Genomic DNA, 57,671 nt, shown 5'->3' on the forward strand with positions numbered 1-57,671 from the left:
CCTGCAAGTCGGCTTCGTGATTCGAAACCATCCGGTAGCCCAGAGTGAGCACCGGATTAAATAGATGCCCCCTATTGTGTGTCACGCCCCACATCAAGCCATGATTAATCCTCGACCTGCTTTGCTCTGTCTGGCATAAACCATGAGCTGTCAGCTATATAATTGTTATTTAGCCTGTGCATTTTTATCTTAGTAATGTGATCAGTTGATCAACGGAGACCCGACATGACCAGCGCTGTCAGCGACGCCTTGCAACAGCTTAACCGGATTATTCTGGGAAAACCGGAACAACTCAAACTGGCCCTGAGTTGCCTGTTAGCCGATGGACACTTGCTGATTGAGGATTTACCCGGCATGGGAAAAACCACGCTGGCGCATGCTTTGGCAGGGGTGCTGGGATTGAATTACAACCGTATCCAGTTCACCAGTGACTTGCTCCCGGCAGATATTCTCGGGGTCAGTATCTTTGAAAAACAGCCAGGCTCTGACCTGGGCCAATTTCGTTTTCATGAAGGGCCGGTATTCAGTCAATTACTGCTGGCGGATGAAATTAACCGGGCAACACCCAAATCCCAGAGTGCCTTGCTGGAAGCGATGGAAGAGCGTCAGGTCACCGTAGAAGGTGAGACCCGGCCTTTGCCTGAGCCATTCTTTGTGATCGCGACCCAGAATCCGGTTTCGCAGTCGGGTACTTTCCCGCTGCCAGAAAGTCAGCTGGACCGCTTTCTGATGCGTATCTCGCTCGGTTATCCCTCCGAACAGGCCGAACGTCAGCTGTTGGAAGGCGTCAGTCGGCGGGAAATGGCCAACCAGTTGTCGGCAAAAATTACGCCGCAGCAATTACAGCAGTTACAGCAGGAAGTGAGCAAGGTCCATGCATCGTCTTCTGTGCTGGATTACCTGCAACGGTTGATTGCCTTTACCCGCTACGAATCGGGTTATCTGTATGGCCTGTCCCCACGGGGTGCATTGGCGTTGTTACAAGCGGCCAGAGCCTGGGCTCTGGTAAGTGAGCGTTCGCACGTTTTGCCTGAAGATATTCAGGCAGTGCTGCCAGCGGTGGTGGATCACCGCTTGGCGGATGCCGCCGACGGTGGCGGGCATAGTGTTTCGGCCCGGATGCTGAGCTCAGTTGCGGTGTTGGTGTAGCCGTGTCGGTGTTAGTTGATCGTCTGTTTGGCGACCGTTGGCAACGCTGGCTGAATCGGCGACTACCCGCTACCCGCAGCCTGGTGTTGAGTCACCGGGCTATCTTTATTGTACCGACCCGGATCGGTTTACTTTATCTGGCACTGGTGGCGTTGTTGTTGGTCACTGCCATCAATTATCAGAACAGCCTGATCTATGGTATGGCGTTCTGGTTATTCAGTGTTGGTCTGTCGGCCATGTTGCTGACGTTCCGGAACCTCACCGGGCTGACGGTCAGTAGTCAGGAAGCCATCCACGGCTATGCTGGACAGGTGTTCGATCTGCCGTTGCGACTGGTGGCAGCACCACGACGGGAGCATCTTAACCTGTGGTTGCAGTATCCGGATAATCCGGGGCAACGGGTCAGTATTGAACGTGGAAGCGCGGAGTCCGTGCGGCTCAGCTATCGCTGTTATCAACGGGGTTACCTGTCTCCTGGACGGGTACTGCTGGAAAGCCGCTTTCCACTGGGATTATTCCGTGCCTGGAGCTGGATCAAGCTGGATTTTTCCACATTGGTGTACCCGCAGCCGCAGCCATCGCCTTTTGTATTTCGCAGTGGTGAGGGGGCAGGAGAATTGCTGGGGGCGACACTGGAAGTCCGTGGCGAGCAGGATTTCCGGGGCTTGCGTCAGTATCAGCCCGGCGATTCCATGCGTCAGATTGCCTGGAAACAGCTGGCACGGGGCAAGGGACTGGTCACCAAGGATTTTGACAGCGATGAAGGAGCCAGTTGCTGGCTCGACTGGGCAAACACCAGTGGCGATCTGGAGTCACGCTTGTCCCAGCTTTGTGGCTGGGTGCTTGAAGCCCATCAACTGGGTTGGCAGTACGGCGTGCGCTTGCCGGGTCAGGAGAGCGCTCCGGAACATTCGGATGCTCATCTTGGGGCCTGCCTGAAAATGCTGACGCTGTATCAGCTGGATCAACCGAGTGAGAGCCCGTCATGACAGCTACCCCTCATTCCGACCATAACAGGGTATCAGACCCGGCGTCTGCTGCCGCCGAGAAACCGGCCATCAAGGCGGGAAGCCAGCTGCATATGAAGCCCGCGGCTCGGCAGCAGCAGATTCCCCGTTCAGCCTTGTTCTGGCTTCTGAGCGGTGGGGCGCTGGCCTTGTTACCGCATTATTCGCACCTGCCATTGCTGTTCTGGCTGATGGCCGGTGCGGTGGTGTTCTGGCGTTGGCAAATGCATATCGGCCGTTTTGCTTATCCGGGAACGATGGCCAAGGTCGTTGCCATTCTGGCAGTGGCTATTGGTGTATTTATCGGTTTTAGCGGTCAATATTCGCTGGAAAGTGCGGTGGCGTTTTTTGTTGCTACCTGCCTGTTAAAAGTGCTGGAAATGCGCACCCAGCGTGATGGCTATATCGTTATTTTTCTGTGCTTCTTTCTGGCCGGGACCGGTTTCCTGTTTGAACAGTCGCTGCTCTGGGGGCTATACGGCTTACTGGTGCTCTGGGTGCTGATGGCAGCGCTGGTGTCGTTGCATCTGGTCTCGCATGAAGCCAGGGGCGTCTGGGTGGCCAGTCGATATGCCTTTGGTGTGCTGATCAGTGCCATTCCGGTCATGATGGTGTTCTATCTGCTGTTTCCGCGTATTTCACCATTGTGGAGCATCAACCTGCAGTCGGAAAAGGCGATCAGTGGTCTTAGTGAACAGATGGCTCCGGGGGATATTGCTTCTCTCAGTCGCTCCGATGAGCTGGCATTCCGGGCAACGTTTGATGATGGCCAGCAGCCGTCCCGTGAACAGCTGTATTGGCGAGCTCTGGTTCTGGACCGTTATGACGGCCGGACCTGGCGTTTTTCAAAAAGAGACCAGTCGGTGGATTGGTTTCCAACCGAGCGGCCGGTTCCGACCGGTACGGACGGTGTACTGAACTATGAAATCATTCAGGAAGCGACCGGCAAGCGCTGGCTCTACACCTTGCGGCACGGCACGGCGTTGGAACGGGGTATCGGTGTTACTGCGGCCGGGGTGCTGATTAATCGCAGGCCAGTGTATCAGCGCAAACGCTATCAGGGGCTGGGTCTCCGTCGTGAACTGGTGCGCCAGACACTGGGTTCCCAGCAGCGCCAGCATAATCTTGATGTGTCCGCGGGTGGCAACCCCCGTACCCGTGAGTGGGTGGCCGGGTTGGTGGCCAGCAGTGAGACGCCGATGGATCTGGTGAATACACTGATTGATTATTTTCGTAATCAGGGTTTTCTCTACACCCTCAAACCACCGGCTTTGGGGAATAACGACATTGATGCGTTTCTGTTTGATACCCGGCTGGGGTTTTGTGCGCACTATGCCGGCGCTTTTGTTTATGCCTCCCGGTTGGCAGGCATTCCTGCCCGGGTTGTGACTGGCTATCAAGGGGGCGAATGGAACGAGGCTGAAAACTATCTGACAGTGCGTCAGTATGACGCCCACGCCTGGGCCGAGATCTGGCTGGAGGGCACTGGCTGGGTTCGGGTGGACCCGACTGCGGTGGTAGCACCGGATCGTATCCAGTTTGGTCTCGAGCAGGCTCTGCAGGAAGAAGGCTCTTTTATGGAAGACAAACTGCTGTCACCGGGGCGTATCCGGCAAATTCCCTGGCTGAACAGGCTGCGTATGGAGCTGGAATCGGTGAACTACCTCTGGCATCGCTGGGTACTGTCATACGATAACGAACGCCAGAAAAACCTGTTAAGCAATATATTGAAAAAAACCGATTACCAACAACTGTTGATCTGGCTGGTCGGGGCGGTAGGGCTGGTCTTTCTGGTTATCACGCTGATGATCGTCTGGCAACGTCCACGTCACCGTGCCAGTCCGATAGCCCTTGCCTGGCAGCAACTGGTCAACGTTGGGGAACAACAGTATGGGGTCGCTTTCCAGACCGGCGAAAGCCAACGGCATTATCTGGTACGGCTGGCGCAAGTACTGGGAGCTGATGGTGATTATCTGCTGGCACTGGCACGGCTGATGGATTTTCAGTTATACGCCGCCAGTGGACAGCAGCCTGCGGATGAGAAACAACTGATCAAACAGCTGCGGAAAAGCCGCAAGCGCTTGTTGCGGCAATCCTGGCGCGGCAAGCCCCGTTCAATCGGCGCCTGAAGGCAATGCATCGGATGTGGTTGGCCAGCGGCAGAAACAGCCGCTGCCAGCAACATTGATAAACGGTCCGTATTGGCCATCGGTCATTTGGCGCACCATATTCGGGAAAAAATCATCGCTGGCGACGCTGCATAAAGCACCAAAGCCATAGGCGCCAAAATAGCCCAGGCGGCCGTTTTCCTTAACCAGTGCCAGGGCTGGAGAAGATGGAATCAATGCCGTCAGATCATTGGCCTGGATCAACTCCATGCGCTGGCCATTCAGCTGGCGGAACTCCGCCAGCTGCTCCGCGGTGGCATTGGCAGCCGCGACAACGACGATGCGTAACTGGTAGCGATCAAAGGCCGATACCAGGCCATCAAAATGACGGCGACTGACCTGGTTACAGAGGCAGTCCGGATTCCAGAAATGCACCATGGTGACCGGTGCCTGGGTTACATGGGTATTGGTTGGCAGGCGTGCCAGCAAGGCTGCGAGTGTGGTTTCCAGAGCCTGGGTGTTTAACGCTGCAGGTGAGCTGTCGGCGGCCAGAAAAGACCGGATGGTTTGTGATTGAAACCACCACAAGGCAAGGCCGGTACCCGAGAGCCACAAGACCACCACCAGGCCCAGCACAATATTACGCTGGCGATTGGGATTATTGGTGGGTGATACGGCAGCGGACGGTGGTGGTATAGAAGATGGCATTGGCGATGACGTCGGTGATGGGGGAAAGTTCGTCCCGCCAGTATCCCGTGAGACGCACGGGATGACAATGCCCTGAACTCGAGTGGGCCAATCGGTTGGTGGCGGTTTCGATCGTTGGCAGGTTTCTGGAAAGCCTGGATTAACCCGTGTACTCTCCTTCAGGTGTACCCAGACGCTGTTTCCATGAGCCACCTTCCAGACGAACCCACTGCATTTTTGTCGTATGTTGCCAAGCTGGCGCAAAACAGCCTGGTACTGGTCGATTTTCAGGCCAGCTGGTGTTCCCCCTGCAAAGCCTTGCTGCCTGTGCTTGAGCATTTGGAGCAAGAGTTTGCACCGCAGCTGCGGTTGCTGACGGTGGACGCTGAACAACAACCGCAGCTGATGAGTGTGATGCAAGTGCGTGGCTTGCCCAGCGTATTGCTGTATTACCGTGGCCGAGAGGTGAACCGCTTCACCAAGGCACTCCCGGAAAGTCAGATTCGCCAGCTGCTGGCCCCGTATATCCAGCAACCCTGTGACAAATTACGTAAACAGGCGGAACAACATATCGCCCGGCAAGACTGGTCGCAGGGGTTGGCGTTATGGCGTCAGCTGGTACAGCAACGTCCTGGTAACACCGCCGACCTGGCCCGCTATTGTCAGCGCTTGATGGACGCCAGCCAACAGCAGCCTCAGCGACTGCAGGAAGTAGCCACCTTGCTGGACAACCTGACTGCGAACAGTCAGCGTGACCCGGCGATACAACAAGCGTTATCGCGCTGGCATTTATTGCAGCGGCGACAAAACAACCTCGATAGCTTGCGGCAAACCTTTCGCGATGCACCCACCCCGGAAAATCGACTGGCACTGGCCCAGGAACTGGCTGCAGAAGAGCAGTACGAGCAAGCATTCAAACTGCTGATTGGCCTGTTGCGACGGCCATGCTCCCCTGAGCTGGAAAAACAGGGGCAGGGGCTGCTGATTGAATTGATCAATATCTTGCCCGACCGCGCCAGAGCCAATCGTTATCGCCGGGAGTGGTTCAGCCATCAGCGGAACCGGAACTGGTCAGAAGAGCCGGATCAGACTGATTGATCTGTGCCAGACATACCTGAAACAGTGTCAGAGCAACATAGCCTGTCGGGCCCATCACGTTTGGATCAGCGATCGCCCTGATAACCAAACAAAATAAGCTTTTAATATTTTCCAGAAATCCAACCATTTACCGGGTGTGACACAAGTCAACGATGGTCGATTCCCGGCTGTAAATACGCAGTCACAAAAACTTAATGTCGCCACTTTATCCAAATCCCGTCTTTAGCTCTGTTCCTTGGGGGCGCAGCTCGGCTGTGTCCGCACACTTTTATCTTTTATCAAAAGGGAAGAGACGTAATGAGGGCTGGACATACACGGCTAATTACCGGCACGTTAGGGCTGTTAATCGCCAGTCCGCTGTGGGCAGCGGGCATCAAAGTAGATTTTGTCATGGATGGCCAGCCGGTGGGTGATGCCATCGTGTTGGAAGGTGGTCTGGAATTGGGCCGTACTGACGCCAATGGCAGCCTTTGGATCGACAGTGTTGATGGCGGCCGCAAGGCGCTGGTGGTTGAAGCGGCGGGTACACGTATCCCCGTCAGCTTTACGCTGGACAGCGACGAAGCAGCGTTCGTCAGTATTAGCAAAACCAGTGGCGTGGCCAGCGCGGAAAAATCCGTTAAACGTATTCCTCTGAGTCAGTTAAGCCACCGTAATGGTCAAGTCAGCTCTGACGATGGTGCACTGGTGGGAGTGATTGAAGGTGCTGTCACCGACGACATTACCGGCGCGGCCATTGCCAATGTGGTGGTCTCGGTTGAAGGCAGCGACATCACGACTCGTACAGACGGTTATGGTACCTACGAAATTCAGCTGCCAGCTGGCAACTATCGGCTGACTTTGCAACATCCTGATTATCGTGGCCAGACGCTCTCTGGCGTCAAAGTGGTGTCACAGTTATCGGTCAATCTCGAAACCAATATGAGTAGCAGTGACGACGGCTACAGTCAGGGTATCGAAGAGGTAGTCGCCACTGCCAGCTATCAACCTTATAACCCGGTCGACATGGAGCGTATGTCCAGCTCGGTGCTGGACAGTATGGACTTTACCCAGATCGCCCGCTTCGACGACAGCACCGTCAGCTCGGCGCTCAAGCGGGTGGTCGGGGTCAGTTTGGAAGACAGCCGTTATGCCATTGTGCGTGGTATGAAAAGCCGTTACCAATCCACGTATTTTAACGGTGCGGTGCTACCTGCTACCGATCCGGCCCGGCGTGACCTGCCACTGGATATATTTCCGGCCAGCATTATGCAAACCCTGTCGTTGCAAAAAAGCGCCACTGCCGACGTGCCCGGTACCGCCACCGCTGGTCATATTGAAATGAAAACCAAGCCAACGCCAGACGAAGGCTTCTTCAAAATATCGGCCACGCTGGGCTACGGCAAAGCCAACAGCGAAGAAGGCTATATGAGCAAAGAAAGTGGCGGCAGCGACTGGACCGGTTATGACGACGGTTTTCGTGAAATGCCAGACATAGCCAAAGAAGCCCGAGGCGCTTATTTCTTTGGAGATCCAGACTCAGCTGGCAGTAACGGACTTGGGTATAGCGAAGAGTTTCTCCAGTACCGTGAAGACCTAGGTGAGTCCTTTGAAAACTACGGTGTTTACAAAGGTGATCTGCCCGCTGATGTGTCCTTCAGCCTGGCGGGTGGTGACAGCTGGCTGACAGAAGACGGTCAGCGACTGGGGGTGATTGGAGCCTTCCGTTACAGTAATAAATGGACCAACGACGAAAAAATACAGAATGGTTTTGATCTGTATACCGTCAATAATTCTGATACTGGCGAACAGGAAGATATTATCGCTTTGACCTCATCCAAGGTCACTTACGATACCAACAATATCATTGATCTCAGTGCCATGTTAAATGCTGATTGGCGAATTACAGAAAATCACACTCTGGGAATAAACAATCTTTTGCTGCGCCATACTACCAGCTCCGCAGAGTTTGAAGACCAATATAATATTGCCAGTGGTTACTGGATTGCCCAAAATGATATTGTTCTGCCAGAAGACCCGCGCGATTGGGCCGTTGACTCAAGTATTGAAAAGTTCCAGACCCAAAGTATTGATTGGATAGAAGAGCAGTTGGTCAGTCATCAGCTATGGGGCGAGCACTACTTTAATATATCCGAAGTTTCTGGGCTTTTGGGTAATCTTAAGGCCAATTGGCAAGTTGCCCGTTCGTCCAGCGAATACGATCGCCCCAATGCTCAGCGCTATACCTACCAGGGAAGCCAGACCTCAGACCCTACCCTTCTGGTTGGCTATAGTACGGCTTATAATCTTTGGGAATATTCCGAAGAGGATGGTAATGCCTCGAGTATCGACCTGGAACTTCCTATTAATGAAACTGGCAATATTGCTGTTACTGCTAAAGCCGGTTTGTACAAATTGGACCGCACCCGGGATGGCTATGAAGACCGATTCTCCTATCGCGATAATATGTTAGAACAGGAAACCAGAGAGGATATTCTGTTGTACCCCGATCCTGCAGATATATTTACCGATGAATATATTGGTGATGGCACCAATGGCAGTAATGGTTTGTATGTTAATTATGGCGGCTCTTTAAACGACGAAGATGATATTGGTATCGATAACGGCTATCAGTACCGTGTTGAACAACACACCAACGCCATGTACCTGCAAACTGATTGGAACTTGTGGAATACAGTCACCGCCAATCTTGGGGTGCGTCGTGAATCCTTCAAGGTAGAAGCTGACCAGTACTACTACAATCCGGAGCCATTGTACGAACTGCTGGACGAAACCAAAACCTTGCCATCCGTGGGGGCTACCTGGCTTATTAACGAGCGCTGGCAATTACGTGGTGCTTTCAGCAAAACCGTCAGCTGGCCAGAAACCTTCGAGTTGCTGCCGCGTACCTATCGGGACATTGAAACCCTTACCGCATATAAAGGTAATCCGGATCTGAAGCCCGCGGACATCAAAAACTACGATATGCGACTGGAATGGTACCCGAGCGATACCGAATCTGTCAGCCTGGGAGCCTATCGTAAAGATATGGATAACCCGATCGAAAATGCTTTCGATACCATTGGTAATGACTACGATTACTACACCTTCGTCAACGTCGACTCCGGCAAGGTTAGCGGTTGGGAACTGGATTTTCGTACGGAATTTGACCTGGGTTACAGCCACGCCTTCTTTGTGCAAGGTAACTACACCGATATCGAATCGGAAGTTACCCTTGCAGAAGACTCCAAAGAAACCGACTTGGATCGTCCATTACAAGGCCAGCCAGACTATATTGCTAACTTACAATTGGGTTACGACCATATTGAAACCGGTCAGGAAGTCACACTGGTATTTAACCGCAAGGGGAAAGAGCTGGTCATTGTAACACCAGATGCAGGCAGTAACGTTACCAATGTGTATAGTGAACCTTATGATGATCTTAAAATTATCTATACCAAACGCTTTGGTGACGATTTGAAAGTGTCATTATCCGGTGAAAATATTCTGGACTCTGAAAAACGCCAATATTACGAAAAATACAACGTGGCGTATTTGAGCTATAAATCTGGCCCCAAATACAAGCTAAAAGTCAGCTACGACTTTTAATGCTGAATTTACTGGATATCCAACATAAGTAACAGGTGACAATATGTTATTGAATTATTCGTTTCAGGCGACCCGGTATATACCCCGGCCGCTGCCAAAAGTACTGGCCACAGCACTGACAGCCGCCGTACTGGCCAGTTGTGGTGCCGATGTATCCGATGAAACTGCCATGCAAGACAGCATGGAGGTATCGCTGGCCCAGTGTGAAATTTTGCAGTACGGCGTAGTGGGAACACCCACTGAACCGGTAGTGGTTGATGGCGAAGAGGTGAATGCCTGCCTGCTCAGTACTAGTTTTGGCGAGTTAGAGAATACCCGTTCTATCTCCGATAACCTGAACATGATTCAACTGAAAACCAGCTGGAACTACGAGCCGCTGGTCTGGGTATTGGATGGCGTTTACCAACTGGGTGAAAGCAAGCAATACCAAACACTGGATGAACTGGTTGCAGATCACAAAGCGTTTCAGTTGGGTTCCAGCTCAAGCACGGTTTACGCCAAAGAAGGCACGGTTGTGATTGTGCATCGTAACGCCCAGCTTTCTGCCAGTATTCAATCGCTGGACGATAATCTGGTTGGTGGTGGAGAATGGGGTGGTATCATCATCAATGGCATCGGCTCTGCGCCGGAATGTCCGCAAACTGCCAGCCCGGAAGCACTGTGTAACATCGAAGGCCCATTTGGTTATTACGGTGGTGTCAGCCCCAGCACCGACCTGGTTACTTATGGTTTGGGGTTCAATACCAACACCAGCCAGGGGCTGCCCGGTTTATACACCCTGGGCTCTGGCACCAGCTCGGTGATTGGTGAAGCCGGTGCTGAAACCCAAGTAACGCTCGAAGGTTACGAAGGCGGCACCATTCATTCCGCCGTTACCGCCTATGCCCCGGTAGCAGGACAAGTGGGTAACGTGATTGCTTATTCAGGCAATACCGCGATAACCGCCTATGGCGGTAGCTGGAACCTGTTTACAGATACTTTCACTGGATCTGTTCCCACACCATATATCACCGAATCGGCCAGTACAGCCGTTGAGCTGAACGAATATCAGGGCGGCTTTGCTGCTCGGGTGAGCCACAGCAACAGTACGGCTGCTATTATTCTGAATGGCGGAGAGGTTGATCTGATCAACACCACACTGTACGACCAGTACAATCAGGCGGGCAGTGCACTGGCATTGACCGGTGCTTCAATGCTGTCCATCGATGATGTGGTGATACAGGGTTTTGATACCTGCCTGGCACCACAGGATTCGGCCAGCCAGACCAGCATTGGTTCTGCTTTGCTCAACTGTAGCAATATAACGAACAGCACCGATAATGCATTAGCGGCAATTGCGGATGCCACCGACCTGATAACCGGTGCCGACCCCTTGCTTAGCTATATCTGGGCAGTAACCAACGACAGTTTAAGCTTTGCCAATGTTGAGGATATTAGCCAATTAGGTGCTGGTAACGTTGGTGTTTCCAGTAACGATCTTTACAGTGCCGCTATTCTCTTTCCTGAATGTATGGATGTGGGTACGCTGGCCAGCGACACCGTGCAGATCGACAACCTCACCTATCAAATCTGTGATCTAAACCCTACCGTGGCACAATCTGCGACGCTATACAGCAACTTTAGTATTGAAGGTCGTTTGGATAACGGTGGTTCACCGGATTATTACCCTAAAAATATTGCTTGGCGTATTGATGGCCAGGTACAGGTCGGTACAGACTTTACTTCCCTTAGCAGCAGCGAACAGGCTGCCGCATTGGCCAGCCCGATACAACTGACACTGGCTTCCAGTACCAAGTTGGTAGCTACCAGCAATAATGATTCCGAACTGGTGATTCAACCGGATGCGCGCTTGCGTGTTGCAGGCTCCAGCACCGCGGGAGTAGAAGTTGGGGCTGTGGGTTTGGGCGCTGGTGATATCACCTCCAGCTGGCGCGGTATTAGTGTTAATGGACACAGTGACGCTGATTACCAAGTGGATATTCACTACTTGCGCCTGTTCGATACCGGTGAAGACGGTCAGGCCGCCTTGACCCTGAACGAGGTTGATGACAATTCCCAAATAGCCTATCTGGATATTTATGGTGCCGGCGCTGACGGCCTCAATATCAACGGCGGTGCGGTAAACTTTGATCATCTGGTGATGGCCAATATCGCCGGTGACCAGATTCAGTGGCAAAACGGTTATACCGGCACCATTGAAACCGCCATTGTCAGCCCAGGAGATGACAGTACCGGTCATGTACTGCATGGCATCAACGACAGCACAAATTACGACGCTAGCCCGCGTTCGCGTCCTGTGATCACCAATATCACCGCCGCTGGCTTTGGCTCTGCCAATACTGCCGTATTGCTGGAACAAGGCTCTGGTTTACTGATGTTTAATTCGGTGTTCTCAGACTTCGCCACCTGCCTGGATATTGACGATGCCGAAACCGCCGCCTTACAAAGCAGCGACCCGCAGGGGATTCTGTTTGATGGCGTGATATTCAGTTGTGAAAACATCTTGGCAGCAGATTCCGAAGACAGTGGCTACGATTACGGCTACACCGTTGCTTCTTCTAGCGGTGTCTACGAAGAAGATCCCGTACTGGATACCAGTTATGTGATTACCGGCGATACCTTGGCCGGTCAGGCCAGTCTCAGCAGCTACGCCGGTCTTATAGGTGACAGCTATAGTCAGCTGAACGACGCTGGCTACATTGGCGCTGTCTCGGATAGCAATGACAACTGGTATAACAATTGGAGTGACTCGGTTGTGATTACTCCAGATTTTGAATGCAATAACCTCGGGATTCTGACAGCGTTGGATAGTGAGCTGACTGCCGGTGCCTACCGTTTTGGATACGATACTAATGGCGATGGCGAGATCAGCTCTAATGAGTACTGGTATCCGGCATCCAAGTCGTGCCGGATTTTAGGTGGTATCTATACCAACAACGTTACCATCAGCCAGTACACGGGCTTGCCAGGTGAAACGGTTGAACAATGGCTAAACGATGGTTACACCCTGGAGGAAATACAAGTAGATGCTTTGACCGGCGGTTGGGCGATTAACTCTTCGACGGGGGAGACCCGCTATATCGAAGAGGCGGTAATGCGAGTGGCACCGACCCACTGGAGTATTAAAGGGATCGTTCATATTGGTAATGGTCATCAGGAAATTACTGATGTCGATACCGTAGCTGAAATGAAAGCTAATCCGGTGATGCTAACGATTGAAGCTGGTACAGAGTTGACTTCAGAAAACGACAAAAGTGTTCTGCATATTAGCAGAGCTGGCTCTCTCGTTATGATTGGTGATCCAGATTATTCAGAGAATACGTATGATCCAGAAAACAGCCGAGGGTTATTGAATATCTCTGGGATTCGTTTTGTAATTGATGGTTTTGGTCGGCACAATCAATGTCCTAATGCTGAGACGACAGATGCAGGCGGCCAAGTTTGTAATATCGATGGTGAATATGGATATTATGGAGGGTATGATAACAGCCATTCAAATGTGGATATTCAGTATGTCTCATTTAATGACAATACATTTTTAGATTTCAATGCTGTTGGTAATGGTTTAATTGCGCATGTGAACATCTATGAATCATCCAGACAGTCAGAAGTTAGATATGCCATCAACATTAATGGAGGTTCATTAAATATTAAGGATATATATTTTGACCTTTCGGCTTTTCCAGAGCCTAGATCCTATCAAGGCTTGATAGAGTGGAATTATGGCTACACAGGCAACATACAATATTTAAATGGAATTGTATGGATATACCTCCCTTCTGACGAATATGGTAATTCGGCAGTTATCAAAGGAAGAAACAATCCAGACAATCCAGATTCATTACCGAGATCTGCGCCTACAATGGCAAACATTAGCCTTTATCAACTTCCTGTAGATGGAACTACCTTCCAAGGCGGGCAACCGGGAACTATGATGTTGGCGTTATATAATGGAAGCAGCGTCAACTTATATAATAGTGTCCTTGGAGCAGAATTTATATACATGTCTTACTATGGGGGAACCGTTGAACAATGCATAGGCTTCGACGATCAAGCTAGCTCCGTCACTGCGGAAGATATTAATATCGTTAACTTGGCAGCTGGGTGTGAAAATGTGAGCTTTGATAGCAGAGTTATTGAAAATCCAACCTATAAATCAAGTGCAACTTATACCTTCGGTGTTAATTTTGATAGTCCTAATCTGTTATCCCAAGTGGCTCAAAAAGCATTTGGTGTCTTCAATCTTAACCCTGTTCTAGTTGGTCGTGACTTCGCTGAGTTTCCAATGTTAGAGGTTGTAAACCAAGGGAATGAAAAGGGTACGAATTCTGGAAATTACAATGAATCGCCAACTGCTGATACGGAATTTCTTGAGCAAACAGATTATATGGGGATGTATAATTATAACCAGAATCCAGAGTTGATTTATTATCTAGAATGATATGTGTTAAGTGTAAAGGTGAACTCTGTGGCAATTGCTGCCTAAAATTTTATGATCATATGGCGAGCCTCCTTTGAGGCTCGTTTTTTTGCTGTTTATTTTATGTTTCCCTCCCCATGATTTTGAATAACGAAAAAATATCTTATATTGAGGAGTACCAAAGATCTGACGACACTGCCATATTTCATCTTAAGGCCCGTCTATCTGAGTCAGATTTTACCCGACAGCGCCATTTTTCGCTCAAAAACTCCATTCTGACTCTGCTGGGTAGCATGACATCCTCCATTGCTGCGCGGCTTATCAGGTTCTGATTTTTACCGTTGAATTTTGTAAAAATCAACCTAGAAGCCCAAGCGAATATGAACTATTTTTTTCGACCGTTAAATTCTTTTTTTGATTAAAAATAGAAGCGGAGTTGAAGTTTTAATTTTGAGATAATATTTTTTTATTATTAATAATTATTGGTGTAATAAAAATAAATCGGTTTTTGACGGGAAGGTATGGCCGGTTTTATATTTTTGAGTTGTTGATTTGAAATGCCTAAATTATTATATTTCAGTTGTGTTAATTTACTTATTTTTTGTTTTTTTTAAAAAATATTATTAGGATTAATATATTATAATGGTGTCTTTTTTTTGTCATTGATGATATGTCAATATGGCGTTGCTCCTTTGTGGAGAAACGATCGGTGTTAATATCGATATTTTGGGCTTTGGATTGTAATGCTACTGTTTTTAGTGGTTTTTAGCGAAATACAAATTGGAGATTTATAATGAAAAAACTAATCTTTTCTGCAGCTGTTATAGCTGCTTCTTGTTACACCTATTCTGCAATGGCTGCTTGTCCTGCAACTGGTAATGCAACCCTCAACTCTGCGATTACAGATATTGGTCTGAAATCCTGGATTGGAGGCGCTACTTATCAGGTTTGCCAATTGCCAACCAGTATTACTATTAATGCGGCCGCTACTCTGCAAAATGACGTTACGGTCGGCGTTGGCCCTGGTGCTGTTACATATCCAGTACTTTGGACTCTGCCAGGTATTGTGACTGTGGGTGATGGTTATGCTCAGAATACAGCCTATGCCAGTGCTGATCATACTGAACTGACTATCGAAGAGGGTGTTCACGTTGTAGCTTCTGCTTCCAACGCCGCTCTGGTGATTGCCCGTGGCGCCAAACTAAATGCTCAGGGTACGGTCAATGACCCGATTGTTTTCTCTTATCTGGATGATGATGATTTCTCCGGTGACGACGAAGACTATAGCGGTGAAGGTCAGTGGGGTGGTGTGATTCTGTCCGGCTATGGTGTGGCCAACGAATGTACTTCCGGAGATACCTGTACCATGGAAGGCATCTCAACCGGGTATTACTTCGGTTCCGGCAGCACCTCCAAAGCTGCTGGTGAAACCGGCAGTGGTACCCTGACTTACGTTGTTATTACTGAAGGTGGTACTCAGATCGATGTGGAAGATCCTGATCCGGTTGCCAACGGTGGTGATGAAATCAACGGCTTGACCCTGTATGCCGTTACCTCAGCGACAACCATCAACCATATCCACGTTAATGAAAACCTGGATGACGGTATCGAGTTCTTCGGTGGTGATGTGGCTGTTTCTGATATCTGGCTGACTTGTAACGGTGACGACAGCGTCGATTGGGATTACGGTTTCCACGGTTCTATCGAGAACGTGTATATCGAGCAAGGCGACAAAAATGGTGCGGAAGACTACGCTTTTGAGCTGGCTGGCAATCCGAACAACTCTGCTGCTACTCCATTGGCTTCCGCTACTGTTACTGGTGTTTGGGTCCAATACAATGGCTCTAATGCCGCTACTATGACCGATGCCATCTTCAAACTGAAAGAAGGCACTGGTAACACCAACGGTACTGCCAATGGTGTTGTCGGTGGTACACCATTGTTCGATGAAATTGTAATTACTGGTTACGCTGGACAAGAGTGTGCTGAGATTAGCTCGGCAAACATCTCTACTGACAGCTTCGAAGCAGTTTCTTACGATTGTGCAATAACCGCCGCTGCTGATGGTAAATTTGTACCAACGGGTTCCAGCTCCTTTACATACAACAACTCTTTTTGGACTGCGCCTGCTTGCCTGTAATTTTTCCTGCGATCTAAGGTAATCCAGGCCAAGGCCCATATCATAAGGTATGGGCCTTTCTGGTATCTGCACAGACGCTATTGGTTATTGATGGAATATGTTCATTTTCTGGCTGGGTTGTTGGATTGGTGCATGGTGTTGGGTGTATTCAGGAATAAAAACATATGACAAGTGTCAGACCTCGCTGCGATATTGGTTACAAGGTAGCGCGATGAAAACATCGGATCCGTTGAGTGAGGTCTCAACCTTCGAGGAATACCGTATATACCAGTGGTTTATTCATGGTGGGCGTGAGCAAGCCACCGAACGACAGCTGGAGTCTTTTGAGTGTTGGTTGCAAGGTCAATCTGGCCGTTGGCTGAGGGCCGAGGAGGTTGTGAATATCTGGGAGGCGCCAGAGTTCACTGCCGCCATCCTGGCATTGGAGCCGCCGGAGAGCATTGTAACGTCTGATGATTGGGATCCATTTGACGAGGTGGATTCCAAAGGGCTGGTGGCATTGTGTTTCGCTGTATGTATGGTGATTAGAGCTGTGGTTTTGGTGTTTCGGGGTGTTTCTTGGACTGTCATGCGCCTTGGCGCTGCTATGGGTTTGCCATGCCGTATTCGGTCGTGATTTTTTGTTCTGGCGGCTTTGGGGGCCGTTTTCCGTTTGTTTGTCTTGTGATGTCGATTTGGAATATCGGGTTTGTATCGTGGCTTTGATATAAAAATCCATCTTCAAGTATTGTCAAAACCCTACATCAAGGCTTAACCAATATTCCCTTCCGGTGCGGTAACTGAGGTAGTGGTAGTCGCCTTGTTGGTAGTGGTGGGCGGTGTTGATGAGGTTATTGATGCTGAGGGTCAGGCGGGCTGGTTTGAGTTGATAGGTCCAGTTCAGGTCAAGGTGGTTTCTGGGCTGTTGGTAAACTGCAGGCAGGTCGTCGCGGTCGCTGGTGATGTAGAGCTGGGTGCCGCTGCGCTTGTAGACGAGGCTGAATGTGTGTGTGTTGCTGGGTTGGTATTGCAGGCGCAGGGCGCTGATGTAGGCGGGTTGGCCTTGTAACGGGCGGCTGTCTGATGTTTTTGTGGTTGTCTCTGTGATGACGTCTGAGTCTGATCCGGTTTCGTCGGTATTTTGTTGGCCGGTGACGCGTTGCTGAACATGGGAGCGGATGTTGGCATAACGGCCTTGAATCTTGAAGTGTTGTCCTGACCATTGCCATTGGTAGTCGGCTTCCAGCTCCAGGCCTTGTACTTGTCCAAAGGGGGAGTTTTGATAGCTGTAGTTGCTGTAGCTGGCTTGGTCGGTGGCTTCTGTGTCGTCGGTGAAGGTGCCTTCTATGGGGTGGTGAATACGTTTCAGGTAGAGCGAGCTGCCCAGTCGTAGTGGGATGTCGAGTGGTTTCCACTGCCATGACAAATCCCAGTTGTGAACGTCAGAGTTGTTCAAGTCTGGGTTACCAATGGTTTTGGTACGGGTGTCCAGGTCTTCGTAAATCACGGGCAGTAGCTCGTTGAATCGTGGCCAGACGACGGTTTGGCTGTAATTGGCCCGCAGTTGATGAAAGCCTGGGCGGTATTCGAGTGCGATGGACGGCAACCAGCGACTGGCGGTTTGCAAGGGTTCTTCGGCGTGGGCTTCGGTATTCCAGAGGGCTGCTGTCATCTGGTTGTACTCGCGTCGGATGCCGCTGATCAGTTGCCAGTGTTCGCTCAGATCCAGGTCGTTCAGTAGGTAGGTCGCGCGATTGATTTGGGTGGCGCTATAGAAGCGACCACTAAGAGAGGTGCTGCTGTCGGTATCGAGCAGGGTGTCTTGTAGTATAAACCCACTGGATGAGGCGTCGCCGGTGATGAGCTCGGGGGTCAGGATGTCGTTGGGGTTAGGTTGTTCCATCAGTTGGCTATTACTGGTCAGGTCGTCACTGCCGCTGTACGTGTAGAGCAGGTTGTAGCCGTGACGCTGTTTTTGGCTGCTTTCCCATCCCCATTTTAGCTCTCCGGTCAGGAGGTGGCTGTTTATCCCAAAGCTGTATATCCGGTTCAGATGCAGGCTGATCGAGTGGCTTTGCTGTTGCATGCTGCGCCAGCCGATGTTGGTAGTGGATGGGCTGAGCTGAAGTTGGTAATCACTGTTTTCTGAGGTGGATGAGTAACGGTAGTCCAGGTCGTGAGGGCGGTCGTAGTTAGTCTGGGTTGACGCTATTTGCCAGTATAGATCGGTGGCAGAGGTCAATTGATGACGGCCGTATAGTTGGCGCTGTAACAGGCTGCGTTCAGTCCAGTTGATCAGGGCGCGGCGGTAGGCTGTGTTGCTGGGTATGTCGTTTTCGCTCTTCCCTTGGGTTTTGATCAGTTCGGCCCTGTGGGTGCTTTGGTGGAGCCAAAGCACATTGAATCCGAGGTAATGCGCGTCGTTGATGTCGAGACCCAGTGCGGCCATGGCACTGAGGTCGATAATATGTTCGCTGCGTTGGTGGGTTGAGTCTTCGTGATGGAAGTCGGCAGAGGAGCCGGAATACCCGGTTCCTGTACTGTAGCTGGTGGATTGGATCCAGGTGTTTTGCCAGTGATCCCGCAGGTTGAATGATAGGGTTCCACCCAGAGTAGCGTTGCTGATCTGGCGGCTTACTCCTGTGCTGATATCCAGGCCACCACTACTTTGGCTATGGGCCTGATAAAGCCCCATGTCGCCGACCACGGCTTCTCCCAGTTGCTGGCGCTGGGTGTTACTCAGATCATCCAGGCTTCCCTGACGGGCTGTGTGCAGTAGTAAGTCGGGGATGCGTCGGCTGCCATCGTCAAATCCATACCAATCGCTGCTGCTGCTGTAGCCCTGTAGTGTCGAGCTAGAGTTGCTGCCCTGGCGATAGAGATAGTTGGCAGCCAGTTGGGCGTAGTCGTGTTCGGGCAGTTGCATGGTATCGAGATTGAGAATACCAGCACTGGCCTGGCCGGGGGCGTCGGCATACACAGATTTTTGTAGGTCGATACTGTTGAGGATGCCGAGCGGGATGAAGTCGAGCGGAAAATTTTGCCCGGCAGGGTCCAGGCTTGGGAGCTCTCCTCGATTGATCTGAATGGTCTGATAACGTCCGGTCATGCCGCGAATGATGGCGTAGCGGTTATTTTCGATCTTGACGCCGGAGGCCAGTTCCAGCGCTGCAGGCAGATTACGGACTCCGGTTTGGCGGAGTTGCTCACGGTCAAGCTTGAAATCATGGTTGCCGGTCAGCTCTGGAGCACTGCGGCGGGAAGCGCCAGCTTGTAGCTCGGCAGTGACGAATATTTCATCGGGCAAGTCGATGCTGGCGGTTGGTGTCGCTTTTATTGTAATTGCTGCTGTTGTCTGTGCGGCTGGTGCCAGGTGTGCCGAGAGCACCAGGGTGTCTTCAATCACTCGATAGCCGATGTGGTCGGGCAGTAGCAGGCTTAGCCACTGGGGCAGCGTTCGGCAGGCCGGGGTGGGGTTGTTTGCAACTGGTAGCGCTACAACGTCGGCACTACTGACCAGTTGTAAGCCAAAACGGTTGGCTAATAACTCGGTGGCTTCTTGCAACCCGGGCGAAGCCAACTGCAAGTAGCGCTGATCGCTATTGCTGCACTCGGCTGTTGGAGACGTCGCTGGATTCGTCACTGCCTGGCTGCTGAGTGCATGTACTTGTGATTGTAGTAATAGGCAGATGCTCAGGCAGATACCGGGATAATTAGCCAGGGTTGGCTGAGTACGGGGTATCCGATGATTTGTCTGACAGCATTCGCAGCAGCGGCGAATCAGTAGGGCACAATTGACAGTGCCCATGGTCAGCCTTGGTTCATCTTTTTATCCGTCTTTTGGTTTACTTTTTGATTCATATCGGGAAGGGTCAAGTAAATAGTCTGATGATCGGCATTTATGGAAATGGTATTGGTATCCATAGAGGCTCGTGGATGATTTTCAAGCCCATATAATGCTTGCAAAATCACCAGATTTTTATCGCTGTCGCGTAAATTGAAACGGCCGTTTACGGTCAGTTCATTGACGTTGTCAGCGGCTGCCCAGTGTCGGTTGGAATAGCGGTTGAGTTCGATGATCAGCTCCGCTAGTGGCAAGTTTTCGGCGATCAGCAGACCATGTTCCCAGTCACTGCTTGCGTCAGTGTCCAGGTGACTGATGACGCCTAACGCGCGTTGGCTGACACGGATGCGTTGACCTGCTGTTAACACGGTCTTTTGACTCTGGTTAGTGATCGGGCTGATCTCGACCCGACCTTCCAACACGGTTAGTTCTGTAATTGAGTCGCGCTGATCGACGTTAAAGACGGTCCCTAGTGCTTTCATGGCTGCCTGGCGGGTTTGGACAGTGAATGGCCGTTGTGGATTTTTGGCGACGGAAAATTTTGCTTCACCCTGTGTCAGATCGATGTGACGCTCGGTGCGTTCGTAGCGTACCAGCAGCTCAGTGTCGCTGCTCATATCCACAATTGATCCATCTTCGAGCGGGTACTGGCTGGTTTGTAAACGCTCAGTCTGGAGCTTGAGCAGGCTGTTGCTATTGGGTGTGAGGTGCAGAACGATGGCTGTTGCCAGCACCAAGCAGGCGGCAATGGCCGCTGGCCAACGATAGCGGTTGCTTAAGGAATAAGAGCTCTGAGGGCTTGGTTGTTCATCGGCGAGTGTGTTGGTGTCGAAGGCCGCCAGCGCGGCACTGAATTCGGGATCGTTCCAGATGCCGGAAATAGCGTCAGCCTTATGCTGACGGGCTTCATTTTCTGTCAGCCAGTGGTCAAATTCCAGCCGTTGCTGGTCGGTTGCCTGTTCCAGACCGCCGTGCAAGAACCAGTGGCATATGCGCTCTTCTTCATGATGTGTCAGTGTGGGAAGTAGTGTTGCCCTGTTCATTATTTGACCTTGTTGCGAATGCTGGATGGACGGTATTCGATATTTTGTTCCATGCGTCCTTCTATGGATTTCATTGCCCGGTTGATGCGCTTTTCGATGACTTTACCGGAAAGCCCCAAGCGCGCAGCTATCTGGCCATTGGTGAGTCCGTGCACCTTGCGCAGTACTATGAGATTGCGGGTTTCTTCTGGCAGGCTGGCAACGCAGGTCATGAACATCTCTAACCTCTGCTTGGCAGCAATCACACGTTCGGGTTGTGGGGCTTCGCTGGCAACTGTATTTTCTGGTAACTCCTGCAGAGACTGCACCTCTTCTTGGTTACGGTAAAAATCATTGATGATGTTCATCACGACCCGATAGGTGTAGCCCACCGGATCGGAGGTGCTGTGGCCTTCCTTAAAGCGTCCAAGTGCACGTGCTACGGCTTCCTGAAAGATATCTTCCGGTTCCTGGTTGGAAGGCACTCTGTTTTTTATGAAACGCAGCAGCCTTGGCTTTTCTTCTTGCAGTAGCCGGGCTGGTAGCGCGAGAACGTCCTGATAACAACTCATTTCGATACCTGGGTTTCTGGAACTTTTACTGCCTGTAAAGCCACTGGAATCAGAGGGTGGGGGATGCAGGCCAATTCGATAATTCTTGCCTAGTATTATGACGTATAGATGAATCTTGCTTGATTAATACTTAATAAATAATAAATTTACTCGAGTGTTTTAATGGATTTTTGAGTGTTTTTAATATGTTACCGTTGGATGAAATATTTATTTATAGGTCTAATGGTTCTGATTGTAGTGCTTTATATTTAATGTAATTATTGATGTGACACTGGGAGGATGTTGAAGAATGACGAATATTCGTATAGTATTTTCGGCGCTTGGTTGATGATAAGTCAATTGGGCTGCTTGTGAATGTACAGGTTGACTTTGTTTTTATTATGAAATTTTATAACTGATTTATTGGTTGTTATATAAATTATTTGTGATGAAAATACTCTCATCGGGTTGATTTGTTACATTTCATGAGTAAAACGTTGAAAGTAGGTTCCAATATCCCATGTTTGACTTTTGCCAGTCTCTGACTGGCTTTTTTTATAACTCCTGCATTCCCTTATGATCCGGGTAAATGCAGGATAATAGCGACTGCCCAGAGGTTTTTCAGCCTTTAAATCAGCGCCAGGTTCTGGCTAATACTAAACAGGGTGGCGCCACCAAAAACCAGCACCAGCCATAAACAAACCGCCAGAATAATCGGTTTGAAACCGGCATTAATCAGATGCTTCCAGCGGATATTCAGCCCCAAAGCAGACATTGCCAGCGCCAAAAACAGCATCGATGCCTGAGTGGCTATATGACGCGCCTGTTGTAACCACTCGTTGTCCACAACATAAGGCAGCAAGGTATTCAGCACGACCACGGCGACAAAGTAGAGGATAAATCCGGGTACGGTGATTTTGTGTCTGGCCGGTTGACCTTGAGTGGCTGGATTATTCTGTGTGTTTTTTTTCTGTAACCAGAGCGCCAATAATAATAAGACTGGAGCCAGCATCAATACGCGCAGTAATTTTACAATCACGGCGTTGTGTTGGGTTGCGGCATTCATGGCTTCTGTTGCCGCCATGGTTTGAGCGACTTCATGAATGGTGCTACCGATATAAACCCCGGCCACTGTATTGGTGAGTCCAAACCAGTGTTGTATTTGCGGATAAAGCAGCACACTCAGAGTGCCAAACAGGGCCACGGCGGTCACGGCCAGACCGGTAGATTGCTGCTGTTGCTGCTGGCTTTCGCCATCATGGAGGTATTTGCCGAGCACCGGCACGGTTGCCAGAATGGCAGCAGCTCCGCAGACCGCGCTGCCTATGGCCAGCAATACAGCCAGAGAGAGCGGCAGCTTGAGAATTTTAAGTCCCAGCCAGATACCCAGCGGCAGTATGACGCTGATCGTGATGATGTCAGCAATCACGGCTTGCCAGCCGACAGCGGCCAGGTCGGCGAGGCTGAGCTGAAAGCCAAACAACACAATACCGGCTTGCAGCAGTGTTTTTTGTGCTATCCGGTGGACGGATTCCGCACTATCGATAGCGCGCAGCCGTTCCGTCAAGGGCAGTGCCGCCAGTCCCATACCAATCAGGATACTGATCGGCAGCGCGCCGATCCCCAACCCTTGCACCACATTGAAGCCGGCGATTTCACCAGCCGTGACTGCGATCAGTGTAATCAGGACAGCCATTAATATGGCCGCCAGGGGCTTGTTGATCCCCGCCTGCTGGACGGTCTCTTTGTTGTACAGCTCCACAAACATCACCCTATTAACTAGATATATCTATTTGTAATAAGCTTATTCTTTATTTTTTATTCGGATAAATTACTTAATTCCATAACTGTATCCGGAAAATCCGAAAAGCAGTGGCGCATCGCTCCACTGTCAGGCCTGGGCAGTGGTGCCCGTTGTCACCTTTGGTGGTTTGCCGGTGCAATAACCCACTGACAGCATGAGTCTGTTCCAGGCCCAAGTAAGCGGCGGGAGCCGTTATACTGGGCCTCATTTTGAGGAGGATTTCATGTTTACACGCAAGCTTGGCAATACAGATCTTGATGTCACCCGGTTGTGTCTTGGCACCATGACCTGGGGGGAGCAAAACACGGAAGCAGAAGCACATGCCCAGATGGACTGTGCTGTGGCTGCCGGCATCAACTTTTTTGATACCGCAGAAATGTATCCGGTACCGCCAAAAGGGGAGACACAAGGCCGGACCGAACAATATATCGGTAGTTGGTTTGCCCGCTCCGGCAAGCGCGAGCAGGTGATTCTGGCGACCAAGATCGCCGGGCCGGGGGACTGGATGACCCATATTCGCAATGGCCCGCAGCTGACCCCTGAACATGTGAATGCGGCCATTGATACCAGCCTGCAGCGTTTACAAACCGACTACGTCGATCTGTATCAGGTGCACTGGCCCGCCCGCAGTACCAACTTTTTTGGCAAGCTTGGCTATGTACACGATCACGACGAAGAAACCACGGCACTGGAAGAGACTCTGGAAGCTCTGGTTGGTCTGATCCGGCAGGGTAAAATTCGCCATTATGGCCTGTCGAATGAAACCGCCTGGGGCACCATGAAGGTGATCCAGATTGCTGATCAGCATGGCTGGCCGCGTCCGGTATCGGTACAAAACCCTTATAATCTGCTGAACCGCAGTTATGAGATTGGCATGGCGGAAGTGTCCATGCGTGAAAACGTCGGCTTGCTGGCTTATTCACCCATGGCGTTTGGTGTGTTGAGCGGAAAATACCTGAATGGTGCCATGCCGGAAAATGCCCGTATTACCTTGTTTGAACGTTTCTCCCGCTATCAGGGCGCCCAGGCTGAAGAAGCCGTACGTCAATATGCCGAAGTGGCTGCGGATATTGGATTGTCACCGGCGGTATTGGCGCTGGCCTTTGTAACCCAGCAGGATTTTGTAACCTCGAATATTATTGGCGCAACGACCTTGCCACAGCTGGAAGAAAATATCGCCAGTGCGGATGTCGTGCTGGATGCCGAGACCATTGAACGTATTGAGGGAATTCACAAGGTGATTTCCAACCCCTGTCCCTGAGCTGAGCGGACTCTGCCGGGATGGAGTAAGCGGAAGGGGATCAGGCCGGTCAGCGGCAGCATGCCGATGACCGGGTCAAAGCGGCTCAGAGAGCCGCTGGTCGTAATCGGGATACCCGTTTCAGCCTGAGTGATAACGCCAGTGCCGCCGCAGATAAACCAATAACCAGGCCAGTCCAGAAACCCGGTGCTCCTGCCGGAGCGATATTCAGCAAGGGGATGCCGTGAAAAGCCAGACCGTAACCACAGCCCAGGCCAACCAGCCAATACGTGACAAAGGTAATCAGCATCACCACAAAGGTATCCTGATAGCCACGCAAGGCACCTGCTGCCGCGACTTGAGTGGCATCAGACAGTTGGAATACCGCAGCGTATACCAGTAATACCGAACCAATGGCGACCACTTCCGGATCGGGGGAATACCACCCGGCAATGGTTTCTGATAGCAGAATAATCAAGGTGGCATTAAACAAGGCAATGGCCAGGTTCAGCCGCACCCCCAGCCAGGCGGTCTGTCGGGCCAGCAAGGTATCTCCGCTGCCGAGATAGTGGCCAACACGCACAGTGAGCGCCATGCCTAAACTCAGCGGTATCATAAAGGTGATGGATGACATGTTCAGAGCCACCTGATGCCCGGCGACCACTACCGGGCCAAGATCGGTGAGGAACAGCGCAATAGCGGTAAACAGGCTGACTTCAAAAAAGATCGCAATGCCGATCGGTACCCCAATCCGCAAGATATTACGCACATGATGCCAGGCCGGAGAGTTCATCAGATCCAGCAGGGATGCCTCTTTACCGAGGCGGTATTTGCGGGTGTTGATGGCCATGGCTATCGCCATACAGACAAAAATCAGACTGCTGCCAATACCACAGCCGACACTGCCCATCTCTGGAAAACCCAGCCAGCCATACACAAACACCGCATTCACTGGCACGTTGGCAATCAGCCCGGAGAGCATGATCCAGGTAACATGGGTGGCCTGGCTCAAGGCTTCAGCATAAAAGCGGAAGGCCAGAAAAACACCGACGGCCGGAAAACCTATCGAGATAGCGACCAGGTAGCGGGTTGCCAATGCGGCAGTGACCGTGTCATCGATCAATAGTGGCAACATATCCGCGGCAAAATAGAGCAACAGGCCGATCAGACTGCCAGCAATCGCCCCCAGCCAGACCGATGATGCCAGCAGGCTGGATAGCTGTTGGTGTTGTTTGGAAGCGTTAAGGCCGGATACCAATGGCGATAATGCCACCAGAATCCCGGCCAGAAACAGCCAGACCGGCAACCATAAACTGGTACCAATCGCCACTGCCGCCAAATCCCGGGTACTGACATAGCCCGACATCAGGGTATCGACCGTTCCCATACCGATCTGGGCCATCTGGGTTGCCATAATGGGCAAGGTAAGTTTAAACAGGGCGCGGGTTTCGCGATTGACAAACGACATGGGGCAGGTAGCTCTGAACAGAAGTAAAAGGAATGGCCAGGATCGCGGCATTTTCCCCGAATACGGCGGCTTTGCAAGGCTGCTGGCGTATTTGCGCATACGGGAAAGTAACCACTCGCTGCCAGCGTTCGTCCCTGGCCGTGCGGCAGCCTCAGAAAGCCTCAGAAAGCCTCAGAAAGGTGCGCCGTGGAGGTCGATTGAGGGGTGTTTAAAGGGATTTCGTGGTTTATACCCTCTGAACAAGGTGGATTACTGCTATAATACAAACTGTTTGATTTTGGTTAACGATGTTGGTTATGCCCACCGGTTCTTCTGACACGCTGAAAACAGCGGACTTGATCCAGCTGTTTGATGACTTGTTCTTCTCTGCCCAAAACACCCGTCTGATTGCTGGCGATAGCGAGCCTGTCTACTTGCCATCTGATAGTGAATACGCTTACGACAGAATTATGTTTGCCCATGGTTTTTATGCTTCTGCCCTGCATGAAATCAGTCATTGGTGTATTGCGGGCGCTCAGCGTCGCCGCCTGGTTGATTTTGGTTATTGGTACGAACCCGATGGCCGCAGTGCCGCGCAGCAGCGTGAATTTGAGCAGGTAGAAATCAAGCCCCAGGCGGTCGAATGGTTATTGTCGGAAGCGTGTGGGCGGCGTTTTTATATCAGCACGGATAACCTCGATGGAGACCCGGTTGAAGTGGCCGCCGGGCGTAAGGCATTTGCCCTGGCGGTATGGCAGCAAGCCTGCCATTACTATCACCACGGCTTGCCAGAACGTGCGGAAGTATTAAAAAACGCGCTACTGGACTATTATCAGCGCCACGAAATATTTTCAGCCGACCTTTTTGTGCTGGAACGACTCTGACTGGAGACACTTTTGTTCAAGAAAATCATCAAGGCGGTGGCTGGCAAAAAGCAAGCCGACACCGGCACCTCTTCCCATACGGCTGCAACAGCGCCATCACGGGCAGTCAAACCTTCTACCAACAACTCCAAGGCTGCTCCGGCCCACGACAAACACCAGCGGGCCGACCAACCTCACGGAAGCCGTAGCGACAGTCAGAGTAATAAAAAACACGCCACCAGCAAAACCAAACAAGGTCATACACCTAAAGCGCCCGTTGCACCCTGGGATCCTGCGAGCTTCAAGGTTGAGCCAATGGAAGGTAAAACCCGGTTCCATGATCTGGATTTACCCGACTCAGTCATGCATGCCATTTACGATCTGGGTTTTGAATACTGCACTCCGATTCAGGCCGAGAGTCTGCCGGCGTCATTACGTGGCCGCGATACCATTGGCCAGGCACAAACCGGTACCGGTAAATCGGCGGCTTTTTTGCTGACGATTCTGAACCGCTTGCTGACCATTATTCCGGAAGAACGTTACGCCAGTGAACCGCGGGCTCTGATTGTCGCTCCAACCCGTGAACTGGCGATGCAGATCGGCAAGGATGCAGAAGGGCTGGCAAAGCACAGTGGCCTGAATGTTGTCACCGTGATGGGGGGGATGGATTACGAACTGCAACGTCGCCAGTTACGTGATGACGTGGTGGATATTCTGGTAGCAACCCCCGGTCGTCTGATTGACTTTATGCGCAGCCAGGACGTGTTTCTGGATCAGGTCGAAGTGTTGGTGCTGGACGAAGCCGATCGTATGCTGGATATGGGCTTTATCCCGGATGTCCGTCGTATTGTGCGGGCAACCCCGACCAAAGATCATCGCCAGACGCTGCTGTTTTCTGCCACATTCAATTTTGATGTCCGCATCCTGATTGACCAGTGGACTCGTGATCCGTTGCAAGTCGAAATTGAACCGGAACAAGTGGCGACCGACCGGGTTGACCAGAGTTTCTATCTGGTGGCGGAAAGCGACAAGTTCGGGTTGCTGGAACGTTTTCTGAAAGAAGAAAACCCGGAACGCTGTATCATCTTTGCCAACCGTCGTGATCACACCCGTAACCTGTGTGAAAAGCTGCTTAAACGTGGTTTCAAGGCGGGTTTGTTGTCCGGTGAGGTCAACCAGCAAAAACGTTTGAAAACACTGGAACGTTTCCGGGAAGGCCAGCTGGCTATTCTGGTTGCGACCGATGTGGCTGGCCGGGGAATTCACGTTGACGGCGTTTCTCATGTGTTTAACTACACCTTGCCGGAAGACTCGGAAGACTACGTTCACCGTATCGGCCGTACAGGCCGTGCCGGAGCCAAAGGTATTTCCATCAGTCTGGTGTCTGAAGACGATGCTTTTGCCTTGCCAGACCTGGAAAAATATCTGGGTGCCAAGCTGCCGTTAAAACAGATATAAATGTGGCTGTCCCCAGGCTTGTAACACCACAACAGGACGCCAATGGCGTCCTTTTTTATACGGTGGCCATACGCAACAGCCTTTGATACGGCCGTTTGATTACGATGGTTGTTTTTAGTGATCGTTGCTGTGACGTGCCGTGGTTTTTACGCGTTACCACCACCCATTGTTGTTATTGTTTGCCATTGCAAGGATACCCATGGCGCATCGTCCTGCTGTTGATTCTGCTGCTTGTTCTTCTGCCTCCGCCACTGCGGCTTCCAGACCTCGTGCTGCTTCCAGCTCTCGGGCACTGCTGGCGAACCCGATTGTACGGGCATTCTGGCAAGTGTCGGGCAGCACCGGGGCGGCTCAGACTGAGGTATTGGGCTGGGGACGTAAACGCTCTGGCCGTAAGGCACAACAGCAAGGTGAGCGTCAGCAGCGCCCCTGGTGGTTGCTTGAAGATGGATTTGTACGCTCGTTAGGCCGAGAAGATCCAGCCTTGTCGCTGGTACAGGATAATCTGGGTATTTATTACGACGCGACTGGCCCGTCACGACTGGAACAGCTGATCCCCCAACCGCTGACGGATACCCAGCAACGGCGTAGTCGCCAGCTGATCCAGCGCTGGCAACAGGCCGGAGTATCAAAATACAACGCCGCCCCAGATTACCGTGGTGAATTGCCAGCTTCCTTTGTGCTGGTGGTGGATCAGGTCGCCGGTGATGCGTCTATTTCATTTGGTCTGGCCAGTGCTGCCTCGTTTACACAGATGCTGGATGCCGCCCTGAGCGAAAACCCGGAAGCCACGGTGGTGCTTAAAGTACATCCGGATGCCTTCACGCGGGCGCGGGTCGGACACTTTGACCTGGCTACATTGCAGCAGGATGCCCGGGTGCAACTGGTGGCGGAAAACTGTCATCCCGAACGGCTGTTAGCGAATGCTGACAAGGTGTATACGGTGACTTCGCAAATGGGTTTTGAAGCCTTGCTGTGGGGCAAGCCGGTACGGTGTTTCGGGATGCCATTTTACGCTGGCTGGGGTCTGACCCGGGATGAACTCGATGCCCCTGAACGCCGCCGCTCTGCCTGCCAAGCCTTGTCGGCAGAGGAAGCACACCCGTCGTTAACCGGGACGGCTGGAATCACGCCTGGGGTCACGCTGGAGCAGCTGGTACACGCCACGCTGGTGGAGTACAGCCGCTACTGGGACCCTGAGCAGGGTACCGAAACCAGTATTGAAGACACCCTGGATTACCTGTCGGCCCAGCGCCAGCAATGGTTGCGCAGTCATCAGCTGGGGCCGGTGTATGCGTTGGGTTTCTCGCGCTGGAAAAAACCGATTTTACGGGCGTTTTTGTACGGTACCGACGTGACCTTTTGCAAGGATGCCAGTCTGATACCGGCACAAGCGACGGTTGCCTTATGGGGAGTACGCCCACTGCCACCGGTGCTGCAAACACCCGAGCGGCAGCCGGGGCGGGTGGTACGGATCGAGGATGGCTTTTTAAGGTCATCCGGGCTGGGGGCTGACCTGATTCGGCCGCTGTCCTGGGTGCTGGATGATGTTGGCATGTACTACGACGCGTCGAGGCCTTCGCGACTGGAGCAGATGCTGGCCCAGGACGAGTGGTCAGCCGCTGATTGTGCCCAGGCCCGGCAGCTGCGAAAGACCATTGTTGCCAACCGTATTTCCAAATACAACCTGACCGGGCAAGACTGGCAACCGGCGTGTCGATCCTGCTCTGGCCAGCCGCGCCGGGTGGTCCTGGTACCGGGCCAGGTGGAGTCTGATGCCTCAATCCGTATGGGAGCCGGGAGTATCAAGACCAATCAGGGGTTATTACAGGCAGCACGTGCTGCGGAACCGGACGCCTGGCTGGTGTATAAACCGCACCCGGATGTGGTATCCGGATTACGCAGCAGTGATCGTCCCGTGAGTGAATATCAGGCCTGGTGTGATGAATTGGTGCTGGCTGGCGATTCCTCTCAGATGCTGGAACATGTTGATGCGGTTCATACCATGACATCATTGCTGGGGTTTGAGGCGTTGCTGCGTGGTAAGGAAGTTATCTGTCATGGCATGCCGTTTTATGCGGGCTGGGGGCTGACCCGGGATATGTTGGTATGTCCACGACGGGGGCGTCAACGCTCCCTCGATGAGTTGGTGGCGGCTACCCTGATACGCTATCCCGGCTATGTGAGTGCCAGTACTGGCCGCTTCAGCAGCCCACAACGGGTGGTGGCAGAATTGCAGCGCTGGAAAGCGTCAGGGCCGTCGGTGATGCCACTCTGGCGACGGGCGTTACGGGTGGTGCTGCGTTTGTGGGTGTCATCGGGATTGCGAAAGAACGCCTGACCCGGCGGCTGTCGGGTCTGGCAGAACGGGAAACCACCGCATGGCTCAGCGATTTTCCAATCGATTATAATCCAGGATACCGGCCCGGATCGGCCATTGCTGCTGATACAGCTGGCCAATGGCATCGCTGACCGCCCAGAATGTCGGGTTACTGCGACGTACTCCAAAGCGGTCGAGCAGGGCACTGTAATCATCCGCTGCCTGCATGTCAGCGATCTGTTTCACCAGTTCAGGCAAGGCTGATTCTTCGACGCTGAACAAGACGTTGGGGTAGTCGCCTACAGCACCACGGGCCAGGGTCAGAGTGTCTTCTGCAGGCCGTAAAGCGCTTTCTTCCGCCAGTAAACTGGAAATATTGGCATGGGCACGGTTATGCACCAGGCTGATCAGTTCCACTGGCTGCTGTTGGCGGGTGATCAATACCAGACTGAGTTCCGGTAACAGGTGCAAGCCTTTGCCTTGCAATTTTTCCAGGCCGTTCAGGGTGGTGATGGCTGAATCCGACAGTGGCCCGGATGACAGGTGATAGCTCTGGTTCAAGACCGGTGACAGTCTGTCGGCCAGTAAACGGTACAGCTCGGTTTTGGGCTGGTTGGTCTGATAGTCGATGGTGCTGTCGGCATCGAAGCGGATCAGGTCACTGAAGATATAATCCTTGATCGTGGTGCTGGTATCGCGATACCAGTGGCGACGTACTGTCTCACGCTCTTGCTGTGGCAATAGCAGCAGAAAGTTCATTTCCCCTTCCATCCGCAAAAAATCCATATACAGCCGGGTGACCAGCTGATGCCCAACATTGCCGTACACATCAAATCCGGCAACCAATAGATAATGGATACGTTCCAGTAATGGGTAATCAATCAACCAGGCGGTCTTGGGCGGCTGGCCCAGCAGTCCCTGTACCACGGTGGCGTTATCAAAGTGGCGCATTACTGTCAGGGCTGCATTGGGGTTATTGATGCCAGCCTGTTGGTCGCCATCCCATACCAGTTGTGTATCCAGCAAGATATTGTTGTCTTGCATTTCCTGGCGCATAAACCGGGACTTGGCACTGAGGTATTCTTTTTGCTGGTCGGAAAAGGAAATCCAGGAACTGATAGGCAAGCTGTTGCTGCTGTTCTTGGCGGGTAAATCGAGATGATGCGCCTGGCTCTTGAGAAAATCGGAAGCATCGCTGTCGTAGTGGCGGTCGGGGGTGACGAAGAACACCCAGAACTGCTCGTTAATAACGTTCACTGCCACCTGACCATGGCAAACCGGCCCCTTGATAAAGGCCATGATGGTTTCCAGCGAGTGTTCCAGTAAAAAGCGATAGCGGCTATCCGTCGGAATATCCTGAAAAGTGATAAAGGGATTGGACGCTTGTTTTTCATTATATCCGGGTAAGGACTCGACGGTGTAAGACGGTTGGTAAAACAGCTTATGCCAAGTGTCCCAGCGAGCCTCATTCAGGCGGAAAGGGATATGGGTTTTGGCGACTTTGGATTCCTGGTCAACCACCAGGCGGTAATAGGGTGTGGCGACGCCAGGGTCATCATAAGGTCGGCGGGTGGCGATAATATCCACAGGTTCGCCCGGGGCGGTCCGGGAGCGCACCAGATGAAAACGGGTACTGCTGTCATCACCCAGATACAGGCTGTAAAGATAAATATGTTCATAAATATAGCGGTTGATCAGTGATTGCCGCTTGTAGTCGTCGCTATCCGGGTCACCATGGGCATTGAAGCGTTGTTCCCACTGCTGCAGCTGGTGTTGCAGATTGCCATTCAAGGGGGTTGGACGTGGTAGCAGGCCACCCCGTTGAATCCACTCGGCCAGGGTTTTGTACTCACTGTCGGACAAGGCGGGTAAACCGTAGGGCATGCCCCAGTCTGGGTACTGGCTGGCAAAATCAGAGTATTGCTCGGCGGTTGGACACTGTTGATCCCGTGACAGCTTGAAGTCGTAACTGTCGGGTAATACAGCCTGATCGGGAGCTGGCTGCGCCTGGCGCAAGGCAAGGGCGCGGAACAGTACACTGGCATGAAGATTGGCGTCGCTGGTATTACGCCGTTCATTCAATACCGGCTGGAAGCCTTTCTCGCGCCATTCTGCGGTGCTTTGAGCATCCAGATACAAGCGTTTTGGGGCCGTTGCCAACAGGCGTGTGCCATCGTAAACCGGCTCTGGGTGAAGACCTCGGTCAATACCCAGAGGGGAGGTCAATTTCAGCTGGCACGGCGCGTCATAACAGGCGTGACAGTGAACACAGCGTTGTTCCAGTATTGGCTCGACGTGCTGGTGGTAGTGTCGGCCTTCGTAGCTGTCGGCATCGACCCAGCGGGTTTTGGGCGCTGACTCGCCAAACACATCATCAAATTGTTGGCTGGCGAATACCGCGCAGCCTGTACTCGCGGTGACGATTACCCATAACAACAGCTTGAGGGTCAATCGGGTACGTGCGGAGGCTGACCGATTGGCCGTTCGAATTGTCATAGGCGCTCTGTGGGATTCGATAGGAGAGTAATTCTGATCATATCGAATCTTGTTGTCAGAGTCAGCGAATGACTTATGACACGGACTGGCCATCCGGCTGCAGCGGAGTCCCCGGATTGACCGCTGGCTGACGGGCTTGTTGCTGGTTGTGCAAGTACTTCAGGCGAGCAGCCAGTGACAGAGTGACAGCCAGAATCAACCAGGAGCCAAGGACAACACCCAACCAGTATTGCCACTGCCAGAACTGGTTGAGGTACACCCCGCCGGTGCTGGCACCGAGGTAATAACACACCAGATACAGCGAGCTGGCGCTGGCCTTGGCGTGTTTGACGGTACGACCAACCCAGGCGCTGGCGCTGGAATGGGCAAAGAAGAAACCAAAGGCATTCACCAGAAACCCGAAAATAATCGTCGGCAGCGATGGATACAGGGTAATCAGGCTGCCGACCATCAGCAGGCCACTGCCGACCATCATGCAGTTAGGCTGGCCGTAGCGGCGGCTGAACTTGCCAGACAGCATCGAACCCCAGGTACCACTCAGGTAAGTCAGGAACAACATACCCAGAAACTGCGGTGACAGCTGGTAGGGATCGTCTTCCAGTACAAAGGTAATAAAACTGTACTGGTTGATAAAAACAAAGAAGTTCAGGCCTCCAAACAGAAAGGCGGGCAGCAGCAGCGGATTACGCAGATGCGACACGATATCCCGTCCCATGGATGGCAAGTTGAACGGCCGGGGGGTAAACCGGCGCGGTGGAGGTAATAACCAGGCAACCAGCATCCAGGTACACAAGCCAACCAGACCCACAAGCAGAAAGGCGTTACCCCAGCCCAGGTGTTCACCGGCAAAACCACCCATCAGGCGACCACCAATGCCCCCCAACGAGTTGGCCGCGATATATAAGCCAATGGCAGACATCAAGGCATCAGCCTCAAATTCATCGGCCATGTAGGCCACGGCAATGGCCGGCAAACCGCCCAGAAACAGCCCTTGCAAGCCACGTAACCAGAGTAACTGCTCAAAGGTCGTGACCTGGCTGATCACCAGTGTGGTGGCGGCGACACCGCACATGCTGCCAATAATCAGCCCTTTGCGGCCGATCACATCGGATAGTGGCCCATAGATCAATAACGACAATCCCAGTGTCAGCGTCGACAGCGTCAGGGTGTAACTTGCTTGCAGCGGTGTAACGGCAAATTCTGTCGCCAGCATTGGCAGCAATGGCTGGGTCACATACAGGTTGGAAAACACCATAAAGGAGCCAAGGCACAAGGCGATGGTGATTCGCCACCAGGCGGCGGTACCATTTTTGATCATGAGGGGTCTCGCTATAAGAAGAAGCAGAACAGCAAAACCACTATAAAAGGTTGTATCGCATCATAAAAATATATGTTTGATATGAATTAAATCAAAAATTGTTATGAGTTGAGCCGGTGACGATTTATAACAACGGAAAAATGATGACTTTGAATCAGAGTAGAAGCAGAAAGGAGAAGGGTCCATGGACTATAAGGCGCTGAGTTATTTTTATGAAGTGGCACGGCAGCAGAGCTTCACCCGGGCTGCGGACCGGCTGCAGGTGGCTCAACCTGCTGTCAGTATGGCAATCAAACGTCTGGAGCAGCAATTACAGCTGACCCTGTTTCACCGCCACGAGCGCCAGATATCGTTAACCGATGAAGGTGAGTGTTTGTTCGCCCAGGCCCAGCGTATCGTACAGATGATGTCTGATGCCGACCTGGAAATGGCAGAACTGCGAGGACTGGAACAGGGAGCGGTACAGTTAGGTACGCCGAGCATGCTGGGTTCTTATCATTTTCCTCCAATTATCATGGCGTTCCGGCATCGTTATCCGAACCTGACGTTTTCTGTTTACGAAGGTGGTGCCTGGCAGTTGCAGCAAATGCTGGAAAAAGGGGAGCTGGATCTGGCGGTGATCGAAGCGGAAGAAATCCCCGACAGCATCGAAGCCCGTACCTTGATGCGTGAAGAAATGCGCGTTGTGGTGGCCAAGGATCATCCGTTTGCCAGTCGCACCGCAATCACTCCGGCGGAATTCCTGCAAGAAGATCTGGTGCTGTTTCGTAAAGGATACTTTCACCGCAAGGTGATTGACCGCCTGGCCGAAGAGTCGGCTATTCAGCCGCGGATTAATTTTGAAACCAACCTGTTGCCGCTGATTCGCTCTATCGTCAAACAGGGGTTTGGTATTTCGACGTTGTTACGGATGGCCACGGAAGATGATCCGGAGTTGGTGACGCTGTCGTTTGATCCGCCCATTGTGCTCGATCTGTGTCTGGCCTGGCGTAAGGATGGTTATCTGTCAAAAGCCAATCAGGCCTTTGTGGATTTTGTGCTGGATAATAGTCCGGCGTCGGGACATGCAGAATAGTTTTGCTGGCGATATATCGGGGGTGTCTGGGCAGGCCGGTATTTGAGCAGGCCGGGAGTGCCCACCGTGAGGTGCACTCCCGGAACTGAATATTTATTTATTCAGCAAGTAGTTTACCAGCAGGCTGACCGGGCGACCGGTAGCGCCCTTGGCTTTACCACCAACCCAGGCGGTGCCAGCAATATCCAGATGCGCCCAAGGGGTGCCTTCCGTAAAGCGTGACAGGAAACAGGCGGCGGTGGTTGCGCCAGCGAGCGGGCCACCAATATTGGCGATGTCGGCAAAGTTGGAGTCGATCAGATCCTGATATTCTTCCTCCAGCGGCAAACGCCAGATCTTGTCGTTGCTGTACTGTGCCGCGGCTTGCAGCTGCTCGGCCATGGCTTCATCTGTGGTGAACAGGCCGGAGTTGACCTCGCCCAGAGCGGCCATACAAGCACCGGTGAGGGTGGCGATATCAACGATGGAAGCGGGCTGATAATTGTCGATACCGTAGGTCAGGGCATCACACAGCACCAGCCGTCCTTCGGCGTCGGTGTTGAGAATTTCGATGGTTTTACCGGACAGGCTGGTGACGACATCGCCGGGCTTGCTGGCGTTACCGGCAGGCATGTTTTCTGCGCTGGTCACGATAGCCAGTACGTTGACCTTGGGTTTGAGGGTCAGAATGGCTTTCATGGTGCCAAGCACAGAGGCTGCGCCGCACATATCGTATTTCATCTCGTCCATTTTCTGGCCAGGTTTCAGGCTGATGCCACCGGTATCAAAGGTAATGCCCTTGCCCAGAATCATGTGCGGTGCTGCGGTTGGGTCGTCGGCACCCCGGTATTGCATAACGATGATTTTGCCCGGCTCGGTGGAGCCTTTGGAAACCGAGACAAATGCACCGGCGCCCATTTCTGCCAGTTGGTCTTCATCCAGAATGGTGGTTTCGAGCGCCTGGTCCTGGGTCAGGGTGACGGCATTTTCAGCCAGCCAGGTTGGTGTGCAGATATTCGGTGGCATATTGGCCAGTTCTTTGGCAAAGCTGATCCCCGTGCCAATGGCTGCCCCTTTACTGAAAGCTGCTGAAACATCGTCACCAAGCCAAATCAGGGTGTCGGGTGATTTTGCTTCGGCGTCGCTGCTGCTTTTGGTGGCGGTGAAACGGTATTGCGCGGCGGCATAGGCGATTGCGGTCTGTTCCGCCAGCCAGGCTTCGGTCAGTACGTCGGTTGTCAGTGACGTCAGTGCCAGAGCAATATCGCCGCCGATGCGGTTCGTGGTATTGGCAATGGCTGCCAGAACTTTTTGGGCACTGGCGGGTTTCAGTGTTTCTTTACCAGTACCAACCAATAATACGCGGCTGGCCGTAATGCCGGAAACTGCAGGTAGCAGCAGTGTTTCTGCCAGTTTGCCGGAGATATCGCCCTGTTCAAAACGCTGGCTGATAAAGCCCTGGCTGGCTTCGTCAAGTTGCAAGGCTGTGTCAGACAGCTTGCCTGACTGGTCGAGAGTGACCACAATACAGCTCGCCTGGGTCTCGGTGGCAGTTTGTTGGGATACCTGATAAATCATGTCAGCTCCTGGCGGAAACATTGAGTGGCGAACGATGGCCGGGTTGATTCGCAGCGTGTCGTTCTGAATGGTTAGTCACTCTATAATGTGACGTCATATTCCTGAAATACAAGTGCGGCGCGGATAACAATACATTTTGCTGTCGTTGCAGAGCACCCTGTCTCTGGGTATGGTGCGCGGCTTTGCCGCGGTTCAATCAAGGTCTAGTCTTTTGATCATATTTCGTTATCTGGCCAGGGAACTGGCTGGTTCGTTGTTTGCAGTGACCATCGTGTTATTGATGATTCTGATGAGTGGTCGGCTGATTCGTCAGCTGGCGGCCGCTGCAGCCGGTGAAGTCTCGCTGGATATTGTGTTTTTCACACTGCTATTACGCCTGCCATCGTTTCTCGAAATGATTTTACCGCTGGCACTGTTTATCTCAATTTTACTGACTTACGGTCGTCTGTACGCTGAAAGCGAAATGACGGTGCTAACGGCAACCGGCTTTTCAAGCAACCGGTTATTGGCGTACACCGCGGCACCGGCGTTTGTCTTGATGCTGGTGGTGGGCAGTTTCAGCCTGTATCTCAGCCCAAGCGGTGCTGAAAAGATGGAAAGCCTGTATGAAAAACAGGCGCAGCTGACGGAGTTTGAGTTACTGGCCCCTGGTCGCTTCCAGAGTATGAAAGGTGGCAGTCGGGTGACGTATGCGGAGTCGTTGTCGGATGATAAAACCGAGATGAACCGGGTATTTATTACCGATGGCAACAGCCTGCTGCTGGCACAAAAAGGTACCCAGTATGTCAGTGACGAAACCGGCTCCCGTTATCTGGAATTACACGATGGCAAACGTTACGACTGGACACCAGGCAGCCTGGCGTTCGAGGCGCTGGATTTTGAACTGTATGGCGTCAAGATTGCGGAAGAGCTGGAAGAACGGCGCCAGTTACGTAAAGAGGCGGTGCCAACCCTGGCACTGTTTGGTTCCGACGACCCCAAACACCAGGCCCAGCTGCAGTGGCGTATCTCGATGGTTCTGATGGTGCCTATCATGACCTTGCTGGCGGTGCCTTTGTCGCGGGTGAATCCTCGTCAGGGCCGGTTTGCCCGGCTATTTCCGGCCATTGTGCTGTTTATGGTGTACATCTCCTTGTTGATTGCCATGAAGGGCATGCTGGAAAAAGGCCAGCTGAACCCAAACATCGGGTTGTGGAGTTTGCATCTGGTGTATCTGATGATCGCTCTGGGGTTACTGCTGGTGCCTGAATGGATGCGCCGCTGGCGGGTGAGGTCATTATGAATCGTATCGATCGTTATGTTGCCCACAATGTGCTGATGGCAACCCTGATTGTGGCTCTGGTCATTGTGGGTCTGGACGCTATTTTTACGCTGGTGGATGAACTGGATCAGCTGAAAGGTGAATACCAGTTTGCCGATGCACTGCAATTTATGGGTATTCGCTTGCCGCGGCGCCTGTATGAATATATGCCGATGGCCTGTCTGATTGGTTGCCTCGCTGGTCTTGGTGGCATGGCGGCCAACAGTGAGCTGACGGTGATGCGGGCAGCCGGTGTATCTGTGGGGCGTATTGCCCTGGCGGTCATCAAGCCGATGATGTTGCTGATGGTGCTGAATATGGCGCTGGCTGAATATGCGATTCCGGTGCTGGAGCGGATTGCGCAATCACAAAAGGCGGTGGCGCAAGGAAAGGGCGATTTGCTCTCAAACAAGGGCAAGGGCTATTGGCACCGGGAAGGCAATACTTTTATGCGCTTTACGGCGGTTGAACCCAATGGCGTGTTACATGGCATCACTCTGTTTGATTTTGACGATGACAGTAACCTGCAGCGTATCCGTTCCGCCGAGCGGGCGATTTATCAGCGTTCCAGCTGGCAAATGCAAACCGTGGTCGATATGACCATCAGCGCTACCGAAACCCGTCAATTACAACTGGACAGCATGGACTGGCAAACTGAGCTGACGCCACAAAGCCTCAGTGTGGTAATGATCGAGCCTCGGGATATGTCGATATCCAATCTGTTCAGTTATACCCGTTATCTGGAAAAGCAGGGCCTGAATGCCGATAACTATCTGTTGTCATTCTGGCGCAAGGTCACTCAGCCGCTGGGGACTCTGGCACTGGTGGTACTGGGGATTTCCTTTATCTTCGGGCCGCTGCGAGCGGTCACACCCGGTTATCGGATTTTTTCCGGCATTCTGGTTGGGTTGATGTACAAATACGCGGAAGAATTATTGGCACCTGCCAGTATTGTGTTCGGGTTTGAACCTGTGTGGGCCAGTGTGGTGCCAATCGCCGGCTGCATGGGAGTGGGGCTGCTGCTGCTGCGTCGCACCGGATAAACCGATGCTGTTGTTCCGCTTATTTCCCTGTTTTCGGGATAAACACAATACGGGTCAGCGAGGCCATGTCATGCCAGCTGCGGCCGCGGGTATCGAGCAGTGACCAGAAAAATCCCAGTCCGAACACTGCCAGCGAGAAAAACCCAATGCCTGTGCGTAACATGCAGTGGGACAACTTGACGGGCTTGGCATCTTCAGTAATCAGTTTGAGGCGCCAGGCTTTCATGCCAATACTCTGGCCACCACGGCGCCAGGATGAGCTGAAATAAAAGAAACTGATACAGAACATTACCGACAGGTTGACCGAGGCAGGAAAAGCCCCGGGCGGTTGTCCATCGTTGGCAGCGGTCGCAATACCTACCAGCACAAAACCAGTCACAATATAGAGCGCCAGCAATACCAGGCCATCATAGGACAGGGCTGCCAGGCGGCGTATCAGGGATGCAGTCGGGTAGTTCTGGTCTGACATGATGGTGCTCTTTGGGTTGGCTGGGTGTGAGTCGAAGTGAGAGGTCAGTACGTATTCTCAGCTGACCGGCAAAACCGGGCAAGAATGGTAGCAGATTTGTCCAGAGCTGGCTTTGATGGCGACACGTCAATGCAGAGTGGTTGCCAGGGTGACACACTGCTACTGACGGTACATCTGACAAATAGTAACGGTCACGTTAAAAGTGCCGGTTTGAATCATTATCGGAGTAAATAGAATATGGTTGATCTCAGTGACATTCGCAAGGAATACACGCAAGGACGACTCGACGAGTCCAAAGTGGCTGAGCACCCGGTGACGCAATTTCACGCCTGGTTTGAGCACTACCGTACCACTGTGCCGGAAGAGCCGACGGTGATGACGGTCGCCAGTGTGGATGCGCAAGGTCAGCCCTGGCAACGCATCCTGTTGCTCAAGTCTTACGATGATGACGGCTTTGTTTTTTTCACCAATTATGAAAGTAACAAGGGCCGCCAGTTTTCCCATAACCCACGAGCCAGCCTGCATTTTTTCTGGATGACGGTGGAACGTCAGGTGCAGGTGCAGGGAGAGGTCGTGCCAATGAGTCGGGAAGAAGCACAAGCCTATTTCCACTCCCGTCCACGTGAAAGCCAGTTGGGTGCCTGGGCATCGCAACAGAGCCAACCGTTGGCCAGTCGCTCCGAACTGGAAACCCGTTTTGCCCAGTTAAGTGTGGAATACCAGGACAAGGAAATTCCGTTACCAGATTACTGGGGTGGTTATCGGTTACAGCCTTCACGCATGGAATTCTGGCAAGGTGGCGAGCACCGTTTGCACGATCGGGTGGAGTACGTGCTGCAACAGGGGGGCTGGAAAATCCAGCGACTGAACCCTTGATTCCCTCAACAGAGCTGCATAAAAGCGGCTCTGTTTGCCGCTTTTATATCCGGCTGATATCGGCCGGTATCTTTTTTAATGCCACAACCAATGCCTGGTCATCATAGGTAGCGGACTATTCATTGGTTGATCAATAGCGTTAACCTGCTTTATGGTGCAATCGTCGGTTTGAATATGACGCATTAGTATCTGATGTCGATGATATAAAGATCGATCATGTTATTTTTTTTGTTTTCTGTAATTCGATGATTTTCCCGGTGTTCTGATTCAGGTTTCTTGTGCGGATTACTGGCATTGTCTATTTTTCTGATGGTGTGTTCAGCTTTACCTTGAAGTGTCAGGAGTCTGTATATTCAAGTGTGGTTATTACAGGGATGACATAGGATGCACTTTCTTGAGACTGGCATTTCAGCGCATTATTTCGAAAGAGGGAATCCATGAAAACCGAATATATTATCCCGCTGTTGTTTTCCGGCACGTTGGCCCTGGCGGGCTGTGGCAGCAGTGACGACAGTGGGGTCGTTGATACCACCGACGATTCTGACAGCTCTGTTGATATCGAAGATGATGATGTTGTCGACGTTGACACTTCTTATTTTGATCTGGCCTCTCTGGACTCGATCGAAGTGGTTGAATGTACTCTGTCCAACAACGAGAGCAGTACCTGTTATCAGATAACGGTAAAAGGTTTTCCGGCAGATCGTAGTGAAATAGGGCCATTTTGTCCGGAAGTGATCACAGCAACAGCAGAAGATGCCGGGAAATGGTTTGACGATGGCGTGCTGTATGATTTGACCGGTGAATTTATTGCCAATCTGGATGAATTTTATAATGACAATAACTGGCTGCTATATGACGAAGAGAGTGGTGAAGTCAATATAACCGATACGCAGACTTCGTGCGAGGCAGCAGCCGTTGTGGATGTTGCTGAGGAATACCATAACTACTGCGTCCAGTGTGATCTGGATTATTACAGTGATGTTGAAGGTGAAGGTATTTATAGCACATATCTGATCCCTACCACGCCGGTCGTTCGGGATAGCGCAGGCGATATCGACGGTGAAAACGTTGGTGTAGCGTTTAATGGCGTTAATCTGGCCGCTGCTGCACCTGCTGAAGTTATTCTCAGTGCGTACACCATTGCCGCATTCGACGACTGCGTGGGTCATGTGAATCCGGTTGCGGGCTATCACTATCACGGCGCCAATCATGGCGATGGCGACTGCCCGGCGATTGCTTTTGAAAGTGATGGCCATGGCGGTGCCTTTGCCTATGCCATGGACGGCTTTGTGATCTACAGTATGCTGGATGAAGAAGGCAACGAAGCCAGTGATCTCGATGAGTGCCGTGGCCATACTGATGACGTGCGAGGTTACCATTACCATTCTGCCGGGCCGGGTGAAAATGCCTTTATAGGCTGCTTTGCCGGAGAGACAGCCAGCGCCGATGATGATAACGAAATGGATGAGAGGCCTGGCCGATGAGCAGATGGCATTCTAACGTACGTTACCTGGCCGGGCTGATACTGGTGCTCTCTGTTTTACCTGTGGCTGCGCACGAAGGGCATGGGGATGAACTGCCCTGGGAAGCCTGTCAGGCGTTGGAAAAAAGCGCTCAATGTGCTTATACCAACAGCCATGGCGATGTGTACCGGGGAACCTGCAGAGTGTTTAGTGGTGGACTGATGTGTGTGAGAAACCAGCCAATTATCCATGGTGAGGTGCAACAGACGGATAGCCATAAGGATTATGATGCCTTGCATCAGGGGGCCAGCGAGTCAGGCACAGGTGAAGGCTTGTAGGCCGGGAGCCGGGAGAGAACTGGAGGCATAAAAAAGGCCTGTCAGTATTAAGCTGACAGGCCTTTGGAATTAGTGGTAGCTATGGACGGACTTGAACCATCGACCCCAGCATTATGAATGCTGTGCTCTAACCAACTGAGCTACATAGCCACTGCACTCTTGATGCGATCCAACAGATGGAGGCGCTGTCTCGATCAAGTGGCGCGTATTATGCCAGTGTAATATTTTCTGTCAAATATTTATTTGCGATTTATTTCAACGGTTTAGCCTGGAGTGGGTGTTCATTGGTGATGGCCCGGTCTGGTGCAATTTGAGCAAGAGTAGGGGTTTTCAGGCTGGACAGGCTTCCTTGGCTGTGGGAGGCTTCGCAACCGTAATAAATACTCGTTTTTTATGAGCAAGTGTTTGGCTATTCTGGTTTGTCTGGCGATATCGTCAGTCTTGTTCTGGCGGCGGCGTGTGATCGATGAATGTCGGTAGGTTCATGTGGTCTCTGCAATATCAGAAACGACGTCTGGCAGTTCTTGTAATCAGCGCGGCTGGGTATCTTTACAGTGGTTCGATTATGCAATAATTGAAACTTTTCGATTGTATGGTTGCCAGTCCAGCATTCATTTCAATAAACGTGAGAGACAAGCATGAGTTTTATTAAATCAGTACCTGTCGTATTGGCGGGTACTCTGTTGTTGGCCGCATGTGGTCAGGAGGAAGTTGTGAAATTGGAAAACCACATTGACCAGGCAAGTTATGGCGTGGGTCTGAATATTGGTCGCCAGTTGTCTCAGGAAGATGTTGAAATGAACGCCGAGGCCATTGCAGCAGGTATCAAGGATGCGCTGTCAGAAGCGGATCAGCGTATTCCTGATGAAGTGATTCAGGGTGCTTTTGAAAAAATCCGTGAAGAGCAAATGCGCAAACAAGAAGCTCTGGGTGATGCGGTTGCCAAGGCAGGAGAAGAATTCCTGGCTGAGAACGCTGCCAAAGAGGGTGTAACTGTCACCGACAGCGGCTTGCAGTATGAAGTGATGACTGCTGTTGATGGTGATGCAGCACAACCGACTGCAGCGGATACCGTCAGTGTTCATTATCACGGTACCCTGATTGACGGTACTGTGTTCGACAGCTCTGTTGAGCGTGGCGAGCCTGTTCAATTCCCGCTGGGTAATGTTATTCCGGGTTGGACTGAAGGCGTACAGTTGATGAAAGTGGGTGAAAAATTCAAATTCTTCATTCCTGCTGAATTGGCTTACGGCGCACGTAGCCCAAGCCCTAAAATACCAGCCAACTCTGCACTGGTATTTGAAGTTGAATTGCTGGAAATTGTTGCTGAGTAATCAGCAGTCAGTCAAAAAAGTCGCTTCTGGCGGCTTTTTTTATGCCTGTTTTTTGAGTATCAGGAGAGTTGGTTGTCTTCCAGCATTATTTCTTCGACTGGTTCTGGTTCCGGCAGAGAGATATAGCCTTTCAGATCGGACAGCGTCTGTTTGGCCCTGCGTTTGAGTAATTCATCACTGGTGAACTGGTGGCCACAGTGTCGGCAAGTCAGCTGCTGACTGTTGATCAGGCTGTGGAGGGTATGAGCGGTATTGGCACCACACTCGTGGCAAGGGACGGGATATTGTACAGATCGGGCCAGACGAGTCATGTTTTGCCACCGCGCTATCGCATTAAAATTATTGGAATGTGGCGTTGTAGGCTAATAGAAAAGTATGAAGATAAGAAGGCTCATTTGTTGTATCTGGCACTTTAAAGTGTAAAGGATTGCATAATGCAGATATGAGCTGTATTTGACCAACCAGGAGAACCCTGAAAAAGTTGGTCGGGGTAGAGAGATTCGAACTCCCGACATCCTGGTCCCAAACCAGGCGCGCTACCAGACTGCGCTATACCCCGAAGTGTTAATTGGCTCCCCGAGCTGGACTTGAACCAGCGACCAATAGATTAACAGTCTACTGCTCTACCAACTGAGCTATCGGGGAACTTCTCAACAGCGAGACGTATAATACGGATGGGTTATGTTGCTGTCAATGCCATTTTTGAAATTAGTTTCGCTGAGCTATCAAGGCATGACTGGCTCGTGCGTTTTCAGTTGTTCCCGGCGGAGCCGAAGCTCGCCGGGACAACGGGTCGGTCTTAGTCTTTCAGGAATACATTCTGATAGACGTAGTTGGTTGCTTCAACAAAACCATCGATGCTGCCACAGTCAAAGCGGCGGCCACGGAATTTGTAGGCGATAACCTTGCCTTCCTGGGCCTGTTTCAACAGGGCGTCGGTGATCTGGATTTCGCCATTGATACCACTGCCAGTCTCTTCAATTTTAGGGAAGATGTCTGGAGTAAGAATATAGCGGCCAATGATTGCCAGGTTGCTTGGTGCTTCTTCCTTGGCTGGTTTTTCAACCATGTTGCTGACGCGGTAAACACCAGGCTCGATTTCTTCACCGGCAATGACGCCATATTTGTGAATGGTTTCTTCTGGCACTTCCTGGACTGCGACAACAGAGCAGCCATATTTTTCATGAATCTTGACCATTTGAGCCAACACGCCTTCATCGCCTTCGTCGGCGATACAGAGGTCGTCTGCCAGTACAACACCAAAGGCTTCGTTACCCATCAGGTATTGACCGGTCAGGATGGCGTGACCCAGACCTTTCATTTCATTCTGGCGGGTATAAGCAAAATCATTTTCATTCATCAGATTGCGAATTGATGAAATCAGGGCTTCTTTGCTGGTGCCCTGGATTTCATGCTCGAGTTCATAGCTGATATCAAAGTGATCAGCGATTGCCCGCTTGCCACGACCAGTGATAAATCCCATGAAATGCATACCAGCTTCGCTTGCTTCTTCTGCGCCGTACTGCACTAGGGGTTTGTTAACAATAGGCAGCATTTCCTTAGGCATGGCTTTGGTAGCCGGAAGAAAGCGGGTACCGTAGCCGGCGACTGGGAATAAACACTTGCGAACCATATTCGATCCTTCTTATTAGCAATTAAACAAAAATTTCCGTGAACACTAGAGCGGGTATATGTCATTTGTGCGACATATCACAGATGTTCCACTGATCATGTCCCAAAGGTAACCAATTGTAAACGATATGTCTGTCGGGATAACCTTGGCATTGATCTGATGTGTCACGGTTTGCAGTGGAGAGGCGGGATGCAGATGCCATGCCTGATTGCAGGCGTTGTGAATATATCGGCACGATTGGCAACGAATAAGTCTTGATAGTGAATCGACCGAAGTGGTCATTTCCGGCAGGTATTTCATGCTTGGTTGCCGCATTGCAATCAACTTGTGGCACTCTGCTTATATGTTTGGTGCAGCCGCTGCTTTTTCTGATTATCAGCTGAAGCGGCTGTGATTCTGGTTTTCATTGGACAGACAGAGCTTGGAGGATATATGCAGATCAGCGCACCGTTTGAATTGGTACTTTTTGGGGGCATGGGCGATCTGGCCCAACGCAAGCTGTTGCCAGCGCTCTACCTGTTGCAACGGGATGGTCGCTTGCCTGAAGGTAAAATCATCTCGGTAAGTCGCCGGGATATTACTCACGATGATTACGTTGAGCAGGTCCGTAAGGCGGTGACAACACATGTCGCCAAGGAATACCTCGAAGAAGCCGTCTGGCATGACTTTGCCAGCAAGCTGCTGTGTGTCAGCCTGGATGCAACCGATCCGTCGTCCTATCAGGTACTGAATGACGTACTGGTTCAGGGCAGCGCTAACCGGGTATTTTATCTGGCCACTGGATCGGCCTTGTTCACCCCGATCTGTAAAGGACTGCAGCAAAACAACTTGCTTGAGTCGTGCACCAATGTGGTGCTTGAAAAACCGATCGGGCACGATCTTGAATCGGCGCTGGCAATCAATCGTGCAGTGGCCGAATACGTCGATGAATCACATATTTATCGGATTGATCACTATCTGGGCAAAGAAACCGTACAAAATCTGCTGGTTTTGCGGTTCGCCAACTCACTGTTTGAATCCCAGTGGAACCATCAGTATATCGATCATATTGAAATCACGATCGCAGAGACAATCGGGGTGGAAAAACGGGCCGAGTTCTACGAGCAAGTCGGAGCCATGCGCGACATGTTCCAGAATCATTTGCTGCAGCTGCTGTGTATTGTGGCGATGGAACCGCCGTCAAAACTGGAAACCGACGCGGTTCGTGATGAAAAAGTCAAAGTGCTCAAGGCTCTCCGGCCAATTGTTGGAGAGGCCATCAATCGTAATGTCGTGCGTGGTCAGTACGACGCCGGTGTTGCGGATGGCCAGCCCGTACCGCCTTATCGCGCCGAGCCGGGTGTTCAGCAAAAAAGTAATACTGAAACCTTTATCGCTGCCAAGGTCGAAATTGATAACTGGCGTTGGGCGGGCGTGCCGTTTTATTTACGTTCCGGCAAACGATTGGCGGAGCGGGCCTGTGAAATTGTTGTCAGTTTCAAGGAAATCCCGCACTCTATTTTTCCGTTACAGCACAAGAGCACCATGGCAAACAAACTGGTGTTCCGCTTGCAGCCGGATGAAGGTGTCCGGTTGATGTTGTGTGAGAAACGGGTCGGGCCGGGTATGAGTGTACGGCCAATGAACCTGAGTCTGAATCCGGCAAACCACCGTAAAACCCGGGTTCCCGAAGCCTACGAACGTCTGTTGTTTGATGCCTTGAGTGGTAACGCGACCCTGTTTTTACGGGATGATGAACTGCAAGAAGCCTGGCGCTGGGTAGATCCTATTATTCAGCATTGGCAAGAAGTGGATCTGCGCCCTGAGCCCTATACATCGGGCACCTGGGGACCGGCGGCATCGACCTTGCTGCTGGCCAGGGATGGACGCTTGTGGATCGAAAACAGCTAGGAGTGCATGTATGAGCGACAATCGATTTGATTCCGCCAGTATTCTGGCAAAACAGTTAGCCGATGCGGTCAGTCTTTGCCTGAAAGAGCGGGTTGCGCAAAAAGGCAGAGCCTGTCTGGCCGTGAGTGGTGGTAACACCCCGAAAGCCTTTTTTGAAGAACTGGGCAAGCGGGCGTTGCCCTGGTCCCAGATTCTGGTGACATTGGTGGATGAACGCTGGGTTGATGAAAGTGATCCGTCCAGCAATGCCGGCCTGGTCAAGGCGCATTTACTGCAAGGCCCGGCTGCTGCTGCGTATTTTTTACCCCTGAAAAATGCAGCCCTGACGCCGACTGCCGGTTTTATGGACTGTGAAAACAGCCTGCATGAGCAAATTTCGCGGCTGGATGTAGCGGTACTGGGGATGGGAACCGACGGTCATACGGCATCCTGGTTTCCACAGTCAGCCGCATTGGAGCGATGCCTTGATGAAGGTGGTTCAGCCTGGAGCTCGCCAGTCGTTGATGCTGAGCTGGCACTGCCCCGAATGACCCTGACCTGGGCGATGTTAAGCCAGTGTCAGAATATATTCTTACACTTTGAAGGGGCGGAAAAACAGGCTGTCTTCGAGGCTGCCTGTGATCCTGGCCAGCAGCAGAATATTGCCGCCATGCCGGTTCGTACCTTGTTATATCAGTCTCAAGTGCCGCTGAGTATATTTCGAACGCCTTGAAAGGAAGAGGCGGCCGGGATTTTTTGAGGGGTGCAGGAGTGATTGTCTTTTCTCTCTGTATCTTTTTCCTCTCTTGGCTGGCTTCCGCCCCGCTCGTGCCATTACGGCATAAAAATGGCAGTGAATTCAGTCTATTGCGACAGTTAACCAGGAAAGTATATGTCAAATGACCTGATCACCAGGCTTACCAGACGTCTCCAGAAGATTTATCTCGATGCCACTGTAGCAGCCGACACCGCGGCTGATCTGGAGCGTTTGTGCCTCAAGTTTCTGGAAGGCCGCAAGAGCCAGCCGGGAGAAATGACCAATGGACAACGCTGGAGCCAGGAAGACGTTATCCTGATCACTTACGGCAACAGCATCCAGCAGGCGGGGGAGGTGCCATTCCAGACTCTCAGCCGTTTTCTCAAGGACAATGTGGCAGACACCTTGAATGCGGTACACCTGCTACCATTTTCGCCCTACAGTTCGGATGATGGTTTTTCCGTGATCGATTACCGTCAGGTCAACCCTGACTGGGGCAACTGGGAAGATGTTGCCAGTATCGCTGAAAACTTCGACCTGATGGCTGACCTGGTGGTGAACCATTGTTCGCGAGAGAGTTTGTGGTTTATCGATTATGTCGCTAACTGCGAACCTTACAGCGACTATTTTATCGAGGTCGAAATCGGTACCGATGTGTCCGGGGTAACACGACCACGTAATACACCCTTGCTGACGCCGGTACATACCCACCGGGGTGTTCGCCATGTCTGGGCGACCTTCAGTGAAGATCAGATTGATCTCAACTACGCCAACCCCAAAGTGCTGGTTGAGATGATGAACATCATGCTGTTTTACGTCGAGCAGGGTGCCCGTTTTGTACGGCTGGATGCCATTGCCTACTTGTGGAAACAGCTGGGTACCAATTGCATCCATTTGCCGCAGACCCATGAAGTCGTCAAGTTGATGCACGATATCGTCGAAGCAGTAGCCCCTGAAGTGGTACTGATAACCGAAACCAATGTGCCGGTTGCCGAAAATCTCAGTTATTTTGGTGACTCGGATGAAGCGCATATGGTGTATCAGTTTGGCTTGCCGCCGTTGGTCTTACACGCGCTGAATCGGGGGAAATCTGACTATCTGGCTGATTGGGCCAGCAAGATTCCACCGCTGCCGGAAGGCTGCACCTATCTTAATTTTACTGCCTCCCATGACGGGATTGGCGTGCGTCCGGTAGAGGGCATCCTGCCGGCTCATGAAGTTGAAAACCTGATTGAATGCATGCACAAATTTGGTGGTTTCGTCAGTATGAAGGCGAATCCGGACGGCACGGAAAGCCCCTACGAAATCAATATTGCCCTGTTTGATGCTTGCATGGGAACCCGTCGTGGCCCGGATCACTTCCAGGTGCCACGTTTCCTGTGTTCCCAGGCCATCATGCTGGCGATGCAGGGGATTCCTGCGGTGTATATTCACAGCCTGACCGCCAGTCCAAATGATCTGGCCCACGTGGAGCAAACCGGCCGTACGCGCTCGATCAACCGCCGTATCTGGAATTGTGAAGAGCTGGAAACGCTGCTGAACAATCCGGTAACCCCCCAGGCCGAGATCTTTAATCGGTTACGGCAGATGATCCGGATACGTCGACGTCAGCCAGCGTTCCACCCTGACGCCCGTCAGGAGGTGATTCGTATCAACTCTGACCTGTTTATTATTAAACGCAGCTGTGGTGACCGAGGCCAGACCGTTTTTGCTATCTCCAACGTCACGGAGCGCAAAATGGCGTTGCCACTGGCGAGTCTGGGGTTCCTGGTATTGGGTATGACAGATTTGCTGGAAGAGGAGGCCGGACCACTAGGAGATACTCTGACTCTGAAGCCGTATCAGACCGTGTGGCTCACCAGTTGAAGCAAGCGTCGCTGGTGAGTGGTTGACTCACCAGCGACGTCGTGTTGTCAGGACTGGATATTATCTTCCTCAACGGCTTCGTAAAGACGATCGAGAATATCCGGGATGGCGGAAATAACGCGATTCCAGCTTGGGATAAACGGAGTTTCCATTGGGTTTTCGAGGAAATAATCACCGGCAGACATAATATTCTCTGCAAACAGTTCGACCGCGGCCTCTTCCTGGTGGCGGTCCAGTGTCAAACCGTTCATCAGAGCATCGTTGTAGTAGGTTTCAACAAAATCCAGTGCGACCCGGAAATAGGTTGCCTTGATGGTGCGGAAGGTTTCGTTGGTGAAAACCTCGCCCTGGGTGGCCAGTTTGCGGAAGATAGCCTTGCAGATATCGGTACTCATTTTGGAGAGGCCCAGCGCTGAATCTTCTGCTGACAGTGGTTGATGCTTGTGATCATAATTGTCACAAATATCCACCTGGCAGAGACGATTGGTGCTGTAATTGCGGTTCATCTCAGACAGCACACCAATTTCCAGCCCCCAGTCGGTCGGAATCCGAAGGTCATTCAGGACGTCGGCGCGCATCGAAAATTCACCCGACAATGGGTAGCGAAAGCTGTCGAGAAAATCGAGATATTCCTTTTGCCCCAGCACTTTTTTCAGCGCTCGAATCAGTGGCGTGACCAGCAGTCGGCTGACACGGCCATTCATCTTGTTGTCTGCAATACGGGCGTAATAACCTTTGGCAAATTCGTAGTTGAAAGCCGGGTTGGCGACCGGATAAATCAGTCGGGCCAGTAAGCTGCGATCGTAGGTGACGATGTCGCAATCATGCAGGGCAACGGCTTCTGCCCGACCGGATGCCAGTACATAGCCATAGCAATACCAGACGTTGCGACCCTTGCCCATTTCCTTGGGAGCCAGGCCTTTTTCTTCCAGTAAGGAATTGATTTTGCGCAGCCGTGGACCATCATTCCAGAGCACGCGATGATGTTGCGGCAACCGGGAAAACTCATCTTTGGCGTGTTGGTATTCAGACTCATCAGCCTGATCGAGACCAATAACAATCTCGTTGAGATAAGGGACTTCACTGATTTCGTCAATGATATGGCCAAGAGCTGGGCCTTGAAGTTCAGAGTAAAGCGAAGGCAGTACCAGGGACATCGGACGTACGCGGGAAAAGCTCAGCAGTTCTTTTTCCATTTCTTCCAGTGGACGATCAACCAAGTTGTGCAGGGTGGTGATTGTTCCATTCTGGTAAAAGTCAGCCATGACCAGGCTCCTTATGATAATTGTTCTAATAATGTGAGTATTTCAGTATTCCAGCCCGCTGGCCCTTTGTGGGCCGCCGTTCTGGCGGAGGGATGCTGCAGTGTCAGGGTCTGGTTTTCGCCCGGAATAACGATCGGATAATCGGCAGCTTCCAGCATGGCGCGATCATTTTCGCCGTCGCCCAGCGCGGCAACCTGTGGCGTGAGCTGCCATTGGTGTTGGTAATACTGACGGAAAAAATCCAGCCCGCTGGCTTTGTTGGTGGTACCCATGACGTGGTAAAAACGGCCACCTTTGGTGAGTGTCAGCTGATACTCAGCCAGCCGCTGGCGGAAGCGTTCGAGAGCTTCGTCGCTGTCGTGCCAGAGCAGTGGTTCAGAGGCTTGCCGTTTTTTGGCCAGCCAGGCGTTGTCTTGCGACAATCCGGTCATGGCTGCCACTTCCGTGGCCGGCATATCGTTAAACCCGCGAAAATGAAAACCTTCGTGCTGCAGTTGATGCAGGGCTTTGAGGATATCGACATAGCTGACACCAAGCACTTCGCTGTTAAAGCCTGTGGCATCGGGTTTGGGGATATGGATAACGCTGCCGTTTTCACAGACAAACGGATAACGATTGTCCAGTTCGTGGCGCAAGCCACTGACTTCGTCACAGGTTTTGCTGGTATTAAACAGCACAGGAATATGCAAGGCCCGCAGGCGTTTCAGTGCGGGCAGGGCTGCATTGGCACTGTAGTTGTGGTGATCGAGCAGGGTTCCATCAAGGTCGGTTATCACGACCAGAGGTACCGTCGGAATGTCGCATTGGCTGGTATTGCTTGACATGACGCGCTCCCGGCAATAGTAATCAATGGATGTGGTTAACGGCGTGCTGGTTGTTCAGTTCCAGTACCAGATCAGCATGCCCAGGCAAATCACGCAAGGCATTTTCGGTCAAACGCTGATAATGCTGGATAAATCGTACCAGTCCAGCGTGATCAAGTCCCCGATCGTGTTGTCCTTTGGCGTGCTTGCGGTTTTCAACTTCCTGCTGGCCGCGCCAGTTCAGTACGGCTTGCATGCCGGGGACTTTCAGCATGACCAGACGATCCATCATGGCAAACCAGTCGGCGTAGTCCTCGGCCAGGCGCTGGTTGACCCAGCGGCGCCATTGGCCGTCGGTGTCTTCCGTTGCTTCGAGCTGGTTGGCGGGTTCATCCAGCTGGCTGTCCTCGACGGCATGACAACCAACACACCAGCCTTCAAACAGAATCAGGTCAACAGGGCCAACAATCTGGTGCCAATCGGATGCTGGCAAACGATCGTCCGAAACCTTGTCGAAGGCTGGAATGGTCAGACACTGGCCAGGCTCCAGTTGTTTCAGATCGGTAAACAACTGGCGACCCAGGGTGGCATCGTGAGTGCCGGGAACCCCCCGTGTGGCCAGTAATGGGTGCACTGACTGGCCTAATTGCTGACGCTGATCATGACCGAGGTAAAGGTCGTCAATGGAGACGATGACACAGTTCCAGCCCAGCGCGGCTTTGTATAAGCTGGCCAGGGCCTGGCTCAGGGTCGATTTGCCGGAACCCTGGCCACCATGAATGCCGATGACCGGAACACCACCCAGTTCATTTTTTTGCTGCGCCACCCAGGTGGCGACGGGTAGCCAAACATCAGGCCATTGTTTCAGCCAGGGCTCTGGTAACGACTTTAACGCGGAATAATTACTGGCGAAGGTGGTGCGGAGGTGTTCATCAAGAGGTCGTGTTCCGGGCCAGAGTGTGGTGGTCATGATAGTCCTCGCAAGTCGGTCATGCGCTGCTGAAGCCGCGTATTAAGGTTGGCCTCTATCGCGGGTTTATGCTGATATATCAGAGGCTTGCTGTATGCTTTGTAGCAGAGACCGTGCCAGACTACATGTCAAACTGGCCAATGTATGAACTTTGGTTCCAGTTGATAGTAAAGCCCCGTACTGACCGATGGTCAGCGTGACATCTTGCTGGCGGGGCGAGAGTGGGTCGGTTGGCGGCCTCACTATTTCAGAAAGTATTGTAATTTATTGGTGCATAATGCGCTCTTTTTTGGTGCTTGTGTTTTTTGTTGGTGCAAACCACTCGATTCAGCGGTTATCGCTGTAGTGGGAATTCAGGAGAACGTCATGGCTGGCCGTGTTGCTTATCAAGGGACTGCGGGTGCCTATTCTCACCTTGCGTGCAGCCGGGTATTTCCGGATTGGGAAGCGGTTGCTTGTGAAGATTTCCAGGCCGCGCTGGAGCTGGTCAGTGCTGGTCAGGTTGACCGGGCAATGATCCCGCTGGAAAACTCGACCGCAGGTCGGGTTGAGGAAATCTATCGAATTATTCCGCGCACGCGCTTGTGCGCAATTACCGAGCACTTTGAGCCGGTCAATCACTGTTTGCTGGCATTACCAGGGGTGCAGCTTATGGATATTGAGTCGGTGGCTTCGCATCCCCAGGCGCTGGCTCAGTGTCATCAGCGTATTGTGAATCTGGGGATGAAAGCGGTGCCGACCATGGACACCGCCCAGGAAGCCGAGGATCTCTCAGCCAGTGGTGATCGCCATCGAGGGGCAATTGCATCGGCCTTGGCGGCTGATTTGTATGGCCTGGAAGTGGTGCATGAAAACTTTCAGGATGTGATGGGTAATACCACTCGTTTTCTGGTGTTTGCCCGGGAACATCAGCACGAAATACGACAGCCGGATATCACCTATATCACCAGTGTGTTATTTACCGTCCGTAATATTCCAGCGTCGCTTTACAAGGCATTAGGCGGATTCGCCACCAACAGTATTAACCTGTTGCGGCTGGAAAGTTATATGGATGGCGCCAGTATGGAAGCCAGTCTATTTCATGCCGATATCCTTGGACATCCTCAGGAGGCCAATATGCAATTGGCTTTGAATGAGCTGGAATATTTTGCCCGGGATATTCGTATTTTTGGTATTTATCCATCCCATGCTTATCGCGATCAGCTGTTTGCCGGTCAGCGTTAATGATGATTGGGTCTGACTGGATCAGTGTTGCTGCTAGTCATGGAGCCACTGAGGCCCGTTGCGGAAAGTCCGGATTGATTTCCAGTATCAGTGCCTGTAGTGGCTCGAGTAATAACGAACCGTCCCGGTATGCCGGGGCAGCGGATGCATGGCTGTTGGCGAGGCAGCGCATAACAGCATGATGGTGCAGGTTAACTGGCTGTGGCTGGCTGGAAAAGTTCAGCAATACCAGTAAACGGTGTGGCTGTTCACAACGCTCGTAGGCAAGCACTTCGTCAGGACTGCCAATAAGTTTGAGTTTGCCCCGGTACAAGGCCGGAGTGCGTTTGCGCAGCCATATCAAGTGTCGATACCAGCTCAGCAGGCTGTCGGGGTCATGGCTTTGGTCGGTGACACTTGTACCCTCAATCGCCCTTTCTGGTAACCAGCTGGCCGCGCTGGAAAAGGTATTGGGTATTTGCCACATCATTGGCCGCCGGCAACCGTCGCGGCCAGGGTGAAAGGGCCAGTAACGTTTGCCTACCGGATCTTGTCGCTGGGGCAGGGAAACCGGTTGTTCCGGCATGCCAATTTCTTCACCGTAATACAAAAAGGGTGTACCGCGTAGTGTCAGCAGCAGCATCGCCAGCAGACGTGCCCGTTCGAGGCTGTGCTTGTGAGGTGGTTGTTCAGCCTGGGTGCGGTCTGAGTGAGCGGCATAACGGCTGATATGGCGTTTGATATCATGGTTGCTGAGGGTGTAATTCGGCCAGTTCTCGTGCCCTAGCAAGTCGATCCACTGATGAATGACGGCACGGAATGCTCGGGCTGAAAATGGAGCCCGCAAAAAAGCCAGATTAAACGCCAAGTGCAGTTCATCACCATTGCCGCAGTAGCTGGCGGGCAGGCTGGCATCATCTGAATCGGCGATAAATATTTCTCCGACCATCATGCGGTCCGGGTACTGATCAACCCACGAGCGCATCTGTTTGAGCAGCTCGTGCATTTCTGGCTGGTCCCGGTCGTGAATATGTCTCTGACGGTCGTAAGGCCGTGCCGGTTTGAGCCAATCTGTCGGGTTGTTCTGCAGGTCTCTGGCCTTGTAAAAAAGATTGACCACATCGAGACGAAAACCATCGACGCCGCGGGCCAGCCAGAATTCCATCACGGCTTGTATCGCTTGCTGTACCTCAGGGTGACGCCAGTTCAAGTCTGGTTGTTGGGGCAAGAACGAATGAAAATACCAGGCTTTTCTGACGGGATGCCAGCTCCAGCCAGAACCACCAAAGCATGCCTGCCAATTATTCGGACAGGTGTTACCATCGTGCCAGAGATACCAGTCGGCCTTGCTGGATCCAGGTTGGCAGCTATCGATAAACCAGGGGTGTTGATCCGATGTGTGGTTGGCGACCAGATCCAGAATAATACGAATATCACGCTGATGGGCCTGTTGCAGCAGCTGGTCAAAATCGGCCAGGGTACCAAATACCGGGTCAATAGCCTGGTAATCACAGATGTCGTAGCCAAGATCCAGCATCGGTGACGGGTAGACAGGTGAGAGCCAGATAGCATCTATACCCAGCGAATCCGGCGTTCCGTCATTAAGGTAATCGAGGCGGCTGATCAGTCCTTGCAGGTCGCCAATACCATCATTATTTGAGTCCTGAAAACTGCGTGGATATATTTGATAAACGACTCCATGTTGCCACCAGTTCATCCTCTTGCTCCTGTCGCGAAAACCTGACGGTAGATTCCGGCCGTGACAGGGATATGACGAACCTGTCAACAACCGTCAGAGTGAGCAAGGGGACTGGTTTTACCGCAGCGCTGGATGGTGCCGGGGCCGATTGGTGTTGACCTGAAGGCATGGTTGGCATGGATGTCTTGCGTGGTGGACTATCTTGGGTATTATTCCAAAAAGTTAATTATAAAAGAGACGAGTGAATTATGGGCAATAATGAAACCGTCGAGCCGATTTCTGACGCCGAGCGTTTTGCACGCGCAGCGCGTTTTATCTCGGTGTTGCGACATTGTCAGGTACTGGGTATCTCTCTGGTTTCTGCGGATGCCAACGGGCTGGTCATGATGCTGCCCTATGCGCCTGAACTGGTTGGTAATCCGATCACCGGAGCCTTGCACGGCGGCAGTTTGACGACTCTGATGGATACTGCCTGTGGCACCGCGGTAGTCAACGCCTTGCCGGGATTTGAGTTGTGCCCGACGCTGGATTTGCGGGTGGATTATATGCGTTCGGCTCGCAGCGGTCAGAACCTGTTGGCTCACGCCAGTGTGCAGCGGGTCACTGCCTCGGTGGTGTTTGCCGACTGTCGGGTGGTGCAGGCCGATGATGGTGAAGTGATCGCCAAATGCAATGCAACGTTTATGCGCTTGACGCATTTGCAACCGGCCAATGCGCTGGCAACGGGTATTCAGGGAGACAACGGATGACGGATCAAACGACCACCCAGCAGGATGATTTTGCCAGCAAGGTCCAATATGCCCGCGCCAGTGGAGACTATCAATCCTTGATGAATGCGATTCCCTATGCGGCGGTTATCGGTGCCGAAGTATTGCAACAAGAGGGAGAATTATTATTTCGCTTACCCAGGAACCCGGACAATATTGGTAATCCATTATTGCCAGCCATTCACGGTGGCGTGATCGGTGGATTTATGGAGTTGGCAGCCTCGATTCAGGTGCTGATCCGTGCGGAACCCATGGGTTTGCCCAAACTGATCGACTTCTCGCTGGACTATCTACGGGCCGGGCGCGATCAGGATACCCTGGTTGATTGCCAGATCTGGCGACAAGGGGTGCGAGTGGCCAATGTGGCTATCACTGCCTGGCAAAGTGACCGGCAACAACCGATTGCCACGGCCCGGGCACATTTTCTGCTGAGTGCTTCTTTTGGCGTAGAAGGCTTGTCGCCGTCATAAATAGCGTTTAATCTGCTCGAACATTCTGTCGGGGTGCCTCATTGGAGGCTGAGATCGCAATTGCGGATCCCGTTGAACCTGATCTGGTTAGTGCCAGCGTAGGGAACAGAAAAGTCACGTATGATCCGGCATCCTTTTACTGTGATGGATGTTTGGGTTCTGCATGAAGGTATCAGTCGCCCGGCTGAACCTGATACGTGATCGGCCATGACCCGCCTCTTTTCTTTCTTGTACCGCTGCCTGCCTGATCCTTTCCATATTCAGAGAGGTATCAAGTATGGCTTCCGCCAACAATGAAACACACGACAAAACACACGACAAAACACACGGCAATACCGCCAATGCCGAGTCGCCACTGACCCAGGCGCAGCTGGA

42 protein-coding genes, 3 tRNA genes and 1 riboswitch (1 of these 46 running past the window's edge) are annotated in these 57,671 nt (G+C 52.0%); of the genes, 26 read left to right on the forward strand and 19 right to left on the reverse strand.

Features of this window, described 5'->3' with window-relative positions:
* Positions 1-225 precede the first annotated feature (225 nt).
* The 3 genes from Q8W24_RS12780 to Q8W24_RS12790 are packed head-to-tail and all read left to right on the forward strand — an operon-like array spanning position 226 to position 4,285.
* On the forward strand, positions 226-1,149 hold the full coding sequence (locus tag Q8W24_RS12780) for a MoxR family ATPase (RefSeq protein ID WP_303431913.1): 924 nt from the start codon (positions 226-228) through the stop codon (positions 1,147-1,149).
* 2 nt (positions 1,150-1,151) lie between these two features.
* Entirely contained in the window at positions 1,152-2,138 is a 987-nt protein-coding gene (locus Q8W24_RS12785; RefSeq protein WP_305475528.1) for a DUF58 domain-containing protein, read from the forward strand.
* Positions 2,135-4,285 carry a DUF3488 and transglutaminase-like domain-containing protein gene (locus tag Q8W24_RS12790; protein WP_305475529.1) on the forward strand — a complete coding sequence of 717 codons (2,151 nt, stop codon included), beginning with the start codon at positions 2,135-2,137 and terminating at the stop codon, positions 4,283-4,285. The genes Q8W24_RS12785 and Q8W24_RS12790 overlap by 4 nt, the downstream gene beginning before the upstream one ends.
* Here the strand turns inward: Q8W24_RS12790 and Q8W24_RS12795 are convergent.
* On the reverse strand, positions 4,271-4,972 hold the full coding sequence (locus tag Q8W24_RS12795; RefSeq protein ID WP_305475530.1) for a DUF6436 domain-containing protein: 702 nt from the start codon (positions 4,970-4,972) through the stop codon (positions 4,271-4,273). The genes Q8W24_RS12790 and Q8W24_RS12795 overlap by 15 nt on opposite strands.
* Before the next feature lie 183 nt (positions 4,973-5,155).
* Here Q8W24_RS12795 and Q8W24_RS12800 point away from each other — a divergent pair, with 183 nt between their 5' ends.
* From Q8W24_RS12800 to Q8W24_RS12820, 5 genes are all read left to right on the forward strand, one after another.
* The gene (locus tag Q8W24_RS12800) at positions 5,156-6,049 is read left to right on the forward strand and encodes a tetratricopeptide repeat protein (RefSeq protein ID WP_305415374.1); all 894 of its coding nucleotides are present in this window, start codon (positions 5,156-5,158) and stop codon (positions 6,047-6,049) included.
* A gap of 297 nt (positions 6,050-6,346) precedes the next feature.
* Entirely contained in the window at positions 6,347-9,637 is a 3,291-nt protein-coding gene (locus tag Q8W24_RS12805) for a TonB-dependent receptor domain-containing protein (protein ID WP_305475532.1), read from the forward strand.
* A gap of 43 nt (positions 9,638-9,680) precedes the next feature.
* A complete protein-coding gene (locus Q8W24_RS12810; protein WP_305475534.1) occupies positions 9,681-14,078 on the forward strand; it encodes a hypothetical protein in 4,398 nt (1,465 codons plus the stop codon).
* Positions 14,079-14,850: 772 nt separating this feature from the next.
* Positions 14,851-16,197, forward strand: a complete 1,347-nt coding sequence (locus Q8W24_RS12815) for a hypothetical protein (RefSeq protein ID WP_305475535.1) — start codon at positions 14,851-14,853, stop codon at positions 16,195-16,197.
* A 211-nt stretch (positions 16,198-16,408) separates the two neighbouring features.
* Entirely contained in the window at positions 16,409-16,813 is a 405-nt protein-coding gene (locus Q8W24_RS12820; RefSeq protein ID WP_305475536.1) for a hypothetical protein, read from the forward strand.
* Between the two features lie 114 nt (positions 16,814-16,927).
* Here Q8W24_RS12820 and Q8W24_RS12825 read toward each other — a convergent pair whose 3' ends face one another.
* The 4 genes from Q8W24_RS12825 to Q8W24_RS12840 form a co-directional block, all read right to left on the reverse strand.
* Entirely contained in the window at positions 16,928-19,819 is a 2,892-nt protein-coding gene (locus tag Q8W24_RS12825; protein ID WP_305475537.1) for a hypothetical protein, read from the reverse strand.
* A 167-nt stretch (positions 19,820-19,986) separates the two neighbouring features.
* Complete coding sequence (locus Q8W24_RS12830) at positions 19,987-21,063, reverse strand: FecR family protein (RefSeq protein WP_305475538.1); 1,077 nt, start codon at positions 21,061-21,063, stop codon at positions 19,987-19,989.
* Positions 21,063-21,614, reverse strand: coding sequence for an RNA polymerase sigma factor (locus Q8W24_RS12835; protein WP_305452276.1), 552 nt, complete (start codon positions 21,612-21,614; stop codon positions 21,063-21,065). The genes Q8W24_RS12830 and Q8W24_RS12835 overlap by 1 nt, the downstream gene beginning before the upstream one ends.
* Before the next feature lie 607 nt (positions 21,615-22,221).
* The gene (locus Q8W24_RS12840) at positions 22,222-23,355 is read right to left on the reverse strand and encodes a YeiH family protein (protein ID WP_305475540.1); all 1,134 of its coding nucleotides are present in this window, start codon (positions 23,353-23,355) and stop codon (positions 22,222-22,224) included.
* Positions 23,356-23,620: 265 nt separating this feature from the next.
* Here Q8W24_RS12840 and Q8W24_RS12845 point away from each other — a divergent pair, with 265 nt between their 5' ends.
* A complete protein-coding gene (locus Q8W24_RS12845; protein WP_305415371.1) occupies positions 23,621-24,658 on the forward strand; it encodes an NADP(H)-dependent aldo-keto reductase in 1,038 nt (345 codons plus the stop codon).
* 85 nt (positions 24,659-24,743) lie between these two features.
* Here Q8W24_RS12845 and Q8W24_RS12850 read toward each other — a convergent pair whose 3' ends face one another.
* Positions 24,744-26,105: an MATE family efflux transporter gene (locus Q8W24_RS12850; RefSeq protein WP_305415370.1), complete on the reverse strand. Its 1,362-nt coding sequence runs from the start codon at positions 26,103-26,105 to the stop codon at positions 24,744-24,746.
* A 287-nt stretch (positions 26,106-26,392) separates the two neighbouring features.
* Here Q8W24_RS12850 and Q8W24_RS12855 point away from each other — a divergent pair, with 287 nt between their 5' ends.
* From Q8W24_RS12855 to Q8W24_RS12865, 3 genes are all read left to right on the forward strand, one after another.
* On the forward strand, positions 26,393-26,968 hold the full coding sequence (locus tag Q8W24_RS12855; protein ID WP_303431924.1) for an elongation factor P hydroxylase: 576 nt from the start codon (positions 26,393-26,395) through the stop codon (positions 26,966-26,968).
* Between the two features lie 12 nt (positions 26,969-26,980).
* Positions 26,981-28,405, forward strand: a complete 1,425-nt coding sequence (rhlB, locus tag Q8W24_RS12860) for an ATP-dependent RNA helicase RhlB (RefSeq protein ID WP_305415369.1) — start codon at positions 26,981-26,983, stop codon at positions 28,403-28,405.
* Positions 28,406-28,604: 199 nt separating this feature from the next.
* On the forward strand, positions 28,605-30,746 hold the full coding sequence (locus tag Q8W24_RS12865; protein WP_305475542.1) for a capsular polysaccharide biosynthesis protein: 2,142 nt from the start codon (positions 28,605-28,607) through the stop codon (positions 30,744-30,746).
* Between the two features lie 45 nt (positions 30,747-30,791).
* On the opposite strand, the gene Q8W24_RS12870 is transcribed toward Q8W24_RS12865, so the two are convergent.
* Positions 30,792-33,221: a fatty acid cis/trans isomerase gene (locus Q8W24_RS12870; RefSeq protein WP_305415367.1), complete on the reverse strand. Its 2,430-nt coding sequence runs from the start codon at positions 33,219-33,221 to the stop codon at positions 30,792-30,794.
* A gap of 73 nt (positions 33,222-33,294) precedes the next feature.
* Positions 33,295-34,539, reverse strand: coding sequence for an MFS transporter (locus tag Q8W24_RS12875; protein ID WP_303431928.1), 1,245 nt, complete (start codon positions 34,537-34,539; stop codon positions 33,295-33,297).
* Positions 34,540-34,723: 184 nt separating this feature from the next.
* Here Q8W24_RS12875 and Q8W24_RS12880 point away from each other — a divergent pair, with 184 nt between their 5' ends.
* The gene (locus Q8W24_RS12880) at positions 34,724-35,614 is read left to right on the forward strand and encodes a LysR family transcriptional regulator (protein ID WP_305475543.1); all 891 of its coding nucleotides are present in this window, start codon (positions 34,724-34,726) and stop codon (positions 35,612-35,614) included.
* 93 nt (positions 35,615-35,707) lie between these two features.
* Here Q8W24_RS12880 and Q8W24_RS12885 read toward each other — a convergent pair whose 3' ends face one another.
* Complete coding sequence (locus tag Q8W24_RS12885; RefSeq protein ID WP_305415365.1) at positions 35,708-37,171, reverse strand: leucyl aminopeptidase; 1,464 nt, start codon at positions 37,169-37,171, stop codon at positions 35,708-35,710.
* A 211-nt stretch (positions 37,172-37,382) separates the two neighbouring features.
* Here Q8W24_RS12885 and lptF point away from each other — a divergent pair, with 211 nt between their 5' ends.
* Positions 37,383-38,453 (forward strand): LPS export ABC transporter permease LptF, encoded by a 1,071-nt coding sequence (gene lptF / locus Q8W24_RS12890; protein ID WP_303431931.1) that lies wholly within the window; start codon positions 37,383-37,385, stop codon positions 38,451-38,453.
* Positions 38,450-39,514: an LPS export ABC transporter permease LptG gene (gene lptG, locus Q8W24_RS12895; RefSeq protein ID WP_305415364.1), complete on the forward strand. Its 1,065-nt coding sequence runs from the start codon at positions 38,450-38,452 to the stop codon at positions 39,512-39,514. Before lptF ends, lptG begins: the two co-directional genes overlap by 4 nt.
* Positions 39,515-39,533: 19 nt before the next feature.
* Here the strand turns inward: lptG and Q8W24_RS12900 are convergent, their stop codons facing one another.
* The gene (locus Q8W24_RS12900) at positions 39,534-39,983 is read right to left on the reverse strand and encodes an RDD family protein (protein WP_303431933.1); all 450 of its coding nucleotides are present in this window, start codon (positions 39,981-39,983) and stop codon (positions 39,534-39,536) included.
* A gap of 237 nt (positions 39,984-40,220) precedes the next feature.
* Between Q8W24_RS12900 and pdxH the strand changes: the two genes are divergently transcribed.
* The 3 genes from pdxH (at position 40,221) to Q8W24_RS12915 (ending at position 42,660) form a co-directional block, all read left to right on the forward strand.
* Complete coding sequence (gene pdxH / locus Q8W24_RS12905) at positions 40,221-40,859, forward strand: pyridoxamine 5'-phosphate oxidase (protein WP_303431934.1); 639 nt, start codon at positions 40,221-40,223, stop codon at positions 40,857-40,859.
* A 437-nt stretch (positions 40,860-41,296) separates the two neighbouring features.
* Positions 41,297-42,343 (forward strand): YHYH protein, encoded by a 1,047-nt coding sequence (locus tag Q8W24_RS12910; RefSeq protein ID WP_305475544.1) that lies wholly within the window; start codon positions 41,297-41,299, stop codon positions 42,341-42,343.
* The gene (locus Q8W24_RS12915) at positions 42,340-42,660 is read left to right on the forward strand and encodes a hypothetical protein (protein ID WP_305475545.1); all 321 of its coding nucleotides are present in this window, start codon (positions 42,340-42,342) and stop codon (positions 42,658-42,660) included. Before Q8W24_RS12910 ends, Q8W24_RS12915 begins: the two co-directional genes overlap by 4 nt.
* Before the next feature lie 73 nt (positions 42,661-42,733).
* Here the strand turns inward: Q8W24_RS12915 and Q8W24_RS12920 are convergent.
* Positions 42,734-42,810 (reverse strand) — tRNA-Met (locus Q8W24_RS12920).
* Positions 42,811-43,298: 488 nt separating this feature from the next.
* Between Q8W24_RS12920 and Q8W24_RS12925 the strand changes: the two genes are divergently transcribed.
* The gene (locus Q8W24_RS12925) at positions 43,299-43,994 is read left to right on the forward strand and encodes an FKBP-type peptidyl-prolyl cis-trans isomerase (protein ID WP_303431937.1); all 696 of its coding nucleotides are present in this window, start codon (positions 43,299-43,301) and stop codon (positions 43,992-43,994) included.
* A gap of 59 nt (positions 43,995-44,053) precedes the next feature.
* Here Q8W24_RS12925 and Q8W24_RS12930 read toward each other — a convergent pair whose 3' ends face one another.
* From Q8W24_RS12930 to galU, 4 genes are all read right to left on the reverse strand, one after another.
* Positions 44,054-44,305, reverse strand: coding sequence for a hypothetical protein (locus tag Q8W24_RS12930; RefSeq protein WP_305415344.1), 252 nt, complete (start codon positions 44,303-44,305; stop codon positions 44,054-44,056).
* 171 nt (positions 44,306-44,476) lie between these two features.
* Positions 44,477-44,553 (reverse strand) — tRNA-Pro (locus Q8W24_RS12935).
* 10 nt (positions 44,554-44,563) lie between these two features.
* Positions 44,564-44,639 (reverse strand) — tRNA-Asn (locus Q8W24_RS12940).
* A 154-nt stretch (positions 44,640-44,793) separates the two neighbouring features.
* Positions 44,794-45,627: a UTP--glucose-1-phosphate uridylyltransferase GalU gene (gene galU / locus Q8W24_RS12945; protein WP_303431939.1), complete on the reverse strand. Its 834-nt coding sequence runs from the start codon at positions 45,625-45,627 to the stop codon at positions 44,794-44,796.
* A gap of 432 nt (positions 45,628-46,059) precedes the next feature.
* Between galU and zwf the strand changes: the two genes are divergently transcribed.
* From zwf to Q8W24_RS12960, 3 genes are all read left to right on the forward strand, one after another.
* Complete coding sequence (gene zwf / locus Q8W24_RS12950; RefSeq protein ID WP_305415343.1) at positions 46,060-47,517, forward strand: glucose-6-phosphate dehydrogenase; 1,458 nt, start codon at positions 46,060-46,062, stop codon at positions 47,515-47,517.
* 10 nt (positions 47,518-47,527) lie between these two features.
* On the forward strand, positions 47,528-48,229 hold the full coding sequence (gene pgl, locus Q8W24_RS12955; RefSeq protein ID WP_305415342.1) for a 6-phosphogluconolactonase: 702 nt from the start codon (positions 47,528-47,530) through the stop codon (positions 48,227-48,229).
* Between the two features lie 159 nt (positions 48,230-48,388).
* Entirely contained in the window at positions 48,389-50,119 is a 1,731-nt protein-coding gene (locus Q8W24_RS12960; RefSeq protein WP_303431942.1) for a sugar phosphorylase, read from the forward strand.
* A gap of 47 nt (positions 50,120-50,166) precedes the next feature.
* On the opposite strand, the gene Q8W24_RS12965 is transcribed toward Q8W24_RS12960, so the two are convergent.
* The 3 genes from Q8W24_RS12965 to Q8W24_RS12975 are packed head-to-tail and all read right to left on the reverse strand — an operon-like array spanning position 50,167 to position 53,157.
* Entirely contained in the window at positions 50,167-51,384 is a 1,218-nt protein-coding gene (locus tag Q8W24_RS12965) for a glycosyl transferase (protein ID WP_303431943.1), read from the reverse strand.
* 11 nt (positions 51,385-51,395) lie between these two features.
* Positions 51,396-52,208: a mannosyl-3-phosphoglycerate phosphatase gene (locus Q8W24_RS12970; RefSeq protein WP_305475546.1), complete on the reverse strand. Its 813-nt coding sequence runs from the start codon at positions 52,206-52,208 to the stop codon at positions 51,396-51,398.
* 22 nt (positions 52,209-52,230) lie between these two features.
* Complete coding sequence (locus tag Q8W24_RS12975) at positions 52,231-53,157, reverse strand: hypothetical protein (protein ID WP_305415341.1); 927 nt, start codon at positions 53,155-53,157, stop codon at positions 52,231-52,233.
* Positions 53,158-53,523: 366 nt separating this feature from the next.
* Between Q8W24_RS12975 and Q8W24_RS12980 the strand changes: the two genes are divergently transcribed.
* Entirely contained in the window at positions 53,524-54,381 is an 858-nt protein-coding gene (locus Q8W24_RS12980; RefSeq protein WP_303431946.1) for a prephenate dehydratase, read from the forward strand.
* Between the two features lie 37 nt (positions 54,382-54,418).
* Here the strand turns inward: Q8W24_RS12980 and Q8W24_RS12985 are convergent, their stop codons facing one another.
* Entirely contained in the window at positions 54,419-56,077 is a 1,659-nt protein-coding gene (locus tag Q8W24_RS12985; RefSeq protein WP_305475547.1) for an alpha-amylase family glycosyl hydrolase, read from the reverse strand.
* A gap of 230 nt (positions 56,078-56,307) precedes the next feature.
* Between Q8W24_RS12985 and Q8W24_RS12990 the strand changes: the two genes are divergently transcribed.
* The 3 genes from Q8W24_RS12990 to thiC all read left to right on the forward strand — a co-directional run.
* Positions 56,308-56,808: a PaaI family thioesterase gene (locus Q8W24_RS12990; RefSeq protein WP_303431948.1), complete on the forward strand. Its 501-nt coding sequence runs from the start codon at positions 56,308-56,310 to the stop codon at positions 56,806-56,808.
* Positions 56,805-57,296, forward strand: coding sequence for a PaaI family thioesterase (locus Q8W24_RS12995; RefSeq protein ID WP_303431949.1), 492 nt, complete (start codon positions 56,805-56,807; stop codon positions 57,294-57,296). The genes Q8W24_RS12990 and Q8W24_RS12995 overlap by 4 nt, the downstream gene beginning before the upstream one ends.
* Positions 57,297-57,315: 19 nt before the next feature.
* A riboswitch (TPP riboswitch) is annotated at positions 57,316-57,418 on the forward strand.
* 155 nt (positions 57,419-57,573) lie between these two features.
* Positions 57,574-57,671 carry the 5' portion of a phosphomethylpyrimidine synthase ThiC gene (thiC, locus tag Q8W24_RS13000; protein WP_305475548.1) on the forward strand. Its footprint extends 1,858 nt past the window's final position, so the window shows 98 of its 1,956 coding nt (coding positions 1-98); the start codon lies at positions 57,574-57,576; its stop codon lies beyond the right edge, outside the window.

It is taken from the genome of Oceanobacter sp. 4_MG-2023 (genome assembly GCF_030689165.1).
In the GTDB taxonomy this organism is placed as follows: domain Bacteria; phylum Pseudomonadota; class Gammaproteobacteria; order Pseudomonadales; family Oceanobacteraceae; genus Oceanobacter.

Bases quoted from the DNA above. Each gene is read 5' to 3' on its own strand.
- Q8W24_RS12780 (WP_303431913.1), top strand. From the start codon at position 226: ATGACCAGCGCTGTCAGCGACGCCTTGCAACAGCTTAACCGGATTATT.
- Q8W24_RS12790 (WP_305475529.1), top strand. From the start codon at position 2,135: ATGACAGCTACCCCTCATTCCGACCATAACAGGGTATCAGACCCGGCG.
- Q8W24_RS12795 (WP_305475530.1), bottom strand. From the start codon at position 4,972: ATGCCATCTTCTATACCACCACCGTCCGCTGCCGTATCACCCACCAAT.
- Q8W24_RS12800 (WP_305415374.1), top strand. From the start codon at position 5,156: ATGAGCCACCTTCCAGACGAACCCACTGCATTTTTGTCGTATGTTGCC.
- Q8W24_RS12805 (WP_305475532.1), top strand. From the start codon at position 6,347: ATGAGGGCTGGACATACACGGCTAATTACCGGCACGTTAGGGCTGTTA.
- Q8W24_RS12810 (WP_305475534.1), top strand. From the start codon at position 9,681: ATGTTATTGAATTATTCGTTTCAGGCGACCCGGTATATACCCCGGCCG.
- Q8W24_RS12815 (WP_305475535.1), top strand. From the start codon at position 14,851: ATGAAAAAACTAATCTTTTCTGCAGCTGTTATAGCTGCTTCTTGTTAC.
- Q8W24_RS12820 (WP_305475536.1), top strand. From the start codon at position 16,409: ATGAAAACATCGGATCCGTTGAGTGAGGTCTCAACCTTCGAGGAATAC.
- Q8W24_RS12830 (WP_305475538.1), bottom strand. From the start codon at position 21,063: ATGAACAGGGCAACACTACTTCCCACACTGACACATCATGAAGAAGAG.
- Q8W24_RS12835 (WP_305452276.1), bottom strand. From the start codon at position 21,614: ATGAGTTGTTATCAGGACGTTCTCGCGCTACCAGCCCGGCTACTGCAA.
- Q8W24_RS12845 (WP_305415371.1), top strand. From the start codon at position 23,621: ATGTTTACACGCAAGCTTGGCAATACAGATCTTGATGTCACCCGGTTG.
- Q8W24_RS12850 (WP_305415370.1), bottom strand. From the start codon at position 26,105: ATGTCGTTTGTCAATCGCGAAACCCGCGCCCTGTTTAAACTTACCTTG.
- Q8W24_RS12855 (WP_303431924.1), top strand. From the start codon at position 26,393: ATGTTGGTTATGCCCACCGGTTCTTCTGACACGCTGAAAACAGCGGAC.
- Q8W24_RS12865 (WP_305475542.1), top strand. From the start codon at position 28,605: ATGGCGCATCGTCCTGCTGTTGATTCTGCTGCTTGTTCTTCTGCCTCC.
- Q8W24_RS12870 (WP_305415367.1), bottom strand. From the start codon at position 33,221: ATGACAATTCGAACGGCCAATCGGTCAGCCTCCGCACGTACCCGATTG.
- Q8W24_RS12875 (WP_303431928.1), bottom strand. From the start codon at position 34,539: ATGATCAAAAATGGTACCGCCGCCTGGTGGCGAATCACCATCGCCTTG.
- Q8W24_RS12880 (WP_305475543.1), top strand. From the start codon at position 34,724: ATGGACTATAAGGCGCTGAGTTATTTTTATGAAGTGGCACGGCAGCAG.
- Q8W24_RS12885 (WP_305415365.1), bottom strand. From the start codon at position 37,171: ATGATTTATCAGGTATCCCAACAAACTGCCACCGAGACCCAGGCGAGC.
- lptG (WP_305415364.1), top strand. From the start codon at position 38,450: ATGAATCGTATCGATCGTTATGTTGCCCACAATGTGCTGATGGCAACC.
- Q8W24_RS12900 (WP_303431933.1), bottom strand. From the start codon at position 39,983: ATGTCAGACCAGAACTACCCGACTGCATCCCTGATACGCCGCCTGGCA.
- pdxH (WP_303431934.1), top strand. From the start codon at position 40,221: ATGGTTGATCTCAGTGACATTCGCAAGGAATACACGCAAGGACGACTC.
- Q8W24_RS12910 (WP_305475544.1), top strand. From the start codon at position 41,297: ATGAAAACCGAATATATTATCCCGCTGTTGTTTTCCGGCACGTTGGCC.
- Q8W24_RS12915 (WP_305475545.1), top strand. From the start codon at position 42,340: ATGAGCAGATGGCATTCTAACGTACGTTACCTGGCCGGGCTGATACTG.
- Q8W24_RS12925 (WP_303431937.1), top strand. From the start codon at position 43,299: ATGAGTTTTATTAAATCAGTACCTGTCGTATTGGCGGGTACTCTGTTG.
- Q8W24_RS12930 (WP_305415344.1), bottom strand. From the start codon at position 44,305: ATGACTCGTCTGGCCCGATCTGTACAATATCCCGTCCCTTGCCACGAG.
- galU (WP_303431939.1), bottom strand. From the start codon at position 45,627: ATGGTTCGCAAGTGTTTATTCCCAGTCGCCGGCTACGGTACCCGCTTT.
- zwf (WP_305415343.1), top strand. From the start codon at position 46,060: ATGCAGATCAGCGCACCGTTTGAATTGGTACTTTTTGGGGGCATGGGC.
- pgl (WP_305415342.1), top strand. From the start codon at position 47,528: ATGAGCGACAATCGATTTGATTCCGCCAGTATTCTGGCAAAACAGTTA.
- Q8W24_RS12960 (WP_303431942.1), top strand. From the start codon at position 48,389: ATGTCAAATGACCTGATCACCAGGCTTACCAGACGTCTCCAGAAGATT.
- Q8W24_RS12965 (WP_303431943.1), bottom strand. From the start codon at position 51,384: ATGGCTGACTTTTACCAGAATGGAACAATCACCACCCTGCACAACTTG.
- Q8W24_RS12970 (WP_305475546.1), bottom strand. From the start codon at position 52,208: ATGTCAAGCAATACCAGCCAATGCGACATTCCGACGGTACCTCTGGTC.
- Q8W24_RS12975 (WP_305415341.1), bottom strand. From the start codon at position 53,157: ATGACCACCACACTCTGGCCCGGAACACGACCTCTTGATGAACACCTC.
- Q8W24_RS12980 (WP_303431946.1), top strand. From the start codon at position 53,524: ATGGCTGGCCGTGTTGCTTATCAAGGGACTGCGGGTGCCTATTCTCAC.
- Q8W24_RS12985 (WP_305475547.1), bottom strand. From the start codon at position 56,077: ATGAACTGGTGGCAACATGGAGTCGTTTATCAAATATATCCACGCAGT.
- Q8W24_RS12990 (WP_303431948.1), top strand. From the start codon at position 56,308: ATGGGCAATAATGAAACCGTCGAGCCGATTTCTGACGCCGAGCGTTTT.
- Q8W24_RS12995 (WP_303431949.1), top strand. From the start codon at position 56,805: ATGACGGATCAAACGACCACCCAGCAGGATGATTTTGCCAGCAAGGTC.